At 29.8% G+C, this 57,671-nt stretch carries 52 protein-coding genes, 3 pseudogenes and 3 CRISPR repeat arrays (1 of these 58 running past the window's edge); of the genes and pseudogenes, 8 read left to right on the top strand and 47 right to left on the bottom strand.

What is annotated here, in order from left to right; genetic code table 11:
• The 3 genes from HGI79_RS07025 to HGI79_RS07015 form a co-directional block, all read right to left on the bottom strand.
• A protein-coding gene (locus HGI79_RS07025; RefSeq protein ID WP_185649953.1) for an NAD(P)/FAD-dependent oxidoreductase crosses the window boundary here: on the bottom strand, window positions 1-192 show its 5' portion. The gene continues 483 nt to the left of window position 1, outside the view; 192 of the gene's 675 nt are visible here — the first part of the coding sequence; it begins with the start codon at window positions 190-192; the stop codon falls past the left edge of the window.
• A gap of 113 nt (window positions 193-305) precedes the next feature.
• Window positions 306-485 carry a transposase zinc-binding domain-containing protein gene (locus HGI79_RS07020; RefSeq protein WP_185649952.1) on the bottom strand — a complete coding sequence of 60 codons (180 nt, stop codon included), beginning with the start codon at window positions 483-485 and terminating at the stop codon, window positions 306-308.
• Between the two features lie 252 nt (window positions 486-737).
• The gene (locus HGI79_RS07015; RefSeq protein ID WP_185649951.1) at window positions 738-938 is read right to left on the bottom strand and encodes a hypothetical protein; all 201 of its coding nucleotides are present in this window, start codon (window positions 936-938) and stop codon (window positions 738-740) included.
• Window positions 939-1,788: 850 nt separating this feature from the next.
• Between HGI79_RS07015 and HGI79_RS07010 the strand changes: the two genes are divergently transcribed.
• Window positions 1,789-3,348, top strand: coding sequence for a glycoside hydrolase family 32 protein (locus HGI79_RS07010; protein ID WP_185649950.1), 1,560 nt, complete (start codon window positions 1,789-1,791; stop codon window positions 3,346-3,348).
• A gap of 130 nt (window positions 3,349-3,478) precedes the next feature.
• On the opposite strand, the pseudogene HGI79_RS07005 reads toward HGI79_RS07010, so the two are convergent.
• Together HGI79_RS07005 and HGI79_RS07000 are read right to left on the bottom strand one after the other, a co-directional pair.
• Window positions 3,479-3,930 (bottom strand): annotated as a pseudogene (locus HGI79_RS07005) (transposase); the annotation flags it as partial.
• Window positions 3,931-3,943: 13 nt separating this feature from the next.
• On the bottom strand, window positions 3,944-4,378 hold the full coding sequence (locus HGI79_RS07000) for an N-acetyltransferase (protein ID WP_185649949.1): 435 nt from the start codon (window positions 4,376-4,378) through the stop codon (window positions 3,944-3,946).
• 458 nt (window positions 4,379-4,836) lie between these two features.
• On the opposite strand from HGI79_RS07000, the gene HGI79_RS23190 reads away from it, so the two are divergent.
• Window positions 4,837-4,959: a hypothetical protein gene (locus HGI79_RS23190; RefSeq protein ID WP_278046687.1), complete on the top strand. Its 123-nt coding sequence runs from the start codon at window positions 4,837-4,839 to the stop codon at window positions 4,957-4,959.
• Window positions 4,960-5,306: 347 nt separating this feature from the next.
• Here the strand turns inward: HGI79_RS23190 and HGI79_RS06995 are convergent, their stop codons facing one another.
• Together HGI79_RS06995 and HGI79_RS06990 are read right to left on the bottom strand one after the other, a co-directional pair.
• On the bottom strand, window positions 5,307-6,329 hold the full coding sequence (locus HGI79_RS06995) for a serine hydrolase (protein ID WP_185649948.1): 1,023 nt from the start codon (window positions 6,327-6,329) through the stop codon (window positions 5,307-5,309).
• 65 nt (window positions 6,330-6,394) lie between these two features.
• Window positions 6,395-7,210, bottom strand: coding sequence for a MerR family transcriptional regulator (locus HGI79_RS06990; protein ID WP_185649947.1), 816 nt, complete (start codon window positions 7,208-7,210; stop codon window positions 6,395-6,397).
• 641 nt (window positions 7,211-7,851) lie between these two features.
• Here HGI79_RS06990 and HGI79_RS06985 point away from each other — a divergent pair.
• Window positions 7,852-8,277 carry a hypothetical protein gene (locus HGI79_RS06985; RefSeq protein WP_185649946.1) on the top strand — a complete coding sequence of 142 codons (426 nt, stop codon included), beginning with the start codon at window positions 7,852-7,854 and terminating at the stop codon, window positions 8,275-8,277.
• Here HGI79_RS06985 and HGI79_RS06980 read toward each other — a convergent pair.
• The 5 genes from HGI79_RS06980 to HGI79_RS23185 form a co-directional block, all read right to left on the bottom strand.
• Window positions 8,239-9,564: a UDP-glucose/GDP-mannose dehydrogenase family protein gene (locus tag HGI79_RS06980; protein WP_185649945.1), complete on the bottom strand. Its 1,326-nt coding sequence runs from the start codon at window positions 9,562-9,564 to the stop codon at window positions 8,239-8,241. The two genes, HGI79_RS06985 and HGI79_RS06980, sit on opposite strands and share 39 nt — an antisense overlap.
• 23 nt (window positions 9,565-9,587) lie before the next feature.
• Window positions 9,588-10,736: a glycosyltransferase family 1 protein gene (locus HGI79_RS06975; protein ID WP_185649944.1), complete on the bottom strand. Its 1,149-nt coding sequence runs from the start codon at window positions 10,734-10,736 to the stop codon at window positions 9,588-9,590.
• Between the two features lie 263 nt (window positions 10,737-10,999).
• The gene (locus HGI79_RS06970) at window positions 11,000-11,458 is read right to left on the bottom strand and encodes a flavin reductase family protein (protein ID WP_185649943.1); all 459 of its coding nucleotides are present in this window, start codon (window positions 11,456-11,458) and stop codon (window positions 11,000-11,002) included.
• Window positions 11,459-11,805: 347 nt separating this feature from the next.
• Window positions 11,806-12,087: a helix-turn-helix transcriptional regulator gene (locus HGI79_RS06965; RefSeq protein WP_185649942.1), complete on the bottom strand. Its 282-nt coding sequence runs from the start codon at window positions 12,085-12,087 to the stop codon at window positions 11,806-11,808.
• 138 nt (window positions 12,088-12,225) lie between these two features.
• Window positions 12,226-12,348, bottom strand: a complete 123-nt coding sequence (locus tag HGI79_RS23185) for a hypothetical protein (protein ID WP_278046686.1) — start codon at window positions 12,346-12,348, stop codon at window positions 12,226-12,228.
• Between the two features lie 257 nt (window positions 12,349-12,605).
• Here HGI79_RS23185 and HGI79_RS06960 point away from each other — a divergent pair, with 257 nt between their 5' ends.
• The gene (locus tag HGI79_RS06960; protein WP_185649941.1) at window positions 12,606-13,376 is read left to right on the top strand and encodes an epoxyqueuosine reductase; all 771 of its coding nucleotides are present in this window, start codon (window positions 12,606-12,608) and stop codon (window positions 13,374-13,376) included.
• A gap of 187 nt (window positions 13,377-13,563) precedes the next feature.
• Here the strand turns inward: HGI79_RS06960 and HGI79_RS06955 are convergent, their stop codons facing one another.
• The 8 genes from HGI79_RS06955 to HGI79_RS06920 form a co-directional block, all read right to left on the bottom strand.
• Window positions 13,564-13,644: a hypothetical protein gene (locus HGI79_RS06955; RefSeq protein WP_207725727.1), complete on the bottom strand. Its 81-nt coding sequence runs from the start codon at window positions 13,642-13,644 to the stop codon at window positions 13,564-13,566.
• Between the two features lie 12 nt (window positions 13,645-13,656).
• Window positions 13,657-16,239, bottom strand: coding sequence for a RyR domain-containing protein (locus HGI79_RS06950; RefSeq protein ID WP_185649988.1), 2,583 nt, complete (start codon window positions 16,237-16,239; stop codon window positions 13,657-13,659).
• A 246-nt stretch (window positions 16,240-16,485) separates the two neighbouring features.
• On the bottom strand, window positions 16,486-16,665 hold the full coding sequence (locus HGI79_RS06945) for a (2Fe-2S)-binding protein (RefSeq protein ID WP_185649940.1): 180 nt from the start codon (window positions 16,663-16,665) through the stop codon (window positions 16,486-16,488).
• A gap of 174 nt (window positions 16,666-16,839) precedes the next feature.
• Complete coding sequence (locus HGI79_RS06940; protein WP_185649939.1) at window positions 16,840-17,253, bottom strand: (2Fe-2S)-binding protein; 414 nt, start codon at window positions 17,251-17,253, stop codon at window positions 16,840-16,842.
• A gap of 115 nt (window positions 17,254-17,368) precedes the next feature.
• Window positions 17,369-17,800 (bottom strand): hypothetical protein, encoded by a 432-nt coding sequence (locus tag HGI79_RS06935; protein ID WP_185649938.1) that lies wholly within the window; start codon window positions 17,798-17,800, stop codon window positions 17,369-17,371.
• A gap of 105 nt (window positions 17,801-17,905) precedes the next feature.
• Complete coding sequence (locus HGI79_RS06930; protein WP_185649937.1) at window positions 17,906-18,352, bottom strand: MarR family winged helix-turn-helix transcriptional regulator; 447 nt, start codon at window positions 18,350-18,352, stop codon at window positions 17,906-17,908.
• 252 nt (window positions 18,353-18,604) lie between these two features.
• Window positions 18,605-19,999: a peptidoglycan binding domain-containing protein gene (locus tag HGI79_RS06925; RefSeq protein ID WP_185649987.1), complete on the bottom strand. Its 1,395-nt coding sequence runs from the start codon at window positions 19,997-19,999 to the stop codon at window positions 18,605-18,607.
• Window positions 20,000-20,668: 669 nt separating this feature from the next.
• Window positions 20,669-21,847: an iron-containing alcohol dehydrogenase gene (locus HGI79_RS06920; RefSeq protein WP_185649936.1), complete on the bottom strand. Its 1,179-nt coding sequence runs from the start codon at window positions 21,845-21,847 to the stop codon at window positions 20,669-20,671.
• Window positions 21,848-21,996: 149 nt separating this feature from the next.
• On the opposite strand from HGI79_RS06920, the gene HGI79_RS06915 reads away from it, so the two are divergent.
• Together HGI79_RS06915 and HGI79_RS23180 are read left to right on the top strand one after the other, a co-directional pair.
• Window positions 21,997-22,401 carry a helix-turn-helix domain-containing protein gene (locus tag HGI79_RS06915; protein ID WP_185649935.1) on the top strand — a complete coding sequence of 135 codons (405 nt, stop codon included), beginning with the start codon at window positions 21,997-21,999 and terminating at the stop codon, window positions 22,399-22,401.
• A gap of 377 nt (window positions 22,402-22,778) precedes the next feature.
• Window positions 22,779-24,092 (top strand): annotated as a pseudogene (locus tag HGI79_RS23180) (ABC-2 transporter permease); the annotation flags it as partial.
• A 44-nt stretch (window positions 24,093-24,136) separates the two neighbouring features.
• On the opposite strand, the gene HGI79_RS06905 reads toward HGI79_RS23180, so the two are convergent.
• From HGI79_RS06905 to HGI79_RS06850, 14 genes and pseudogenes are all read right to left on the bottom strand, one after another.
• Window positions 24,137-25,012, bottom strand: a complete 876-nt coding sequence (locus HGI79_RS06905) for a radical SAM protein (RefSeq protein ID WP_185649933.1) — start codon at window positions 25,010-25,012, stop codon at window positions 24,137-24,139.
• Window positions 25,013-25,104: 92 nt separating this feature from the next.
• Entirely contained in the window at window positions 25,105-25,827 is a 723-nt protein-coding gene (locus HGI79_RS06900; protein WP_185649932.1) for an effector binding domain-containing protein, read from the bottom strand.
• 58 nt (window positions 25,828-25,885) lie between these two features.
• A complete protein-coding gene (locus tag HGI79_RS06895; RefSeq protein WP_185649931.1) occupies window positions 25,886-26,839 on the bottom strand; it encodes a YafY family protein in 954 nt (317 codons plus the stop codon).
• 68 nt (window positions 26,840-26,907) lie between these two features.
• Window positions 26,908-27,213, bottom strand: a complete 306-nt coding sequence (locus HGI79_RS06890; protein ID WP_185649930.1) for a hypothetical protein — start codon at window positions 27,211-27,213, stop codon at window positions 26,908-26,910.
• A 21-nt stretch (window positions 27,214-27,234) separates the two neighbouring features.
• Entirely contained in the window at window positions 27,235-27,507 is a 273-nt protein-coding gene (locus tag HGI79_RS06885) for a hypothetical protein (protein WP_241428161.1), read from the bottom strand.
• A gap of 36 nt (window positions 27,508-27,543) precedes the next feature.
• Window positions 27,544-27,612: pseudogene (locus tag HGI79_RS23650) on the bottom strand (hypothetical protein); the annotation flags it as partial.
• On the bottom strand, window positions 27,612-27,818 hold the full coding sequence (locus HGI79_RS22470; RefSeq protein WP_207725724.1) for a nitroreductase family protein: 207 nt from the start codon (window positions 27,816-27,818) through the stop codon (window positions 27,612-27,614). The gene HGI79_RS22470 and the pseudogene HGI79_RS23650, both read right to left, overlap by 1 nt.
• 93 nt (window positions 27,819-27,911) lie before the next feature.
• Complete coding sequence (locus tag HGI79_RS06880; RefSeq protein ID WP_241428160.1) at window positions 27,912-28,601, bottom strand: MgtC/SapB family protein; 690 nt, start codon at window positions 28,599-28,601, stop codon at window positions 27,912-27,914.
• Window positions 28,602-28,896: 295 nt separating this feature from the next.
• Complete coding sequence (locus tag HGI79_RS06875) at window positions 28,897-30,201, bottom strand: TIGR02679 family protein (protein ID WP_185649929.1); 1,305 nt, start codon at window positions 30,199-30,201, stop codon at window positions 28,897-28,899.
• A 5-nt stretch (window positions 30,202-30,206) separates the two neighbouring features.
• Entirely contained in the window at window positions 30,207-34,295 is a 4,089-nt protein-coding gene (locus HGI79_RS06870) for a TIGR02680 family protein (protein WP_185649928.1), read from the bottom strand.
• A gap of 3 nt (window positions 34,296-34,298) precedes the next feature.
• Complete coding sequence (locus HGI79_RS06865; protein ID WP_185649927.1) at window positions 34,299-35,453, bottom strand: TIGR02678 family protein; 1,155 nt, start codon at window positions 35,451-35,453, stop codon at window positions 34,299-34,301.
• Window positions 35,450-36,940 (bottom strand): TIGR02677 family protein, encoded by a 1,491-nt coding sequence (locus HGI79_RS06860; RefSeq protein ID WP_185649926.1) that lies wholly within the window; start codon window positions 36,938-36,940, stop codon window positions 35,450-35,452. The genes HGI79_RS06865 and HGI79_RS06860 overlap by 4 nt, the downstream gene beginning before the upstream one ends.
• A gap of 345 nt (window positions 36,941-37,285) precedes the next feature.
• A complete protein-coding gene (locus HGI79_RS06855) occupies window positions 37,286-37,828 on the bottom strand; it encodes a carbonic anhydrase (RefSeq protein WP_185649925.1) in 543 nt (180 codons plus the stop codon).
• 150 nt (window positions 37,829-37,978) lie between these two features.
• The gene (locus tag HGI79_RS06850) at window positions 37,979-38,506 is read right to left on the bottom strand and encodes a hypothetical protein (RefSeq protein WP_185649924.1); all 528 of its coding nucleotides are present in this window, start codon (window positions 38,504-38,506) and stop codon (window positions 37,979-37,981) included.
• A gap of 367 nt (window positions 38,507-38,873) precedes the next feature.
• Here HGI79_RS06850 and HGI79_RS06845 point away from each other — a divergent pair, with 367 nt between their 5' ends.
• Together HGI79_RS06845 and HGI79_RS06840 are read left to right on the top strand one after the other, a co-directional pair.
• Window positions 38,874-39,389, top strand: a complete 516-nt coding sequence (locus HGI79_RS06845; protein ID WP_185649923.1) for an RNA polymerase sigma factor — start codon at window positions 38,874-38,876, stop codon at window positions 39,387-39,389.
• Entirely contained in the window at window positions 39,389-40,684 is a 1,296-nt protein-coding gene (locus tag HGI79_RS06840; RefSeq protein ID WP_185649922.1) for a DUF4179 domain-containing protein, read from the top strand. The genes HGI79_RS06845 and HGI79_RS06840 overlap by 1 nt, the downstream gene beginning before the upstream one ends.
• Window positions 40,685-41,019: 335 nt before the next feature.
• Window positions 41,020-42,230: direct repeats of the CRISPR family, unit length 30 nt; unit sequence ATTTAAATACATCCTATGTTAAGGTTCAAC.
• A 191-nt stretch (window positions 42,231-42,421) separates the two neighbouring features.
• Here HGI79_RS06840 and HGI79_RS06835 read toward each other — a convergent pair.
• The 13 genes from HGI79_RS06835 to HGI79_RS06785 form a co-directional block, all read right to left on the bottom strand.
• Window positions 42,422-43,276, bottom strand: coding sequence for an Rpn family recombination-promoting nuclease/putative transposase (locus tag HGI79_RS06835; RefSeq protein ID WP_185649921.1), 855 nt, complete (start codon window positions 43,274-43,276; stop codon window positions 42,422-42,424).
• A 230-nt stretch (window positions 43,277-43,506) separates the two neighbouring features.
• Window positions 43,507-44,667 (bottom strand): RNA-binding domain-containing protein, encoded by a 1,161-nt coding sequence (locus HGI79_RS06830; RefSeq protein ID WP_185649920.1) that lies wholly within the window; start codon window positions 44,665-44,667, stop codon window positions 43,507-43,509.
• 89 nt (window positions 44,668-44,756) lie between these two features.
• Window positions 44,757-46,429: a CRISPR direct-repeat array (repeat unit 30 nt; unit sequence ATTTAAATACATCCCATGTTATGGTTCAAC).
• Window positions 46,430-46,607: 178 nt separating this feature from the next.
• Window positions 46,608-46,895, bottom strand: a complete 288-nt coding sequence (gene cas2, locus HGI79_RS06825; RefSeq protein ID WP_185649919.1) for a CRISPR-associated endonuclease Cas2 — start codon at window positions 46,893-46,895, stop codon at window positions 46,608-46,610.
• 1 nt (window position 46,896) lies between these two features.
• The gene (gene cas1b, locus HGI79_RS06820) at window positions 46,897-47,898 is read right to left on the bottom strand and encodes a type I-B CRISPR-associated endonuclease Cas1b (RefSeq protein WP_185649918.1); all 1,002 of its coding nucleotides are present in this window, start codon (window positions 47,896-47,898) and stop codon (window positions 46,897-46,899) included.
• Window positions 47,899-47,911: 13 nt separating this feature from the next.
• The gene (gene cas4 / locus HGI79_RS06815; RefSeq protein ID WP_185649917.1) at window positions 47,912-48,406 is read right to left on the bottom strand and encodes a CRISPR-associated protein Cas4; all 495 of its coding nucleotides are present in this window, start codon (window positions 48,404-48,406) and stop codon (window positions 47,912-47,914) included.
• A 75-nt stretch (window positions 48,407-48,481) separates the two neighbouring features.
• A complete protein-coding gene (gene cas3, locus HGI79_RS22730) occupies window positions 48,482-50,083 on the bottom strand; it encodes a CRISPR-associated helicase Cas3' (RefSeq protein ID WP_395939520.1) in 1,602 nt (533 codons plus the stop codon).
• Between the two features lie 56 nt (window positions 50,084-50,139).
• A complete protein-coding gene (locus HGI79_RS22725; protein WP_241428159.1) occupies window positions 50,140-51,087 on the bottom strand; it encodes a CRISPR-associated endonuclease Cas3'' in 948 nt (315 codons plus the stop codon).
• A 19-nt stretch (window positions 51,088-51,106) separates the two neighbouring features.
• Window positions 51,107-51,847 (bottom strand): type I-B CRISPR-associated protein Cas5b, encoded by a 741-nt coding sequence (gene cas5b, locus HGI79_RS06805; RefSeq protein ID WP_185649916.1) that lies wholly within the window; start codon window positions 51,845-51,847, stop codon window positions 51,107-51,109.
• A 3-nt stretch (window positions 51,848-51,850) separates the two neighbouring features.
• A complete protein-coding gene (locus HGI79_RS06800) occupies window positions 51,851-52,789 on the bottom strand; it encodes a type I CRISPR-associated protein Cas7 (RefSeq protein WP_185649915.1) in 939 nt (312 codons plus the stop codon).
• The gene (locus tag HGI79_RS06795; RefSeq protein ID WP_185649914.1) at window positions 52,782-54,548 is read right to left on the bottom strand and encodes a hypothetical protein; all 1,767 of its coding nucleotides are present in this window, start codon (window positions 54,546-54,548) and stop codon (window positions 52,782-52,784) included. The genes HGI79_RS06800 and HGI79_RS06795 overlap by 8 nt, the downstream gene beginning before the upstream one ends.
• Before the next feature lie 17 nt (window positions 54,549-54,565).
• Window positions 54,566-55,273 (bottom strand): CRISPR-associated endoribonuclease Cas6, encoded by a 708-nt coding sequence (locus tag HGI79_RS06790; RefSeq protein WP_185649913.1) that lies wholly within the window; start codon window positions 55,271-55,273, stop codon window positions 54,566-54,568.
• Window positions 55,274-56,274: 1,001 nt separating this feature from the next.
• Window positions 56,275-56,454, bottom strand: coding sequence for a hypothetical protein (locus HGI79_RS22720; RefSeq protein WP_241428158.1), 180 nt, complete (start codon window positions 56,452-56,454; stop codon window positions 56,275-56,277).
• A gap of 24 nt (window positions 56,455-56,478) precedes the next feature.
• A complete protein-coding gene (locus tag HGI79_RS06785; protein ID WP_241428157.1) occupies window positions 56,479-57,009 on the bottom strand; it encodes a Fic family protein in 531 nt (176 codons plus the stop codon).
• Between the two features lie 305 nt (window positions 57,010-57,314).
• Window positions 57,315-57,670: direct repeats of the CRISPR family, unit length 30 nt; unit sequence ATTTAAATACATCCCATGTTAAGGTTCAAC.
• Window position 57,671: the final 1 nt, after the last annotated feature.

The following is a 57,671-nucleotide window of genomic DNA, read 5'->3' as shown; positions in this document are numbered from 1 at the left end:
TTGTAATCCAACTATTGCAATTCTTTGAGCTCCCGTAACTTTAATAGCTGCTGCATTATATTTTTCAGCTACATTTGCAATAGTTCTTAAAATATCCGGAGTTACAATTCCAGCAGTTAAATGTGGTGCAATTGCATATGTTTCTTTATCTCTTTGTAATATTGCTCCTTTTTCTAATAAATCAGTTTTCATCGCGTAACCTCCTGAGTTTTGTTTTAAATATACATTATTAATATTATTCAATAATCAATATCAATTTAATTGTATCATATTTATATAATAATTCAATTTTAATTCAATACTTTTTATGGTAACATTGTCGCATTACATGCTTGGCATTTAAACTCAATATATCCTATATCTAGAGAAACACAATTAAGCATCTTCTTTATTTCTCTATAAACAACACTTCTGATATTACCTCTATTTAATAGTTCAAACCCATTCCAGTTATCTTCAAATATATTCTTTATAACTCCTACCATTTTCTTATCATTCCAGTATAGTTTTTATATAAATTTTATCACAAATGCCTCTACATTTTATCCCTTGTAATATTTTACACTAACCTATAAATCCTTTGTTTCCAATGCCTAACGGCATGTTTTTTCGTGCAAAAAAGTTTTAAATTCCTACTAAATAAAAAAGCCTACCCACACTTAGATAAGCTTAAGTTTATATATGTATTTATTTTTATCATAATAATATGTAGATATTTTTTACAGTCTAATAATATTTTAGTGACTAGGCATATCTAATGGATTTACATAATCACAAGTAAAATCATATTGTATTTTCATTGTATTAATTGGTGTTTTAGTAACTGCCTCTGGAAGCATTGTATGAGCTGATGCTGGAACAATATAGTATTCATTTATTTTCCCATAACTGTAATCATCAAAGGCAAATAAAGTTTCAGTATCAAAATCCCAGCACATACTATAATAACTATCTGAACCTAGATCAGTACTACCATAAATGCTTAAATCGATATTTAATTGAATGCTTATTGAATCATTGACTATTACCCATAGCTTACTGTTTGGTATTTTTGTTATAAATACTTTGCTTGATGAACCTGAATAAACATCAGCTTTTTTATCAAAAGTACCGTCTTTATTATAGGAAGCTACACAACTTTTGTAATATGAACTGCTAGTAGAGGAACTGTTGGTACTTCCATTGTATGTTATATAAATATTACTAGCGGTTACTGCAATATCATAATATTCTACTGATTTTACTAAATCATCTGGAATTGCTGAACTTTTGGAATAGCTAGATATTATATTAAAACTTTTATCTAACTTTTTAAATGAACCGTCACTAATAAGTAACCAAAAATTAGTTCCATCATAATTAATAGCCTTTGCCGAAACTGGTAGTGTTATAGTTTCTTTAAATTCTGCTGTAAGCTTATCGTAAGCCAGTAGTTCGCTATAATTTGGTTTTAAAGCATAAAGATTTGTTTCAAAAGTCTTAATTTTTTTATGTAAAAGGTCGGCAAGTCGTTCAATATAGTATCTAATAATATTTTTACTATAAATATTAAAAAATTTATAATTATTTTTTTAATTTTATTTATTTCCAATATTGTTTCTATATATAGTAAAAAAATCAAATTTTTATCTTTTTTTTAAAATTTATTAATTTATACTACAAAAAAATTATATATAAACGAAAATTAAAGTATAATTAAATATTCATAAAATCCAAAAAAGAAAAAGGAGTTGAAATTTAGATAATTTGTGGACTTTAAAATAAAAAAATATAGAAAGGAAGTTGACAATGAAAAGAAAAATAAAAAAAAATAAAAAATTAATAAACTTATATATTGCTTATTTATTATTACCAATAGGATTTATTTTTTTATTATTGTTAACAGAATTAAAAGGAGTATATGCAGCTACAGCTGAAGACCCGTATAGACCTTTATATCATGTTACACCAGAATTAGGGTGGATGGGTGATGTGCAGCGACCACTCTACATAAATGGCACACATCAGTTTTATTATTTAAATAATATAGATTATTCCTGGGGAGGTAATGGAACAGAGTGGGTACATGCAGACTCAACAGATTTAGTACATTGGAATAGAAAACCAATAGCTATAGAAAAGTATCAAACTCCGTATGGAGACCCTTGGACAGGTAGTGCAGTAGTAGATAAAGATAATACTGCAGGATTCGGTGCAAACGCTGTAATTGCCCTAGTAACAATGCCATATGAGAATCAGTCTACCCATCTGTGGTACAGTACAGATAATGGAAATTCATTTCAATATTATGATATTGTACAGCATAATCCAACAGGAAGTTCAGACTTCAGAGACCCAAAAGTTATTTGGGATGAAGAAGCAAATAAATGGGTTATGTTAGTTGCTGAATACGATAAGGTTGGATTTTATACATCATCTAACTTAAAAGATTGGCAGTATGCTTCATCATTTGTAAGACAAGATGTAGGTATTGTAGAGTGTCCAGATTTATTTCAACTTAATGTAGATGGAGACAGTAATAATAAAAAATGGGTATTATCAATGGGAGGAAATGGTTTTAACTATGGTTTGACAACAGGGACATGTTATTTTATAGGTGACTTTGATGGTCAGACATTTACTCCAGACACAGGTTCAGATGTAAGTTGGTTAGAAGAAGGAGCAGATTCTTATACCGGAGTAACTTGGGATGTACCTTATACTAATGGTAACTATAGATATTTTATATCATGGATGAATAACTGGAATTATGCAAGAGAACTTCCATGGGAAAATTATGAAGGTAATGCAAGTGTTGTTAGACAGTTAAGACTAAAGACAACTAGCGACGGTTTAAAACTACAAGAAGTGCCAGTTTGGAATTTACTTGATAACTTTACTGAGGTAGTTAATATAGAAAATGAAACAGTATATACTAATCAAGGAAATGTTCTTAAGGATTATAAAGGTTTATCGTATAGTATTGAAACTGAAATAGATGTATCAGATTTAACAAGTGGTAAATTTGGATTCTCTGTTAGAAGTGGATTAGATGAGCATACAGATATAACTTATGATAAGAGCCTAAATGAATTAGCTTTTGACAGAAGTAATTCAGGAATAATTGTTGATGTAGAAGAATTTACTAGACCACAAAGAGTTACAGTTAATCCGGTAAATGGTAAAATTAAACTAACTATATTAGTAGATGCAAGTACAGTTGAAATATTTGTTAATGATGGAGAACATACATTGAGCAATATAATTTTCCCAAAATTAACATCAGATGAAGTAAGACTATGGACTGATGACCATGTTCATTTAGATTATTTGAAAATAAGAAATAATGATATTAATAGAATTAATTAGTATGCCTTTAAAGACATACTAATTTTTTTAAAGAAACGAACGTTAAATTTGGTAATTTATTTTTATTTTTTTAAATTAAAATAAAAATTTATCTTTAAAATCAAAGATAAAAAAACTTTCATATCATAAAGTTTATTGTTTTCCCATATATATTTTTTTCTAATTCTTCAAAGTAGGCTTTAGTAGATTGGATGACTTCTTCTTTGATATATTTATGTTTATTAGCGTTAGCTTTTAGATGTGTAGAATCTGTATAAAAAGTATTTTACCATCAACTAACTTTTTGTTAATAGCTTGAAATACAATGTTATCGAAAATTTCTTGATATATATTTGTATCTTTAAATCTAGTTATTCTATTCTGACTTATAGTTGAATGACATGGAATTTTATCTGTTAGATAAAATCCTAGAAACCATCAATAATCTATATTTACCTAGATTTCTTTTACGAGCTGGCGCTCTGATCTTATACCGAATAGGTAGCCTATAAATAACATTTTAAATAGAACCACAGGATCGATGGCTAGACGCCCATTATTAGTACAGTAGAGACCTTTTGTCAAATCTCTTATATATGAATAATATAGCTGAAGATTATTCTTTTTTTATCCATGACATTATGTATTCCATAAAGCCTGAATCTTCATTTTGTTGCTCTTTTTTAACTATAAAACCACAATGTTCATAAAAATCAACTGAACATATATTTTCAGTATAAACCGCTAATTCTAACCTTGAATATATAGATTTACAATAATTTAGTAGTTTTTTCCCTATGCCTTGTCCCTGATAATCTTCTAAAACAAATAATGCACCAATAAATGAATTGTCTATAATACTTATAAATCCTTTAATTATATTATCTTCTTTGTAAACAAAAGTTGTAGAAATAGGAATGTATTCTTCTTTAACAAGGTTATAATTTTTAATCCAATACTGTTCTGGTATGAAACTATGAGCAGTAATGTTAGTCTTTAACCAAACATCCATAATTTCTTCAATTTCAAACTCTTCTAATTGTTTAATCATATTTATGCCCCCTTTTTTATTTCATAAACCATATATAAAATTAGTCTGAAATAATGCTCTCTAATGATTCTTTAATATCTTTTGTATATATACCGCCATGGTAGCATATGATTCTATAATTTAATCCTCCATAATTTATTTTCATAATATAATTTCTTTATTAAATATATTACCCTTATGTTCTATACTTCATCAAGTTCACAAATAATTCTGTATAAAAGTTGTTCATATTTATCCATAGAACCCCAATAAAAAAATCGGTATTAAGTTATCTGAATTGATAATAAATACCGATTTTTTATTTATATATCCTTTGGTTGTCTAATTGTTAACGATCCCCAGGGGTCTTTGGCGGATCTTAGGTACGCCTTGCTAATAATCCTAATATTAAAGAAAGAATTGAGGGACTTAGATTACAGCAATCAAAAGTACATACTCCATCACAAGTTAAAAGAGAAATGGATGAAATCAATAAATATGCTATTATTGCAAGCTTAAAAAGAAAGATTAAAAAATTAGAGAAAGAAAATAAAGAACTTAAAGAACAGTTAAAAATAAGTTATTCAAATATATATAAATAAGTATAGTTAATTAAATTGCCGCCGTGCTCGAAAAAAGACCCACTTAATTAAGCCTCCCATAGTAATAGAAAACGGCGGCTTTTTCAAAACCGCCGTGAGACAAATATTGACAATGCCGAAGCACTACCGCTACAACGGTTTTCTTATTTTTCCTGGGCAGTCTTATTCTCTAAATTTGTTATCACCCTTTCAGGCAAATAACATTAAATCTATTCTAAAACAATAACTATTTAATTATTTCGGAAAAATTGTATTGTCCCAATCTATTTCCCATCACCCATAAGCTAAGCTTTCTAGCAATTCCAATTTTTCTACTCTCATCTTTGCCAGACTTGGTGGTAATAAGTTTAGTCTATTACAGCTGGGATAATACGTTCCTTAATCAGTGTCCACCTATCACGAGGATTAATTATGAATTCTGATGCAATTGCTACGACTAGGTCTTTTTCTGGAATGCAACAAATGACATTACCGCCATCGCCTAGTGCTAAGTATGCAAAAACGACCTCATCTTCGTGTAACCACCATAGATAACCGTATTTATTGGGGTTCATCGCTGTTGATTCGTCAATCCATGTCTTGGAAATAATCTGATTATTGTCCCAAATGCCACGGTTCAGATATAGAAAACCAAAACGTGCCATATCACGGGGAATTAGCGTAAGTCCCCATCCTCCTGTGGAGTTACTGTTTGGGTCTTTAACCCATCCTTTCAGATTTTTCCCGAATAAATCCTCAAACCCAAATGATTTCATTTCATAATCCGGGATTTCTTTCATGCCGATGGGTTTAAATAAGCGTTCGTTGGCAAACTCACGGGCACTTTTTCCTGTGCTACGAGTGATGATGGTTGAAAGCAGGTGCGCCCCTGCGGTGGAATACTTAAAAGTTCCAATACTTCCTTTTTGACCCAGCATATCCAGAGTATACTTTACCCAGTCAGGTTGTATACACATCTTGTCCAGCGGTTCGTGCCAGTCCTGAAATGGATAGGGAGCCGTCATAGTGAGAAGATGGCGTATGGTGATTTCTCGTTTCTGCCTATCAGCAGCATCGGGAACATATTCGGGGAAAAAATCCAGCACCTTCTGGTCTACATTTTTAATATATCTTGCATCTATGGCAATACCAATGAGGGCAGATATTATACTTTTCGTTACAGATGCTACATGGTGCGTATCATCCGGGCCATAGCCATTATAATATCTTTCATAAGCAATATATCCATTTCTCACAACAACAATACCGTTTATATTACTGTACTCGGATTTTATCATAGGTTCAAGCTCTGAAAGCTTTTCAGAGTCCATTCTCAAGGTTGCCGGGTCTACGGCTTGCCATTCTGTAGTTGGCCAGTAGTTTCTTTGCATTATAGATACCTCCTAAAAGACGTTTTTTGTTAAGCGAGCGTTAAGGAAAATGTCAGGGCTTGCTACTATTTTTTCTTTACAGGAAAATATACCTCGGTAACAATATCCTCAGGAACGGTGGCTTGATCGGGGTCGGTTATATATATTTCATATGGTGATTTCACCAATTCATATCCTTCATTTTCTACCCATTCCCTCAGCTTAGTATATACCGATGTCAATTCTGAATATGAACCCTTTAAAACAGACTTCGCACAAAGGCCTCCAGGCAAATCTCTCGTTCCCTTTACAGTCTCCTCTATCGGAATGGCAAACTCTGTATCATTACCGGCAGGGTTGTATTCAGGGCTGTGATAAATAGTTATTGGCCTACCAAGCAAGGTGAGTTTTTCAGTAGCAATCTTTTCATATAGCCTGCTAAAATACTTTCCATATCCTGCAACATAGTCAATCATCTGACGTATATAAAGAATATTCATTGGCTGGGTTTCAACAAGTTGTACTCCTATATTGTCAAGGTATGACATAATTGGTATGCCCTTATCTAAATTTAAAATATCATTACTCATTTGTTTTAGGGCATATTCAAAAACATTTAGCTTTTCTTGTATTTCCCCTCTCTTGCGATTAAGAGCAGAACAAAGCTTCTCTTCTGATTGATCCTCCTCCAATTCCAGAATGGCTTTGATTTCTTCCAGAGAAAAATGATAAGATTTCAAACGGTTGATAAAGAGCATCTTTTTTAGTTGCCTGATGGAATAATACCTATAACCGGTTTCAGTATTAATCTCATCAGGATTAATTAATCCAATTTCATCATAATATCGAAGCGTTTTTGTAGATACTTCGCATATCTTTGAGAATTCTCCAATCGATAGCAAGAGATCACCTCCATTCTTCATATTTTTATACGGACTAAATGCTTTAAATATCGATACTTTGTTCAATTCTACTATACACCTTACCCTAAGGGCAAAGTCAACTGCAAAAATATTGGTGCTTCTTTAGTTAGACAATCAAGAAAGCAGGCTTGTGCCTGATTTTCAGGTATGTATCCACCGCCTACTGCAATGGATTACACCGAAATAATAGTCATCTCCATTGCATTTGAAACAGGAGAAACGTTTGAATGGTATGCTGGCCTAAAAACCCTATCGCCAGGTAAAAATTTGAGCACTCACACCCTACATATATGGACTTTCCGCTAAACGGCAAGCAGGGCAAGTGTCTATACACTTGCGTATTTTTTTTCGCAGCCCGGTATTCTTTGTAGCATTCTTTTTTCTCTGCCGAAAGTTTCTGCCATTCGGCTTTGAGCGCATACATTTTCGGGAGCTTCGCCCCGGAAAGAATACGCTGAAACGTGGCCCGTGCCGCCCGGTGTACATCAATGTCCGCCTCATGCTCCGCGTAAAATTTCCGGCTGTACCTCGCGGCCTTGTAAGCGTCAAACACGGCTCGGTTCTGGCATAATCCACCGTAGCGACCTTTAGCTCGGCGTTTAGAGCCATAGCAGCATGTTGTGAGTTTTGTTTTAGATACAAATAAATACGACGATTGGAATTTTAAATCTATTGTTTTGAATGAACAGTTTGCATATTCTATTAACGATTATAAACTTACTAAAGTAAGTGGCATAGATTTTAGACAAAATGGATTTATTTATGACAATAAATATTATTTATATAATATTTTCATTCATAGAAAAACTATTGAAAATTATGATAAAATGCCTGCTATATTTAGGCTTATAAATGAGAATATAGATTTATCAAAAGCTGACTTATATTTAAGATTAGACGAGCGTCTTGCATTCCCATTAGAAGAAGCAACCATTTCTCAATCCTCTTGCTTTGAAAAATTTAAAAAGCAGCCTTACTCAGACTGCTTTTTAAAATTTATTTTCTTTTTACCGTCCTATAGATATATATTTAAAGCCTTTTTCTAAAACAAATTCCTTAGGATATATATTTCTTAAATCGAAAAAATACTCTCCCCTCATAGAAGCTTTGATTCTATCAAGGTCAAGGCTTCTAAATTGATTCCACTCCGTTATAATTATTACTGCATCAACATCATGGCAGGTGTCATACTCATCCTTACAATATTTTAATATATGTTCATTAATATGTTGGAGTTTATCTGAAGCTTTCTCCATAGCTTTTGGATCGTATACTTTAAATTTTGCCCCAGTTTTAGCTAATTCACTTAAGATAGTTATTGAAGGGGCCTCCCTCATATCATCTGTATTATTCTTAAATGCCAGCCCTAATATTCCAAAAACTCTTCCATCTAAGTTTCCTATTTCAGAGGTTATCTTATCCACCATTCTTAACTTTTGTTTTTCATTTGCTGCTATGGTAGCTTTAATGATACCCATATTACAATTGTATTCATTACCAATGCTAACAAGAGACCTAGTATCTTTAGGAAAACAACTTCCCCCATATCCTGGTCCAGCATGCAGGAATTTAGAACCTATTCTACCGTCCATGCCCATTCCTTTAGCAACTTGTTGAATATTTGCCCCAACTTTTTCACAAAGCTCTGAAAGCTCATTAACAAAGGAAATTTTTGTAGCAAGAAATGCATTAGACGCATATTTTATAAGCTCTGCTGTTTCAATATTGGTTATGAGAAAGGGAGTTTCATTTATATATAAAACTCTATAAACCTCTTTCATTATTTCTATAGCACGCTGAGATTCTGCTCCTATAACCACTCTATCAGCATGTGTGAAATCCTGAATTGCTGATCCCTGCCTTAAAAACTCTGGATTAGACACCACATCATATTCTATGTTTAATCCCCTTTTTCTAATGGCTTCCCCTATTATTTTCTTAACTTTTTGTCCAGTTCCAATAGGAACGGTTGATTTATTCACTATAACCTTGTATTCATTAATGTAATTACCGATTTCATTTGCAACCTCAAGTACATTAGTCAAATCAGCGCTTCCATCTTCCTGTTGTGGAGTTCCAACTGCAATAAAAATAACATCATTTTCTTCAATAGCTTTTTTTATATCTATAGTAAAATTAACTCTTCTGTAATAAATGTTTCTTTTTAACAAATCCTCAAGCCCTGGCTCATAAATAGTTGCCTCTCCACTATTTAATTTTTCTACCATGTGTTGATTATTATCCACACAGGTTACCTGCCATCCAAAGTCTGAAAGACATGTTCCAGTTACAAGCCCTACGTATCCACTGCCTATTGTAGCTATCTTACTCATAAACTTCCTCCTCATATAATATATCAGGCACTAATATTCCCATTATGCTTTTTATTAAGTAAAACATCATTATAGGTATCTAGGAGTCCATCAAAAATTCTATTCCATGATCTGCTTAAACCGGTATTTCTCCCATTGATCTTTAATGCATTTCTTAAGTCTTCATATTCAATTAACTCTAACATTGAATTAATCAGTTCATTAACATCCCTAGGCTTAAACTTAAGACCATTAACTCTATGCTTAATAGTGTCTTTAACACCTCCAGCATCAGCACCTATAACCGAAAGTCCAGAAGCCATAGCTTCAAGTATTACATTACCAAAGGTCTCAGTTGAAGAAGGACAAACAAAAATATCACTAGAGGCATATATTTCTGCTAATTCTCTTCCTTTCATAAAGCCAGTAAATATAGTCTCTTTTGGAAGTTCATTTTTACACTTCTCTAAATATGGGCCTTCTCCTGTTATAATAAGGGCTATCTTATTCCCGTATTTCTTAAACACTTCTTTATAACTCTCAATCAAAATGTCCAAATCTTTCTCAGGAGAAACCCTACCCACGTATAGAAATACTAATTTATCCTGAACACCAAGTTGTGTCCTCAAATCATTGCTTCGGAGCTTTGGATTAAATCTTTCTGAATCTATACCCCTTGAAAAAATATCAGTATTTGATATTCCTTGATTTTTAAGAAGCTCTCTGATTTCTTCTGAAGGACATAGAGTTAAATCATTTTGATTATGAAACCATCTCATATAATTCCATGTATAATTCTCTAGAAAATCTAGATTATAATAATTTAAGTATTGAGAAAAATTAGTTGTATAATTAGATATGGTAGGTATTCCATGTTTTTTCCCATATGTTAATCCCGATATTCCCATGTTAAACTCAGTCATAAGCTGGATTATATCAGGGTTGAAATTAGATAGTGAGGCATTTAATCTGATAAAATTAGGAATTGCTATCCTACATTCTGGATAAAGAAAGAATTTTAGACTAAAAAATCTTTCTATATTATAATGTTCATTTTCCTTTATATCATTATCCGGTGCGAAAATTAAATATTCAATATTGGCAGCTTCATAATATTCTACAAGCTTACCTAAAGTATTAGTAACTCCATTTATCTGCGGCAAGAAAGTATCTGTAAAAACAGCTATTTTCACACTATCCCTCCTATAGCTTTCAGTAATTCATAAATTTCTGCTTTATTTTTTACGTAATTTTTAGATTTATTATTATACTCTTCTGCGTCATATAGACAAAAATAATAAATGTGTATTAACTATTAATCTAATCATCCTCTCCTTGTTTTCCTAATATAATAATATTAATAATAAGTTATTTTAGAGTACAGATTTAGGTTAAGTTTTAGATAAAACAATGTAAAGTCCTTTAGAATTTAGGTCCTTACATCCAAAATAGTCTACTAGCTTTTTATCATAATCCTAATTAAATTCATAATGATTTCCCCTATAAACTGAGTTTCACTACCGATTTCGATAACCTGCAACAATTTACATTCAATCACCAAGGGAAATTCTTTAACATATGGAGCATTAACAACATCACTCCTGACTGGAGTTAGCTTGGTAACAGAGAATTTATCCGTATTTTTCCCACTGGCAATACCAGCATAATCTGCCTCAAGCATATGGGTACTTGATGGTATGCTGATAGTAAAAGCTTCATTTCTAAGAATATTAGAATGAGATGCACGAGGTTTTGGGTTTTTCTGCAAGGATATTGCCACACAAGGTGGAACCGTACAACAAATACCACCCCATGCAGCACTCATTATGTTAGGATCACCATTTTCTCCATAAGTACCTACTACCCATACTGGGGTAGGCATTGCAAAAGTATTAGCACCTAATGATTTTTTCATTTTTAATACCCTCCTTGTATAATTTAGTCATAATATTCAATAGAAAACTATCGTGATTTCTGATGAATATTATATTGTTTATGATGTAACTTTTTACCAATATTTTTTTATTGATTATTACTAGTTAGCCTTTTTATTAAACTATTGAAGTAAAAAACAAATAGATTATATACTTCAATAATTCTAGATTTATGGAATTACAAATCATACCTCCCCTTATTAATTATGTAATTACTTACAGTAAATCTAATAAATGCAGAAATATCAAATTTAAAAGCAGCTAAGTTCTATAGTTCTAGATTCATCGAACTACAAATTATAAATTGATAAAATAATTGATAGTCATTTTAATCCAATAAAAATGCTGCATATCGTTTTAAAATTTCTAAGTTAAGCCTGTAGTAATGATATATTCCCTCTTTGCGTAGCTCTACTAAACCACAATCAGCCAACTGCTTCATATGATGAGAAAGTGTAGATTTAGCGAAAATATTTGCTTGTTCCTCAATCTCAGTACAACTTAACTCCTGTGTTTTGCACAAAAGTTGAATAATTTTCAATCGTGTTGGCTCACCCAAGGCTTTATAAACTTTTACAGCCTCTTGTGTTGCTTTTTCATCAAGTTTCATCCCTTATCTTCTCCTCATTTGAATTCATAGTTCCACATTTATCGAATTAATGGTATCACACAGATACTTAGTTGTCAATAAAATTAAATGATTAATTTTATCTCCTCTATTTTGAAGTAATGATAGTAATGGATGACCTTAAAAAATTTTTTCATCACTAAACATATCTATGAATTTTATTAAAGCTGTGGGCACAAACGTATCTTTTCGATAAATGAATACTGTAACGGTCTGAAAAACCTTTAATGCTTCTAAATCCATAAAAATCCTTCCTTCTATACATTAATACTCTATTCCATTTTGCCATCTTTATTACTGATGGGAACAATCTATTTTTTGTATTATATCATATAGCTAAATAAATGTATAATAAATATACGGTGTTTTTTCTGGATGTCCAAAACTGGTATAGCAGTAAGTGCATTATTATTCGGGGCCACATTTATGGGCATAACTACAGTTGCCACAACATTGGTAAAATATTTCATCCTAATTTAATTATGTTTTTGGAGGTAAAAATGGATAATAAAATAGAAATGATTATAAAAGAATTTGTAGAACACTATTCGGAAACAAGAGATGTTCAAACTAAATGGAAAGAACCTTTGGTATCATACGCAGATGCAATGGATGAAATGTTTTATTGTCTTAAAGATGTTGTAAGTCCTTCCCATGCACTACCTAAAGATTTTTTACCAGAAGCTAAAACGGTAGTAGCCTATTTTATACCTTTTGATGAAATTATAGTTAAAAGTAATATAGAAGGAAAAGAAAGCTCTAAAATTTGGGCAACAGCATATATAGAAACCAATCAGCTAATAGCAGATTTAAATACTTTTATTAAAATTGAATTACAAAAATTAGGGTGTAAATCAGGTATTATACCAGCAACACACAATTTTGATAATAAAAAATTAATCAGTGACTGGTCTCATAGACACGTTGCTTTTATTGCTGGGTTAGGTAAATTTGGCTTAAATAATATGCTAATTACTGATAAAGGATGCTGCGGAAGAATTGGCAGTTTTGTAACTGAGCTAAATATAGAGCCTACTAAAAGAAAAGATGGAGAAAATTGTTTATATAAACATATGAATGTATGCAAAAAATGTGTAGATAGATGTGTAAATAATGCTTTAAAAGTTGATTTTTTTGACAGACATAAGTGTTATGAAATGTGCTTGTATAATGATAAATTTCATTCAGATATTGAATTATCAGATGTTTGTGGCAAATGTTTAGTTAACGTTCCTTGTTCTACAACAAATCCAGTAAAATTAAATAAATAGCTGTGTTAATACACAACATTCTTATTTTGACGAGTTATCAACATATTATGCACAGACAAAGCTATCATTTTTAAAAAGAAACAAAAAAATCGCTATATCTGACATATAATTTTTATACTATCTTTTTATAATAAATGTAAGGTGCATATAAAAACGCATGCAAGGACTATCCCCTACATGCGCTTTTTTAAGAACTTTTTATTGAGTTAGCCAGGTTACTAATACTGACTGTTAGCACTTCAAGCTTTGACTCTAACCTAACCAGCAGGTATACAATTAACTAAAGCTGAGTCTCACAATAGCACAGAAATTTTAGTCGCTCTATTTTAAAGTTTGAATCTGCAAGTATCTCTGGCCAGGATTTAATATCTTCAAATATCTTATTTTTGTTATTACTGGATAAGTTGTCCCAAGGTACTAGTGAAGGATGAGTTTTTTTCTCTTCATCTACTATATCACCATATTTCCATCCTGCTTCCTTTTTTTGGAGTAACCAGCGTTTATGTTCGTATTCAGCTAAAATATTTAATTCTCCTTCTGTAAATTTTATGACTTCCGGTTTTTCCTTAACAGAGATAACATCATAATTAATTCTATGTAAAGCGTTAGGAATATTCCTTACCTGATCACAGTTAGAATTTTTGAGTTCATCACTTAGGTATTCCCATGATTTCATGCAACTCAGATTTGATTTATGACTATCTGCATTAAGTATTATATGATTATAATGAAGAGCCATGGCCATTCTTTCAATTTTTTCACTAAAGAATGCATCATGCATTAAGTGACGCGAAAACTGTTCTTCATCTACATGTAGTTTTAACTGTTCTTTAGAAGGCAGATGAGATTGTTCCCACTTTTTTGCGTTAGTTAGCATACTCATCTCTAATATAGCTTCCATAGATCTTGATTCATGTTTATATCTTGCAACTTTGAGCAATGCTCGCAATACACCATTATCTATTTGAGCTTCTCCTCTATCATTTATAAGATGAGGTACTTTACGTTCTAGCAGTGAACGTAATAGCATTGCTCTACGAATAATAAATAATTGATCCCTTTGTTCATCTGTTTGATTTGGCCCTAAAATATTTACATAACCTCTTAGACGACTTACAAAGTCTGGACCTTTAGCACTTTGAAATTCTCTTAAAAATTGTTTATGTTCCTTTTCTTCTTCTATATCTTCTCCGCAAAATTCTTTAAAAGTACTACTTGTGCCACCGGCAAATACAAAAATAGCTTTTCCAATGGGATGAACATAATCTCCTTCTCTAAATACTCCATCCTGCATAGGCGCTAAGAAATATTTTAGCCATCCCAGTTTTCCATCAAAAGCGGAATCAAACTCATCAAAAAATACTAATGGAACTTTTCCTTCCAGTGAAAGGTCTCTTACTTTATGAAAAGCAGTAATTAAATCTGATAGTGTTTGAAATTGAGATAAATTAAAATTTAATTTTTCAATTAGCTTTGGAGCAATACTAGAAGCTACTTCTGCTACACCAAAGGATTTTCCGGATCCAGGGGTTCCGAATACAGCGATAGAAAGTGGGCGAACTGTATTTTTTGCAGAAACATACTCTGACATAAGATTCTTAATACTTCTATAGCTTTCAATTTCTGTTCTATCAACAGTTTTTAAGTTTCTAAATCGCGCTATGGGTATGAATTTAAGCGCACTTTTTTCTCCATTTTTAACAATATCATAAGCTATTTCTGCTAAATTAGTAGAACTTTTGTCTTTAATAATATACCAGCATGCTTGACAGTTTGGATTGTTTGAATTACGTATCAATACATCCTGAATATGCTCTTTGTATATAAAATCATTTTCTCCTTCAGTAAATATTGCAGGATTAGGAAAAGTGCTTTCCTCCACATTTTCGCCGAAGCCATTAATAAAATATTTTTGTGCAGCAACCATCCCCTCACGTATACCTTCATCTATTGATTTACTAAGTTCCTCATTATTATTGATTCCTAAAACAATAGAGCGTGCAAGACCAGCAACAAAACAAGATGTGAGTCCATACATTTTACCTTGAGTTTCTTTGATAAAGCCTCCTTCAAACTCATAAGTCAGGAAGTATAAGTGAGATTCAGCTACGCCGTCATTTCTATAATATATAGCACCTTCAAGCCCAAAAGGTACAACCAGATGACGACAGTTTGCAAGAAAGGTAAGGTTTGGGTTATTATTCATTTGCCAAACAAAGTCCAGTGCCGTTCTTTCCCAAGAAAGACCTTTGCTTATATTGACCCCTTTTGAACGTAAATCATCCCCATTTATAACTACTATGGTATTTTCAATATGAAATTCTTCTAAGTGCTTCCAAAGATTATGAGAGCAAGTAGGATTATTCGTTTTATATATAACTATTGATGATTTTTTATGTGACTTTAAGGCTAATGGCCAAAATTCTTCATTAGAGTTAAAACCATTATTTTCATCATCTAATATAACCATATCAGCATTTTCATCATCGTTTATAATAGGAAATAACTTGGGAATACCTGAAGCTGGTCCTGTAAATCCAAGAAACTTATTTACACGGTAAACTTTATTACTATCTTTCTCATCAGCGGTTACAGGGAAAAGTTCTAACTCTGCCGTTGAAAGAAGAACTTCTTTCCGTAAGCAAACTTCAACATCTTGTATTTGTGGCGAAATTATAGAAGCTCCTGTTGATAATGCTACAAGTTTTGATAAGAGTAATGCTTCCCCGGTTTTTAAACTACTATGCACATGAGGATAACATTGCCAGCTTAAACCCGTAGTACATTGGTGGTATGTTCTCCATAGTAGTGAATTTATACATATATCTCCTGATACGGCAATTTTAAAATTTCTATTACCCATGTTTCTAACTCCTCTCTTCAATAAGCCTTTATAGTTTACTATTGAAAAAAATGAAACTCTTATTTTCATAGGAAACTCCTCCTCAGAGGAGTAAGCGATTCGCACAAAATCACAGATTTTGGCTCTCTGCTTAACTGGGAGTAAAGAGCGGCTACGTCCCTGGATTCGTTCAACTAAAAATCAGGTGGGGTCAAAACCCCATCTGATTTAAGTTTCACTTTATATCTCTACATAGATGGCTGTGTATTATTTTGCTAATAATTCATCAACCAATACTTTAACATTGTGTATACACATACCACAACCAGTGCCAACATTAGTAACAGCTTGCACCTCTTCAAATGACTTAGCACCGTTTTTAATTGCATTCTTTAAATCTTGTACAGTAACATTAATACATCCACATACTACTTTGTTATTATCCATTTTATTTTCTCCTTTTATTTTTCATTTTTTAGATTATTACATGTGATTTATTTAAAGGTTTAATTGTCAATGATTCCTCAATAACTTCTAAACCATAACCACAAAAAACATTAGTTTCTCTAACAACAATTAGTTTCACCATTTATTGCTTTATTATGTTTACTTTACGAGTTATTATTTTGCTAATAATTGAGCAACTAATGCTTTATTGCTTTCTACACACTTACCGCAACCAGTGCCAACTTTAGTAGCAGCTTGCACCTCTTCAAATGACTTAGCACCATTTTTGATAGCATTCACTAAATCTTGTACAGTAACTTTAAAACATCCACATACTACTTGATTTTCATCAATTTTTTTTCTTAATAATAATTCATTAACTAATGATTTATTACTTTCTACACACCTACCACAACCAGTACCAACTTTAGTAGCAGCTTGCACCTCTTCAAATGACTTAGCACCATTTTTGATAGCATTATTTAAATCTTGTACAGTAACTTTAAAACATCCACATACTACTTTGTTATTATCCACTTTATTTTCTCCTCTAAGTTTTTTTATTTTTGAAATTATTGATTTTATCATTTTTTTATTTCCTCCATTGTTTTTTATACTTATAATTATTATTTGTGATTTATTTAAATGTTTATATGTTAATTAGACTTCAACTTTATTGAATGCTATTTAGACTTTTTATAAATTATCCTATTCTCATATATTCTTGTTTTATTAATTCTGCAAGCTCTGGTTTTTGTTCAGTTACGTTCATTAAATAAAGAATTATATTCCCCGGATATGTAATTTTATCTTTTAATTGTGTGTATTCTAAAGTCCTTCTTATCAAGGATATAACACAATTTTCACTATGATTTTCATTGCACTCCTTACATAACCTACATATATTAGCTATTCCACCAGCAATTATTTTTTCATCATAATATTTAAAATAATCCTTTGGAATTAAACTTTCTCCATCGGCTATAGAATATGTAGAATTATCTTTGATATTTTTAACAACATAATTAGCAAATGCAATATTACACTTTCTATAATTACATTTTTCTGATCCCTTGTGATAGCATTCATTACATATTTCTTTAACATTGTTTTCTAAGTTATTTAAATAATTCATTTTAATACTCCTTTTCCAAATTTATATATAAAAATGATTAGCAATATCACTAATTAGTTTATTACTAATTAGTAATAAATAATTAAAAGTTAAGGTGTAATATTTTTATACACCTGATAATTTCTTTAACAAACTTATTAAATTTTTCTTTTCTTCTACTGTTAAGACGTTAAAGATTTCATTTACATTGTCTAAATGTTTAGGAAAAATTTCACTTATAAGTTCTCTTCCTTTTTCAGTAATGCTTATCAAATTAACTCGTCTATCCTTAGGATCAATACATCGCTTAACGAGATTGTCTTTAACTAAATTGTCTATAACAACAGTCATATTACCACCCGTAGAAAGGATTTTATCTATTATTTCAGAAACTCTTAGATCTCCCTTATGATATAATATCTCCAGTACCGCAAACTGCGAAACTGTTAAACCTCCCTCTTTAATGGTTTTGTACTCTCTTTTGTTAACACTCTGAGTACATCTACTTAATGCTATTAATGCTTTTAAGTTTAAATCATTCAATTCTCCATAAGTAATTTTTTCTTTATTCATATTTATAATATATTACTAATTAGTAATATTGTCAAACATTTTTTTACTGATAGCTCTGTAGAATCTTATTATAAATTATGATTTTATTTTATTCTATCTTTTATTATAGAATAAAATAAAATCATAATCTTCGCTTTTAAGGAAATATTCAAAATAAAGAACCCTTCACCGTTACTGATAAGCTTACACCAATTTTAGAATATATAGATTCTGCATGGTGATCTTTCACTTAAAGCTCTGGTACATTCTCCCCTAACGATAACAAATGATCGGATTACCTTCCTCAATGTTATAAAATATTGCCTCGGCTAAATAGTATGGTGAATTTACGCAGCCATGGGAACCATTTGTCCTATATATATTTCCACCAAACTCACTTCTCCAGCCTGCATCATGAATTCCAATTCCTCCATAAAACGGCATCCAGAAGTTAACATGAGCACTGTAATCCTCACCTCTTAGAATAGCGTTTGCTTGCTTAAATTTTAATGTGTAAATCCCTTCAGGCGTTGAATGATTTCCGCTCACATTACCTGTAACAATGTCCCCTTGTGCTATTAGTAAACTATTTTTATAAAACCATAAATGTTGTTTTGTCATATCTATTTCTACATAAGTACTTCCAATATCATTGTTATCATGAGATACGGCAATTTGAATATATGTTGGTTCTTTTGTTATAGTTTGTCCTTCTTTGATAATCGCAGTTAAACTTTGTACTTCTTTACTAGTATTAATCGACCAACCATAGTCACCACCACCAATATTTATTGTTTTTCCTGAAGATGTGACAAAGCTCCTTGTCTTACCAACTGTATTATAAACACTAAAAACTACATCTAAATAATTTTTTGCTTTTTCCTCATCAACTGTAACTTCAAGATCTTTATTAACTTTAAGCCATTTATTTATTACAGAACCATCTATATTTTCTTTACGATTTCCAAAAGTATAGGTAATTTTTGAAGACACATATTTGTTAAGAATGTTTTTAGTTTCGATAACTTTTGGGGAATTTGAAGTATATTTTGGAGAAACATAACAATTCATTGATTCCAAATCTATTGTAGTTTCTCCCTTAAGTATTGCCTTTACCACATGATCATATAAAATATCTTTATTGACCTTGTTTCCTTTTACTTCATCTACAATCACATAGCCTTTATCTGTATATTTGAAGCTAGGATTTTTAGGTTCAATTATATTGCCACTATCAAAACAAGAAAGCTTATCTACTCTTTCTTTCAATAGTTTAGTATTATATGAAACTCCATCTGTCATTGTGGAGTTCTCTGAACTAAAAGGCGCTAAAATCCACTTAAAAGGATTCTGCCTATCTTTAAAACTCTTGTATTGTCCGCCTGAATTGTACTTTAAAACAATATCAAGCCCTCTAATTTGTTCACTTTTTCCACCTCGCTCTTTTAGATTCAACGTATATGCCTGTAGTTCAGATGCCATTTGTTCTTTTGCTTCCTCTACAGTCTTGCCTGAAACACTAGTATAGTTGATTTTAGAGCCAAAATAGAAATGATCCGTAAAATACATTGCCATTCCAAAATATATAACAAGTAAAGTGCAAAGAGAAATTATAATACGTATGGAAGTTTTATTGCGTTTACTCTTTTCTTTTTCCGTAATACCCATCCCCTTTATAATCAAAATATAAATTTAAAATTAATATTTTGATTTTTTAAGATTAATATATTTTATATAAATAACATACATTTCATTTTATGTGGTAACACCAATACTTAAAACAATTATTATTAATGTTTTTATTTTGCACGGCGGTTCAGGGTATATTAAGGTTACATTTGAATAAGACTGAGCCTAACAAATGTACGAAAAAATTTAGGGCCAAGACCTGTTGTAAGAGTTTACTATAATAAAGTTAATAGACAATTGTCTATTCCTAAAGATATAGATTTAGGAGAACATAGAACTATCTTTATAGAGGAACTACTATCAAAATAACAAAACATACATACTGAAAAGTTTGTCAGCCGCATATTTTCTCCGACTATCCCTAAAAGGGGTTATTATTTTTTGCTTTTGCTTTGAGTTCATATTTCCATCAAGAAGGGATTCCACATATACCTTAATAATAAAAAATTGTAAGGTATGCTCTTGGTTTAAATCAGTAAAAAACTGTCCTAGACGAAAAGTCCTAAGTAAAACTTCCTAGAATTCATATAAAAATAGGATTTAATACTGAAACTAATTTTATCTTCAGTATTAAATCCTTTATTTTTCAGGTGGACTAAAAAATATTTCATAAAAAACTATTTTGATACAGCCCCTGTGAATTTCATTTTATTTATATGCCTTAGACATAATTTCTATTGTTTCCTCAAGAGATAGCTTGTAAGGATCTACTTCAAATAGTCCTCCCATAGTTTGGCGTGCATTTTCAGCTAGGCTAGGAATCTCTTCTTTTTCAATTCCGTAGTTTGACATTTGAAGATTATGTACACCACATTGTTCTTGGAGCTTAACTAGTGCTTTTACAAATGACATAGGACGTTGTTCTTCTGGAAGAGAATCCACATCAACCCCCATAGCCCTTGCCATTGCTATAAATTTATCAGGTACTTTAGATGCAAAAAATGTGTAATATGACTCTGATAACATTATAAGTCCTGCACCATGTGGAAGTTTAGGATGATTAGCACTAAGTGCATGTTCCATAGAGTGTTCAGATGTACATCTTGATGTAGATTCCACAAGCCCGGAAAGAGTGTTAGCTAAAGCTACATTAGTACGTGCTTCAATATTGTTTCCATCCTTCACACATGTAGGTAAATATTTAGCTATTAATTCAATACTTTTAAGAGCATAAGCATCACTGATTGGATTTGCTACATTTGCAATATATCCTTCTGTTGAATGAAAAAGTGCGTCAAAACCTTGATAAGCTGTAAGGTGTTCAGGTACTGTTAGCATAAGTTCTGGATCAACTACTGACAGTACCGGAAATGTATATTGACAACCAAAGCCTATTTTTTCATTGGTATCTTCTTTTGTTATAACTGTCCACGGGTCAGCCTCTGTACCAGTTCCAGCTGTTGTAGTTATAGCAACAATAGGAAGCGCGCCATTTTCTACAGGCATTCCTTTTCCAGATCCACCAAATATATAATCCCAGTAGTCTCCAGGATTTTTTGCCATAACAGCAATACTTTTTGCTGAGTCAATACTGCTGCCACCACCAAGTCCTATTACAAAATCACAATTTTCTTCCTTTGCAAGAGCTGCTCCTTCCATGACGTGAGTTTTAATAGGATTAGGTAGTATTTTATTAAATACTATATATTCAATTCCTTTGTTAGCTAATATATTTTCTAGACGATTTAAAGAGCCATTTTTTTTCACAGAATTACCTGAGGAAATAACTATTAAGGCTTTTTTACCTGGAAGAGTCTCTTTAGAAAGTTCATTCAGCTTACCAGGTCCAAATAAAATTTTTGTTGGCATATAATAATTGAAATTCATAAAAAATACCTCCTATAATCTAATTAATATTTTTACAATAATTACTACCTATAGTATAGTCATATGTATTATAATATACAAGAATGCACTTTACTGATAGATAGTATTCTGTATGATACTAATAAACTATGTAAATTAGGAGGGTATTTATGGGCGAGGAAAACAAAAAAACAAGAGAAGCCATATGTGAACTTGAAGTAGCTTTTAGTATTATAGGAGGCAAGTGGAAACCTCTAATCTTATGGTTTCTTGGAGAATTTAATACTTTAAGATTCAGTCAACTTCAGCATTTAATACCAGATATAACCCACAGAGTATTAACAAAACAGTTAAGAGAGCTTGAGGACGATGAGCTGATAGAAAGAAGAGTATACCCTGAAGTTCCACCAAGAGTTGAGTATTCAATTATATCTAATGGTAGAGAAGTTCTTCCTATGCTTGAGATGATGTGTGATTGGGCTCATAAAAACAATTTTTTTGATTATAAATTAAAATATAATTTATGTGATGAAACTATAAAAAACTGTGTAGTACTAGATAACGATAAAGATTAGAGAACTTTTATTAATATTGTTGAATTGATCTGTTGCTTCGCTATGTTTTCTTGTAATAAATAATCAGCTTTGTTTCAAAGGTTTAAACATTATAGTAGTAGCTTAACTAAAAAGACATCAAGAAGAGGTTCTTAATGCATAAACCTAAGATAAGAACGTTCTGTAAAGATTGTACTGTTATAGAATTTTACTTAAGTACAATAACCACATATTAATAGCTTAAGCTACTAAGGATACATTTTGGTGTTAATCCTAAATAAAAAACTTTCTTGAATACTTAATTAAAGATAATTAAGTATTCAAGAAAGTTTTTTATTATTATGTATTATATATTTGTAATTATCCTATTGAAAATCTTCTTTTATTTAATTTAATATAATGTAAGCTTTCAATTAAAAAAAGGATATATTATGGGTTTTATAGGTCCAAATGGCTCTGGAAAAAGCACTACTATTAAACTTATTATGAATCTAATCAAGAGAAATGCTGGTGAAATAAAAATTTTTGGACTTGATAACATTAATAAAGAAAAAGATATAAAGCAAAGAATAGGCTTTGTTTATGATGAGAATTACTTTTATGAAGAATTGAGTTTAGTAGAAATGAAGGATATAATAGCTCCCTTTTATAAATATTGGGATAACAAAACTTTTGATAAGTATATCTCTGATTTTAATCTTTCTAAAAAGAAAAAAATAAAGGATTTGTCAAAGGGTATGAAAATGAAATACTCTCTTGCTATTGCCCTTTCTCATGGAGCAGAGCTTATTATAATGGACGAACCTACCTCAGGATTAGATCCTGTTTTTAGAAGTGAACTGCTTGATATTCTTTACTCCATCATACAGGATGAAAACAAAAGTATATTTTTTTCAACACACATTACTACTGACTTAGAAAAGGTTGCAGACTATATTACATTCTTGAATAAGGGAAAGGTAGTATTTTCATCTACGAAGGATGATATTCTTGAAACCTACAGTATTGTAAAGGGTGATAAATCACTTTTAGATAGGGATATAAGAAAGGAATTTGTTGGAATAAGGGAAAATTCTTTTGGCTTTGAGGCCTTAACAAGTAATACTGATAAAATAAAAAAACTATTTAGGGATAACGCTTTAATTGAAAAGGCTACCTTAGAAGATATTATGGTTTATATTACCACCCCATCAGTTATTGCATATATGTTTATAATCTATGCCAGTGCTTGTGACGATAAGAATAAGTCCTATATTATACTTAACAGCTTGCCTATAAACAGAAAAGATATAGTTATATCAAAATATATTTCTGTACTTGTTTTTATATTTATTGGAGTAGTTATTTCATTCCTAATTACAACTATATTGAAACTTTCTGGCTTTGGGCATCTTAATGAATTAATGACTTCTGGTAATATACTAGGATGTAGCACCAGTATTCTACTTTTAAGCTCTCTGTACTTTCCTATTTATTTTAAGTTTGGTTATCTAAAATCAAAGTATTTTAATATGATTCTTTTTATGTGTGCCTTTTTTATTCCAACCTTTTTAGCTGAAAATCTAGGTAAGGGTAACATTCCTAAGTTTATAGCTTATCTAAATACCCAGCCTAACTGGTTAGTAACTATGTTTATTCTAGCAGTATTATTTATAATATTACTTATATCCTTACTTATTTCTACTAAAATTTATGTTGATAAAGATTTATAGTATTTTAGAAACATAACCTGTAAGCACATTATGTTGTTTACAGGTTATTTCAAAAAACTCAATTGAACTTCAGATAACTTTTTCTCATATGAAGGCATTTTAGTGGAAATACCATATTTTTCACAGGATTCATAAAATGTATTTTTAAGTTTAACTACATTATTAGCATTACATCCATAATTATTTCCAAATTTCTTTTCATATTTATTCCTTATACCTGGGAACAACTCATCTAGCCTTGAATAATAATACTCCCTTTGACGGTCTCTCAAAGTCATACCAAATGAAGGGCAGATAAATTTAGCTCCATATTCTTTTGCCATCTTTATTATTTCTATTATATTTTTTTCGTTATCTTGAATAAATGGTAATATGGGCATCATAGTTATTCCTACACATATACCCAAGGTTGAAAGTATTCCTATGGCTTTAAATCTATCAGAAGATGCACATACCCAGGGCTCTACTTTTCGTGCAAGCAAATCATCTGCAGTAGTTATTGTAATTGCAACGGAGGCATATATATTATTTATTTCTTGAAGTATATCAACGTCTCGCAAAACCAAATTGCTTTTTGTAATAATATGAACAGGGTACTTATTGTCAGCGATTACCTTAAGAGCTTTCTGTGTAAGTTTATACTTATTTTCAATTGGCATATACGGATCACTCATAGCACCTGTACCAATTGTTCCTTTTACTCTTTTTCGTGAAAGCTCTTTTTTTAGTAACTCAACTGCATTTATTTTAATAATAATATCCTCAAAGTCATCAATTCGATAGCATTCACTACGCGAATCACAATATATGCACCCATGCTGACACCCTCTATAAATATTCATGACATACTTAACACCGAACCATGCTGTTGGATTTTTACTTGTTATTAAAATTGTTTTTGCATTTACTTCCCTTACCATTGCACACAACCCTTACTTATTTTTACAATAACTAAGCCTCTGGACTAGCTTCACTAAGAATTAGATTGGGTAAAAATCTATCTAATTCTATTTTACTTTCTAGATACATATATATCCACTTCAGAATTCTCACTTCCATCGTATCTTTCATCATACAGTTCGAAGTCAGCTGTATATGTTCTTTCAAGTCCTGCACCCCATATGTGAGCCCAAGCTTCTCCAATCTTGTCCGGCATTTTACCTTTCACAGTAACAACGTAATATTTTGAGGCAGGAATAACTTTATCAACCATTCCTTCAGGTATGGAATCAACATGACTAACCTGAAACCCAATGATAAAAGAATATGTTCCCGTCTCATTGCTTTCATAATCAGTATATACTCCTAATATTGAATTAGGATTCACCTTATTGCATATTTTATCACCTAGCTTTTGTGCTGAAAATTCCTTCCAAAATTCTGGAATTTCCTTCATACATTGACCATCCTTATTGCTTGTTCGTATTTCCTTGCCGACTACTATCATTTCACCTTTTTCTATTACCCTTGCTGGCATATCTTCCTTTTTCCATCTTTTTAACTGAGGAAGAACACTATTCATTAATGCTCTTGCTTCTTCTTCCTTCATTCCACCTTTTTTCATATAAGGTATACATACTTCTATCATTTGCTCCATTGTTAAATCTGGCTGTTTAAATTTACCATTTTCATAACAATATATGCAGTATTCTTTATTTCTCTCGTAATTACTTTCGGTTCCATAAAGTTCCTCGTTCATTGGCATACCGCAGCTTTGACAATATTTTTGCTCCATAATTCATTTCCCCTTCCTTATATTCATAATTGTATTATATAAGAAGAGTTTGACAGCATTACGTCATGTTTGAATACATGTTACAAATTTTTTCACATTTATTTTTTATAATTTCTCTTATGCTGCTGGGATCAATTACTTCAACATATTCTCCATAACTTAATATCATTGAATAAATCCATTCATCCTCTAAAAAATAAGTATCTACAATTACACTACCATCTTCTGTAAGCTTCATTTCATCACTATCAAAGTAATCCTCTAATCTGTATCTTACCTTTTCTGAAAATTTTAGTATAACTCTTGTAGACTTTTGCTTATCATGCTTATTATTAATAGTATTGACGTACTGTTCGTATGACATCCTATGACTCTCAACTTCTTCATCCAAAACACATAAATTGTCCATCCGAGATAACTTGAAAAATCTGTAATCATTTCTAAGTCTACAAAATGAAAACAAATACCAGGAAAAACCTTTAAAAACAAGAGTTAAAGGTTCAACCTTTCTCCAATCACATTCACCTTTTGAGTTTCTATAGTTAAATGCTATACATTGTTTGCTTACCACAGCATCATATATAATTTTGTACTTTAAACTTTCTTTTTCAGATTTTTTAAATCCCCAGGGCAAATTATCTATAACCATCTGCTGAAAGTGTAAATCGAATACCGCTTTCTTATCTTTTGGTACAATACTCTTTATCTTTTCTATTGCTATTTCAACCTGATTGTCACTTAAAACACCATTCATATTTTTTAAAGCTTCTACAATAGAAATCATATCTTCAAGTGTTAAAAACTGATGATTAAGCTTATAATTATCCATGATATAAAATCCCCCGTTGTTTCCCGGCTGAGAAACAATAGGAATTCCAGCCATATTAATTGCTTCAATATCTCTATAAATTGTTCTAACGGAAACCTCAAACTTTTTTGATAATTCTACAGCAGATATTTTTTCTCTATTAAGAAGTATTATAATAATTGCTAATAATCTATTAATTTTCATGTTTTTCAATCACCCAATAAAATTTATTTTAACTCAGCTTTTATAGAACTTTTCATAGAGTTATCTTCTTATTTCTTACACTTCTTATGTATACCCTCATATAGATATTCTAAATGTTCTGTATCAACATCCTCTTTTTTCAGCATATCTATTCTCATTCTAGCTCCATTAAGACCTTCCCTTGCTTCCTCAAAATCCTTTTGCTTTATAGAAGTACTGGCATATTGCAGTAAATAGTCAACCTTTAACACCACTTCCGCTAAATCTTCTCTATTATCATTTACTAATTTCACCAGCAATGCATATATCTTAGGGGATGTGTTTTCCTTTGAATTATGTAAAATATCACTATTTCTAGTACTCTTTTTCACCACTACTCAACACCTCTTTATGTTTTATTTCATCTTAAATCCCTGTTTTTCTAAGAACTCTCTCATATGAGGTCTCTGAGGATTACTCATTAAGTTTGATATTTGATTTGTCCAAGTATCCACTCTTCTTCCAGCAGTTCTCTGTGTATAGTACTCTTTAATATAAGAATCATATTCTTCTAACCTTTCTACATCACCTTCAGTAGTATACTCGTCTGTTTTAAATATTACATCCAAAGGTAATCTAGTCTTTTTGCCTGAATCATTATCTGGATATCCAAGGCACATTCCAAACACAGGATATACATTAGAAGGTATATTCAGAATCTTACTTATATCAGAAGGATTATTTCTAATTCCTCCTATGTAAACTCCTCCTAGACCTAAGGATTCTACAGCAATCAGTGCATTTTGAGCAGCAAGTGCTGCATAGCCTTTCTTTTTTCTCTATCATTTACTCTTATAATTGTGTAGGCTTGGATAAAACTGGAAGTTGAAGCACATTGTGCAGATTCTATAATTAATCTTATTTTTTCATCCTCTATATGGTGATTTTTAAATTTTCTTATGGATCTATGAGATTTTAATATATTTATAGTATCATTCATGGATATTACCTCCTAATATTGGTAATCACTTTTTATTATTACTCTGTTTAGCATTTTTCTTCCAAGTTCGTTCACTGATTTTTCACCCCTAAATTAAACAATTGCAACTTTTTTCACATATTCATATTGAAGTAACTCTGCAAATATATCATTAGGTAATTTATTTGGTGGTAAACTTATAGCCATAATAATCAGCACATTATTCTTATCTTCAGCATTTGTACGAATGTCTGAAATTTCAAATCCCTTCTGAATAATAGTATTAAGAATCACGTTGATTTTATCCCTATCACCTACAACACTATTTAAGATAACCTCCAATTCGTAAACATTGTCGTTATCTCTGTTCTTTTTAATTCTTTTATCTAAATTAAATATATCTTTAAGAATAAAATAAATAACAAGAGTAGCCATTGTAGCTTGGATATATAAACCACTTCCAGCAGCCAACCCCACACATGCAATAAACCATATACTTGCTGCCGTGGTCAATCCCACAACAGTTCGACCATCCTTAATTATACTTGCCATTCCTAAAAAACCGATTCCTGATATAACCTGAGCACCTAGTCTCATTGCATCAACATTAGCTTCATTCAGTAAATTATAATCTATAGATATTATTTGTACTAGAGCAGCACTTACACAAACAACTATATGTGTTCTCAGCCCCATAGACATACCTTTTTTTTGTCTCTGGTAACCTATTAATCCACCTAAAAAGCAAGCAATTATTATCCTTATAAAATCATCTAAATATATCATATTCTCTCCTAAATTCATTTTTCCTCCCCAATACATTCTTTCTATTATAGTTTCTTCCAAAAGATTCATGAATTTAAGTAAATATTTGAGATTGAAATAGGTATACGAGGTAATTGATTGTTTTACCCTGTATACCTATATAATATTTCAGCTATTACAGCTTTATTCTAACTCTTTTTATCAGATTCATAGTTGCTTGCTAATGGACTGCTTCTATTTCTTTCAGTTATTAAAGCTAATTTGTTCTTTATAACGAATTTACACTTTTGTTTTTTATAAGACACAAAGCTAAAAGCACTATATTTATTTTAAACTACCCTAGAGGTGCAGTAGCAATTATATCTTCCACATATTTATCAATAAGGAGCTCCTGATAAGCTGCACATTTATTAATCCTTATAACATCAGCAATATGTGCAAACTCTTCACTTTTTATATTATTCATTTTCTTAATTCTATACTCTTCTAACTGTACTGAGGATTTTATACTCATATAATCTTCTTCGGTATATCTCCACAAAACAACATTTTCCCCATATCTCTGCTTTAATCTGTCTGCCATAACTATACCTTCTGGATCAAAATCACCAGAATAATATATCTTTGCACCACTGTGTACCAGCTTATCAATAAGTATTAAAGAAGCCAATTTAAAATTACCAAAGGTACATATAAGAGATGGTTTTATGTTACCTATTCTATATAATACTTCACTAAACACCGTTGGATTTTCAAAAACATAAACCTTTCCAGCTGGACTTATCACTCTATTCAGCTTACTTATATTCCATAGTGAAATTTGAAGAGGTTCTTCTGCTTCATAAAAGCCTCTCCAGCCTATATGCTCCTTTTCGCTGCTGTAAGCTAATATTCCACTGCAAAGGGTATAATTTGAAACTTCATCTTTTATTATTCCCGCTGTATACAAAATTTCGCTTAACTCTTCTGCATTTTCAGGATATTTTACCTTTAAACTATAGCAGATAGCGTATACTAAAAGATTTCCGCAGTCTGTATTACTATCAAAGCTGTGGGGATTTTTAGTTATAATAGAGGAGAACAGTGCCAGCCTCATGGTACTGTTCTCCTGAAAGGTCAAGTTGTTATATGCATTACATACATATATTAGATTTTCCTTTAACAGCTCTTTATCTTCATCATATTTCTGACTTATTATTCTATAGGCATTTTCTTTACTTTTAAGTAAGTATAAAAGCCATTGTTCCGCTCTAGTTTCTTTAAAATTCTCAATTATATCATGAAAATATAACTGTTTTTCTGTATCATATATTAGCTTCTCTTCCTTTTTACTAAGCAGCTTTTCTCCAAAATATTCTTCAAGGACTTTATCAAAAGCTATTCCCTGAAACTTAGTGTTATCTAAAGCTTTAACAAAGGCTTCAACCTTAAAAGAGGTAGATTTCTTATAATAGTCTTTTCTAAATAACCCTGTTAATGCTTCTTTTTCATCTTCCTTCAAGTTATTTAATACTACAGTTCCTCCCAAGGTTCCGAGAGATTCATATTTTTTTCTTATGTTTTGCAGTGTCCTTTTAAAGCCCGAGGTACTCTTAAAATAATCTACACATTCCTTAAGCAATATTTCTTCCTTATTCATAAGAGTTACACCACCAGTTCCTTAACCTTACCATTCCAGTTATACCTTATAACCGTGACAAAATCCGCATTATCTGGTCTTATAAGTTCACAAACTGAAAGAGATGGCACTGTATCATAATCTCCCCATAATATCTGAGAATTTATAATATAGTCTAAACCTAATTCACTTAAAAGTCTGAACATATCCCTTATATTCTTTTCATCAACCCCAGCAAAAGCTTCATCTAAGGATATAATTCTTGGACTATCCTTTCTTCCACCTTCATAACGAGCATAAACTGCTGAGAAAAGAGGCACATACATGGCCATGGCTTTTTCTCCTCCGCTAAATTGGAAGAAGGCAGTATTAGTAAGCTCCTTTTTATTCTGTCCAGTTTTTACAAAGAAAAGTTTAAATTCAAACCATTTTCTATAATCTAGAATTTCCCTCATTATGCTGTGGAAGGTTTGATTTTGCCCTTTATCCTCAAGACTTCTTCTTGCCTGAGCTATTTTAGATCTAAAATGCTCTGACAGCTTATTTAAATCCTCTTCCCTCATTAGATTACCATCCTGCTTTAAAAGCTCTACCAGTTCCTTTGTGTCTAACTGTTCCTCTGTTTCTGCCTTTTTACTGCTCCATTTTAAACTAAAGGATAATCCACTGGAGGTATTCATAGCTTCCATAAGCTCATTCATCTTCTTAACCCACTGCTCACTATGGAATATTTTAGCTCTTATTTTCTTACTTATATTCTTAACCAAAATATCTTCAAAGAGCTGTCTATCGCTTTCCCTTAACAGCTTTTCATTTTCCTCTATACCTTCTAACATAAAATCTATAAGCTTATAAAAATTTACTTCTTTTCCTCTTACCTTTCCCACCACATTAAGCCTTTTACGCTTAGCTGCAGCTCTAGCTATTTCAGCATTTTCTTCCTCGATACTAATATCAAATATAGTTTCCATTTTAACGCTGTACTCTCTTAGATATTGATTATTTTCTTGAAATCTTTGATAAAGAGTATTAACATAGTCCTCCTTATCCTTTGTAGATTTTTCCTCTGCTAAAGTTTCTTTTACAATCTTTTTTGCAAGCTTAAAATAATCTTCATTATTCTCTGCCTGTACCGAATAACCTAAGCTGCATTCTTCCTTAAAGGCTTCCTCATATAAATCCGTTAATCTTTTATAGAACTCCAAATCTTCCTCTACTTTAGAAAGACTTTGAATACTATTATTAAAATTATTCTTTTCCATTTCACTTTTTCTTACAGCTTGTATTTTCTTGTTTGGGATTTCTCTTAAAATCCTTATGCATTCATCCAATTCTTGCTTTACAGCCTCATAATCTGAAAGAGTAAGCTGTTCCTTTAGATTATTGTGATTAATAACAGCTTCCTGTAATTTTCGCTCTGTTATGTTTATGTCATACTGTAGGTTATCCATATCCTCCAGTAAATCTTCCTTTTGTGACTCCAGCATAGTTAACTTTTCTACTATTTGAAGAAGAATACCATGAATTTTTTCCAGCTCATAAAGTTCATCCTTATAATCTCTTGCAGCCTCTAAAGCCTCCCTGTAGACTTGCAGATTTCCTTTAAGAGGCAGCTTATAAGTAAGCTCATATACCTTTTCTTTTACTTTTTTAAGCTCTTCATATAGAATTCTTTCCTCTTCCGACTTTTTAACTACAATATCACTGCTCATATTATAATTAAACTGTGCTTCCTTAATCTCTGCTGAGGCTATCAAAAGGTCTTTATGAGAAGGTAAATTATTAAATTCCTTTTTCAATATGTCAAGTCTTAAATTTAATTCATTTATTTCACCATCATACTGTGAAATCTGCTCCTCTATGCCCTTTAATTCCTCTAAGAGCTTTTCTATTTGCTCTTCTCTATATTTTTTTCTTGCAGCAACACCTATAAACTTAGGTTCATAATTATTAGTTACCTTACCTTTAAGTATTCCTATACTGTACTGTCCTTTTTCATTTATATAAGTACTATCTTTGCTTTCGTCAATAAGAATACTCTTAAGTACATTATCTATATCCTCATGACTTATGCCTTTTACTTCAATGGAATCCACTTTTAGAAGTTCTGATAAGTCATGCATTAAAAACTTTGGTGAAGGAAATAAATACTTATCTGCACCTTCATTATTAATTGAAGATACTTTATCTTTATATTTTTCTGGAACTATTAAAGCATCCAACAAGCCCATATCCAGAAGTGCTTCCTCTATTCGTCCTTTAACTTCTTCAGAAATATCCTTATTAAAATCTACAGCTTTATACAGAGGAATAAAAGGTATGCCCTCATTATTTAATGCTTCTCTGTTTAATAATACCTTGTCTTCTCTAGAAGGCTCTGGATCCTTCTTAAATCTCCACTGATCAATTTCTACTTTCTTTTCCTTAGCTAACTTTTCCCACTTAGCTTTTTCACCTTTAGCTTCGTAAAGACTTTTATTTAACACATCCTGAAAACCATTGTACTCACTTCTAATATGTTCAAGTACAGCATCAAAACTTTTAGTATCATCAAAATTACTTACATCTCTAGCTACCTTAACTATTGTGTCATCAGAAAGCTTTAGTTCCTTATTTTCTTTTCTCCAGCCATATATTTTTTCTACATACTCCTGCTTGGTCTCCTCCATAAGCAAGGTTGCCTGTTCTAATATTCTATTTTTCTCATCTCTTTCAGCTTTACTTTTTTCAAGCTCCTGAAGTGCCTTGTCGTACTCTAGATTTTTTCTTTCTTCCTCTTCAAGAGCTTTTACAGCATTATCTATACTCAACGTATATTTATTTAGGCTGTCTTTAATGTATGAAAAGCTGTATTCTTTAGTTATAGACTTCTTTAACTCATCTTTTAAAAATTCCTGCTCATCAAATACAAATTCCTCAGCAGCAGCATCCATATCCTGCAGCTTACTTTCCAGCTTTGAAGTAACACTATGCTTTTTACCTTCAAATTCTCTTATGCTGTCAAATACCTGGCGTTCACTTTCTCTTTTTCTTCCAAGCTGTGTTTCCTTATCACCTTTTTCCTTATTTAAAGTCCCAATATTCTCCTCCAGCTGAACCATTTTTTCTCTTATGTGAACACTATCATGCTTATCTAACTCTTTCTTTTTTTCTTCATTGGTTTTTAGCTGTATATCTAGATGATTAAGCTCTTCCTCAGCTTCTTTATATGATCTTTCCGCTCTATTTCTTTCTTCTACATAACTTGCCTTATCCTTTTGAAACTTTTCAACCTGATTTTTGTTATCCACGTATAATTTAGCTTTGTCAGCTATTACAAAGCTGTTATATTTATCAAAAGCTCCTTTTATTTTATCTGCTGCCTTTTTACTTTCCTTAAGCTCCTCTAATCTGCTTTTTATATTATCCATATTCTCTATGGCCTCTGACATTGGTCTTAAATCATCCTCAGAAAGAGGCTGCAGTGAATTTTCCATTATTTCATATACTACTGTAGGCTTAAAGTCCTTAGAAAGCTTTGGAGTTCTAAGCTGAACCATAAGCTTTACCAATTCCTCATATTCCTCTATATCGTTAAACCCAAAAAGAAGATCATTTACCAACCTCATATAATCTCCTTGACCTTCACGAACCTGTCCCCCGGCTCCTATTCTATTTTCCAGCTCTTTCATAGTTAAAGGCAGCTTTTCTCCTACATTTTTATATAGAAAAAAGTCCTTCCCTATTCTCCTGCCGTCTGTTATGGCAAAACCCCAAGACTTTATAGACTTACCTCTAACAGCCTTAAAACCCATACCTATAGTAAGGTAGTTTTCAGTTTCTCTCTTTTGAAATTCCATGTATAGATACCCTAAAGATTCATCTTTACCGCTTTCTTCATCACCCAGCAGATAATTTTCTATCTTTCTAGCTTTAGAACCAAAGGGGTCAAGTCTTTCCGGGCTTTTATTACCATCTAATAGAAGAGGAATAAAACTCTGCATAGTAACAGATTTTCCTGAACCATTAGAACCTCTTAAAAGAAGCCTTCCATCAGAAAAGTTAAATTCCTCCTCGTCATAATACCAAAAGTTAACAAGACCTGCTCTATTTATAATCCATCTGTTATTATCCATATATTAACTATCTCCTTTCTCTAAGGCTGCTTCTTTAAAGGCTTGAGGATAGCTGCCTATAACCTTACCAGTAAGAGGTAATATGTGTATTTCCTTACCATCCTTTAAAACTTTAAGCATATTAAAATCTTTCATATATTTAATTATATCTTCACTTAAGGCACCAAGTGACCTCTCCCTATATTCCTTACTCCAACCAGAGCTGAAGCTGAGTTTAAGCTCTTCAACTATACTTTCGAAATGTGCTTTGGATATTATAATGCTGTCATCTACCTTTAGGTTAAGCTCTTTTCTTTTTACCTTTTCTGTTATTAATGAATTAAACATCAGCACCACATCGCTTATAGCTCTTCCTCCTGGAAATGTATCCTTCATATTCTTTTCTCTATTTAAAACAACTAAGGCACCATTTCTATGTACATGAAGATCATAATCTAAAAACAGCTCTAAATCATTAGCTATCATACCTCTCTGCTTTTTTATATAATCATAATCCACATCTTCAGCACCTTCATTGTAAACTACAGGACCCATGACAAGTCTTCTATATACTCTCTGCCTTCTTATAATACCTCTATCAGTATCAACCTCGCCCCACTCTTCATTTTCAATATCTTTGTAAGAATTGTAATTCAATATACTAGTGGTAAAGTTCCTAACAAAGTATCTGGAAAAGCCTGTACTTTCATACAGCACTTCTGTATCCATACTATTGGCAAAGCCCTGCTCATCCCCATCATCTATTTTTATCATTTTAAGGTCCACTGCAAATCTTAAAACTTTAATTAGACATCTTCTGTGTCTATAGAGTGTCCAGTCTACCTTCTCTTCCCCAATGTAATTCCCCTGAATAAACTCAGTGACTCCTGATAACACAAACTGTTCCTCTCTGCCCTTGTCCTCTAAAAACATCAATAGAATACATAAAAATGCATATTCCATATTGCTTTCGAAATCTGCAATACCCATCCAAGGCTCTGCCTTTCCTGGAAGTTTTTCAAGCTTAATTAAATTTGGATTTACAATAACCTGATACCCTAGCTTTTCTGTAAGAAAGCTCTTGAAATTAGGTATACTGTCTTTTATGCTATAATAAAGTTCCTTATTATCATCTTTACTTATCCAATAGTTTTCCAATAATATTTCTAGTTCCTTCATGCTATCACTCTTTCAAATCTTATAATATATGCAGGCATCTCAAAAATACCATCAGCACATAAAAGCTTACATTTATCTTCTTTATTTTTAGGATTCTCTACTTTGTAGACTCTCCCATCTTCTGTTTTCCCCTTGTTATCCGGTGAATTTACCCCTTTACTCAGCCATCTTAAAAGAGTAAGTCTTACATGAGCTTCTATTTCTGGAAGCCTTGAAAAATCTATGACATCCTCTACTATGTAGCTGTCTATTATACGTCTTTCTTCTTCTCTTATTTTTATAATTCTATGGAGCATTTCACTCTTTCTTTTTTCATTATTAACAATAGGGTTTCTGATATTTTTTTCTTTATAAGCTCTGATTCTAGGCTTTACATTTTGAATATAAGGCTCTTCTTCAAAGATACCGCTATTTATACTCTCCGTTTTTCTATTTATCTCACCTTTTATATGCTTCATATTAAATATTCCAAAGGCGAGACTTGATAACTTGTGTGCTTCATCTAAAGTGTCACAATTTAAAAACATCTCACAAAGCTTTTTATATTCTTCCTTTCTGTTAGCCGCACTATTTCTGCTTTCTGCAATTTGAGAAGCAAATCTAGTTATCTTTCTTATGATTTCATTAGTTATATTTAATAGCTTTGAGGCTTCACTTTCTAAACCTGCGGAACCCAAAAACCATTCCTTAAGATTATTCCATCGTCCATAAATATTGTCTTTTATAACCTCATCAGAAATCTCCAAGTCAATTCTGGGTATGGATTTTTCATAGGCAAAAGCCTTTTCTAAAACTGTTTCTACAGTGCTGTGCTCCAGCTGCTTTAAAATATACTCTATAGCATTAGAATTATATTGAAGTCCCTTTATAAAATCTCTTAAATAATCAATAAATTTGTCCTTAAAAACTAAAAATTCTCTTGTCTTCATCATCTCTTCAGCTTTCAAGCTGTACAAGTCTCTTATATAATCCTGATAGTTTTGATTAAGTCTTTTAAAATCATTATTTAAAGAACTCCACCAACTTCCAACCTCTCTGTTATCCTCATTAGCCATTTGAGGAAGCTTTTCAATCTCTTCCTTAATTCTTTCCAATAATGAAGGTTCTAGTGAAGCACTTTCTACAAATAAATTTTCAAGCTTTATAGTTAACCTTTCAATCTCAACGCTATATTCTGACAGCTGATATCTGAATTGCTTATTTTTAAACTCTTCTACTGTAGCAACCTTTGAAGTGTCCTGAATTGCCAATAGGTTTCTCCAGGAGATAAGCACATCCAGATCTTGCTTACATTGATCCATAGTGTATTCCATAAATTTTTCATGTTTCTTTAGTTCTTCGAAAACTTCTTCCTTATACATCCAATATTTCATTTTTTCATATTGAAGATAAAAATATCTAAGGATTACCCTATATCTCCAGGCATTTTCTACAGTTAAATATCTCATTTCATCTATCTGTTTGGTAAGCTTACTATTAATATCCATATATTATCACCTATTATAATTATTTACAATTTACGATTTATTATAATGTTTTTTACATGATTATTGTAGCATAGATAGTTAATATTAAAAATATTGTTTATAAAGTAAAACTTGAATTATATGGGAGTATTAGAGCGGGTAGTCATGGGATAAAATAGAAAAAGTATATATAAACAATTTTAATAGTGCAGAAAAATTGTTTATATATACTTTATTCAATGATTTTTTTTCTTTCATGAATATACCTTAAAAAGTTATTTCGTTCATGAAAAGCTACTGTCAAAGTTTTGCTTAGTGTTTTAAATATAAATTATTAAGCTTAGTTATAACTTGATATTACTAATACTAACTTTCTTCAATTAAATATAAAAGATTATCGTCTAAATTATAGAATAATGGTACCACTGCTATCTTTGGATACTTTTCCTTTAACCTTTTTGCTTCACTTAGTAAAAAATCTATTTCATTTTCAATTTCAAACATTGGGGCAAAACTTGTGAAGTGTTCTTCTGCGTGTTTTTCATCCCATCCGGCATCTTCAACTAATCCTTTAATAAAACGCTCTTTTTTAGATATTAAATTTACCATTCCACAATTATTATGGCCTATTAAAGCTATTGTTTTAATACCTCCAATAGCCACAGCATAGGATACTTTGAATTCACTATAACGTAAGTTTCCACCACCGGAACGGATGATATATGAAAAATTATTTGGAATATTAAGTTGTTTACGATTATCCATGCACATTCCTACTAATAATTCGGCTTTATCATGTTTTTGAAAATCATATCCTAAATTATGATATTTTAAAAGTTTTTCAATTGGTGTACCTATATATTGAGGAAATATATCATTTTCATGTAATACTTTAACTAATTTATTCATAAATACTCCTCCCTTATATCACATTTATAAATTAGAATATCACATTAACTTAAAATACTCAATGACTATACATAATAAAAATCAACCCAATGTTTGGTTTTCTGGGTTGACTTTTTATTTACTGCTTCTTATCTGTACAAAGTATTTGATTTAGAAAGCTCCAGAATCTCCTCCTCCTCCACCGGAGAAGTCTCCACCACCTGAGAACCCTCCAAAGCCCCCATCATTTCCACCACCATTATTGTTATTGTTATTACTATTATCTATGCTGTTGTTATATATACTATCACTAATACTATCCCACATATAAAGATTCATAAGAAAAAATGAATAATTATTATACATAGCATATGAATAACTGTCTGTTGATTCATATGAAAGATCGCTTAATTTTTTAGAGAATGCTTTAGAATGAATTTCTTCTATTTCTAAAGCCGAAGCATATATAAGAGCTTCATCTATGTCTAAAAGGCTTGTATCTTGTTTGTAATTGGTAAAGCATTCTAAAAGATATTGTCTGTAAGCAAGCCATTTAAGTCTCTCATTAACATCACCTTTTTCAGTAATATTGGCAGTAATACTTAACTTGTCTATAGTATAGCTTTTATCTGCTGCCTTAACACTTATAGGTGTAATGAACATTATTAATAGCAGAAATATCAATAAAAATTTTCGCAAAACTACTCCTCCTACATATGAAATTTGAATTATTAATAATATTACTTCTAGCTTATTGTTATACTACTATTTTATCATAAATGCTTTAAATAACTTACTGTATATACTATAAAAACTTATTTTTCAATAAAACACCATTATTATCTAGATTTTTTTAGTTAAACACATCATATGTTAAAGTTCAACACACTAGTGCTAAAATTCTATTATAAATGTAATATAATACACTTCTAAAATAAAAGTATTTTATCAGTTGGAATTTATGCTCTATATGAATAAAGTTTTAAATATTTTTTATACAAAAAATATTTAAAAAATGAACTTTTATCATGTATTAATACTCTTATATATAGAATCGAGGTGCTAAATGGATATAGAAATATTAATAAAAAAAGCAAAACAAGGAGATAAAGAAGCTTTAGTACAGCTTATAATGGCACAAAAGAAGGATTTTTATAAGCTAGCTTATTTGTATATGAAAAACGAAGAAGATGCTTTGGATGCTTTGCAGGATACCATTGTAATCTTGTACGAAAATATACACAATTTAAAAAAGCATGAGGCTTTTTACAGCTGGAGTAAAACTATTTTAGTAAATTGCTGCAAAAAACTTTTAAAGAAAAATAAAAAAATAGTTCCCTTAGATTATGTTAAAGAAGAACCTTATGAAGAATGTTTTGATAAAAAAAATGAACAGATTATATTACAAAAACATTTATCAAATTTAAAAGAAAAGTATCAAGAGGTAATTAAACTTCATTATTTTTTAGATTTAGATAATGAGACTATAGCAAAAATAATTAATGTGCCAGTTGGAACAGTAAAATCCCGGATATTTAATGGCATTAAAAAGTTAAAAGAAAGCTTAGGAGGTGACAAATAGTGGACGATATAAAAAAATTATTAAGTAAAAATAAATTAGATTTTAATAAATTAGAAGTTCCTGAAAATTTAGAAAACAGATTAAAAACTGCACTTAAAGATAAAAGTATTAAAACAAAAATTAATAGACATTTTAAAATAAAAGCCGCTGCTGTTTTTATTTGCTTAATATTAACAGCATATAATTTTAACACTTTAGGTTTTTATGCGGAAAAACTTACAGGCTATGATAAAGTAATGGATGCAAACTTAAAAAAATTAAATGAATTAGGAAAAGGTCAAATTATAAATAAGAGCTTCACCTTTAAAAACGGTCTAACTTTTACTTTAGATGGAATAATGATGGATGACAATAAATTTTTAGCCTTTTATACAGTAAAAGACCCTAGAGGAAATATTGAAAATCTATCTATTGAACCTTCACATATATATTTAAAGGGTAAATTCAAAAATTATATGTTTCACAATTCTTATGGAAATGTAAATGATACAAAAACAGAAATAAAATTTACTGCTGCTTTTGACCCTCCTTCTGCATTTGATAAAAATTTAGAGTTAAATATAACTTCTAAAGAAAATAATGAAACTGGTAAAATTTCCTTTACATTAGATAAAAACAAAGCTATGGGACACAGTATAAAAAAATTTCTATATAAAAACATTAAAGCAGATGATAATAATCTTCGCCTTCAGTATATTTGTGCTTCCCCTACAACTACAGTAATTAAAGGAAAAGTTGAAAATATAGTAGAATTAGCTGCAGATAGAATGCGTGGGATTACATTTTCACCTAGCAGATTAAATATAAAATTAATTGCTGATGGAAAAGTTATTGAAAATCAAGAAGCAGAACTTGGTTCAAATATTAATGGAGTTACATTCAAATATAATTTTGCACCTTTGCCTAATGATTTTAAAAAACTGCAAATTCAATTTTCAGGCTTAACTTCCGAGCATATTATAAATAAAAATTTTAAGTTGAAAAAAGATATTGAAAATGAAAATATTAATGTGGAAAATAAAAATATTGAATTTGAAAAAATATATGAAGCTAATGGAAACACTTATGTTACATTTTCTACAGAAGCAGATATAATCTTAACAAATGTAAATATGACAATAGATGGAAAAAGTATAAATCTTAACAAAACCATTCCAGAAAATAATACTAAAAATTCCAATATAAATACTAGAACTTTAGAGTTCATTGGAACAGGCAATAACTTAGAATTAAATATTCAGCGTATGATTTATAGAAAAAACTATAATGAAATTGTAGATATAATTTCAGATTAAATGCTTAAAAAACTAACCTGTTAAAAATGCTTATAATCATAAAAGAGCTGTGCCTCAATTAATTATTGAGTGCAGCTCTTTTAAATGCATTTACAGCTGATAAATTTTTTGCTATCTGTATAGCTTTATTGTTTTCTCATTTTCTTCAGCCGTTTTTTAATTCTGATTTTTGAATTCTAAGTCTCTTTAAATCATTTTCATATAGTTCTTTTTCTTCTCTGTCTAAATACATTATCTCTAGTTTCTCTATTGCTTTTCTTACCGTTTCATCTTCTGACAGTTACTCTGGTATTTTGTTTACATCCTCTTAAGTCCCTAAGAATACTTGGACATTGATTTAAATACATCCTATGTTAAGGTTCAACAATTTTCAAACATTTAGGTACTCCTCTCACTTTCTATTTAAATACATCCTATGTTAAGGTTCAACAAATAGACCTACGTTACTATTATCTGAACTAACATATTTAAATACATCCTATGTTAAGGTTCAACTAATTTTAAGGAGGTGAAATTAATTGGATAAGGCTTTATTTAAATACATACTATGTTAAGGTTCAACCAATGATGCAAATTGGCAACCTGTTAAACATGCTTAATTTAAATACATCCTATGTTAAGGTTCAACAGAATCCAGTAATACAAGTGTAGAAATGCAATTAAAATTTAAATACATCCTATGTTAAGGTTCAACGATATTGCTAATTGTGAGTTTAAAAAATTTGTGCAAATTTAAATACATCCTATGTTAAGGTTCAACTAGAAAAGAAATGATAGATAAAAATAAAGATAAATAATTTAAATACATCCTATGTTAAGGTTCAACTAAATTCTTTTCAGTTTCTCGAATTTTAGTTTCTAAATTTAAATACATCCTATGTTAAGGTTCAACTTGCTGTTAGTTTGCTTCCGCCTGAGGTTGTTACTAATTTAAATACATCCTATGTTAAGGTTCAACGGAAAAATATTGGAAAAATAATGGTTTTGTAACGGTATTTAAATACATCCTATGTTAAGGTTCAACTCCTGTATATTTAGAAATTAAAAATCCTTTAAAACTATTTAAATACATCCTATGTTAAGGTTCAACGTGAGCCTAGTTTACAAAACTTAGTAAAACTAGCATTTAAATACATCCTATGTTAAGGTTCAACTTGCATATAGAATAGGTGTATGTCCAAAAGATTTAAATTTAAATACATCCTATGTTAAGGTTCAACTAACACAAGTTCGTAAGAAGCAATTTGCATTGTTTAATTTAAATACATCCTATGTTAAGGTTCAACTTTTTCTCCCCTTCTGTAGCTAAAAACATTAATTTATTTAAATACATCCTATGTTAAGGTTCAACACTGTCTCTCCAATCTCTAATTCCGGTATATATCCTATTTAAATACATCCTATGTTAAGGTTCAACTTGTATCCATATTAATAATTAAATCTTTAGTCCGTATTTAAATACATCCTATGTTAAGGTTCAACTTGATTGTAGTTACATATTAGACGAAAATTTTCTATTTAAATACATCCTATGTTAAGGTTCAACCACTGTAAAATAGCCATCCTATATTTTCATTATAATCCCTTAAGCATTCATAATAAAGGATTTTCTAAAAAATTTACCAGCCGTTTTTTACTTTTTAAAACCACACCTAAAAAATCCTTTTAATCTCTTATAAATACAGGGATTAAAAGGATTTTTATTTAAGCTTTAGTTGGTAAAATATATAGATATTTCTATTGATTTTTAAGGCTATTTATAAAATCTACACTTAATCCAGTTTTTTCTGCTATTGTCTCCATATCTAATACATCTAATAAATTTTTAGCAATATTTATTTTTTCTCTCTCGACTCCCTGTTCAATTCCCTTTTCAATTCCCCTTCTTTCAGCAGTTTTTAATTCTGCCTTTTGAATTCTCAATCTCTTTAATTCATTTTCATATAATTCTCTTTCTTCACTGTCTAAATACATTATGTCTAGTTTTTCTATTGCTTTTTTTACGGCTTCATCTTCTGATAACTCTTCTGGTATTTTATTTACATCTATTTCATAGGCTTTATTCAAAAATGCCACCCATCTATCCAATGTATTGTTTAAATCTTTAAAATCCTTTTTAAATTTACCAAGCTCTATAAAATGCATTTCAAATATATTTGACAACTCTTGTTTTGTTTTTTCATTATAAACCCTGTATACATTATGAAAATCTTCTTCATCTAAGTAATTAAAATCTAATATATTTATTGCTATAGTTTTTCTTAAAAGATCAAAATCTTCTCCACTCTCTATTTGATCTGAATATACCTTCGCCCAATAGTAAAAGGCTCTTTTATCATAAAAGCCCTGCTCTGCAAGCTGCATTTCAATGTCATACCAAACTCCTTTTTCGTCCACTGCTTTTATATCTAGTATAGTCATTTTGCCTTTTCTATAATTTACTATGTTATATGGATTTTTCAACTCTATATCCTTTATCTTTTCCTCTTCTCTAATCATTGAATTTATAAATGAAATTAATATATCCTTATTTTCAGGGCTTCCAAAAAGCTTCTTAAATGCAAAATCTACTTTTGGGTTTATTCTACACATTTTTAAATCACCCCACCAATAATTTTATTACTATATATAATACCATAAATTTATTTCTTTAAATATTTTTACTTTTACATTCTTCTAACCACAAAAATTCTACGTTAATGTTCAGCGCAAAATTTGAAAGCCATAGTAGACCTAAAAAGGGATTTAAATACATCCCATGTTAAGGTTCAACTATTATAGTACTTAAACCTACAAATAATTATAATATTTCTTTTCAGAATCTAGATTTTATATATAGTAAGAATAAACTCTTCTCCTAACTCTTGTAAAAATGGTTCTTTAACCCCCATATCTTTCATTGCTTTAATTATCATAGGAATTCCTCTACCAAGTTGATCTATATATCTCATATTTTCCATATACTTTACCAAAAATGGATTTCTTGCATAAGATACTCCAATCTTCATCTTTTCAATTGTAACAGTATTAGGTAGCTTTCCTGGGCTGTGAAACTCAATACGATCATCAAACATAAAAATTCTTATTTTATATCCTGAAATACTATAATTTCTGTGAACAATGGCATTTACAATAGCTTCTCTCAATACTAATACAGGGTATTCTTCTCTTTCTTCTCTCTTTAGCTGATTAATAGTTGAAGGATTTTTCATGTTATTTTTTAATACAACCAGAGTTTGTTCTGCTATATCTTGTAACCTTCCACAAATCACTTTTTTATCTATAAGCTCATCTGTTATTTCATTTCCACGAAAATGAGCAAAGCTAATACCATTCTGGGACATAATGTCATCTGGTTTTTTACCAAATATTAACAAACCCCCAACAGAACATACCACTTTCCCATCTACTTCTTTTAATATATCTGCATTAATTAATGTTCTTTCTATACTTTTTTTATCCTCTTCATATAAATCGAAAGTATTATATTTGAAAAAGTAGTCTCGTATTATATCTAAGTTTAAGTCTTTTATAGAAGTATTATAAACTGGCGATATATCAAAGTGAATACTCCCATTAGCTTCAAATAACCTCATTAGTTCTTCTCTTGAAGCGATTCTTTTTGTAGTACCTACTCTTATATAATATTTATGATCAACAGTATAATAAGGCTTGTTTAATCCTTTAGGAATAGTAACAACTACGACTTTTAATTCATCAAATTCTATATATTCATAAATAGGAATTATATTAGGAATACAGTTATTTCTACAAATGTTCATAATCTTTTCTTCTATGTTTTTATCAGTTACTCCTTTTATAATTCCATCATCAGATATGCCTATTAATACTGTTCCGCCTTCACCATTAGCAAAAGCTACAAATTCTTCTGCTAGTTCTTTTGCCTTTATGCCTTCTTCTTTAAATTCTATATATAAATTTTCTCCATTTTCAATAATATTTAATAATTCCTTTTTATTCATAACCAAACCCATCCTTAAGCTAAAATATATCAATATATATACTATTATAACATATACAATAAGTATTTATCCCTCATTTTGGCAGTCAAGAATGAATACATCTTATGTTGAGGTTCAACTTAGAAAATAATGCAGGAACTTTCAATGTTAGGTATGAATTTAAATACATCCCATGTTATGGTTCAACAACCCAAGTTCGTAAAAAACAATTCGCTTTGTTCAATTTAAATACATCCCATGTTATGGTTCAACTTTTACTTTAACAGGATTGTTAACATCATTTGATGCATTTAAATACATCCCATGTTATGGTTCAACATTCCTGTTACAGTTCCTTTTTTATTATAATTTACTATTTAAATACATCCCATGTTATGGTTCAACCCTGAATTTGTAGTAGTATGAGGTCCTTTAATAAAAATTTAAATACATCCCATGTTATGGTTCAACACCTCCAATGGATGTACTTTCATCATACCTTTGTCATTTAAATACATCCCATGTTATGGTTCAACAATAAGTTATCCGGTCTTGTTTCGCCATTCTGTACTATTTAAATACATCCCATGTTATGGTTCAACCCACCAGCAATTCCTACAGGAGATAGCAGCACGTAATTTAAATACATCCCATGTTATGGTTCAACTAAATAGTCTTCTAATTGTGGATAGGTATTCAGTTTATTTAAATACATCCCATGTTATGGTTCAACCTTAACTGCAGATCCTAACTGCATAGACAAGCTGCAATTTAAATACATCCCATGTTATGGTTCAACTAAAATGACTATGGAAACCTATTCTCATGTTACTGAATTTAAATACATCCCATGTTATGGTTCAACAATTTACAAATATTCACATCTTGAAAATTTTTGAGATTTAAATACATCCCATGTTATGGTTCAACTTAAAGCAATTAAACAAGGTCAAGATATCTACGTAGTATTTAAATACATCCCATGTTATGGTTCAACAGATTGTTATTTTAAGGAGTTTGGTCTTATATTAGAATTTAAATACATCCCATGTTATGGTTCAACAATCCTTAAACTTTGGAATTGCTCCTCAGTTAACTATTTAAATACATCCCATGTTATGGTTCAACTATATTAATGTTAGGGAGATTAATAACTTTTCCTTCATTTAAATACATCCCATGTTATGGTTCAACAAACACCCATGTTTCATTACTAAGTAACCTATCTAAATTTAAATACATCCCATGTTATGGTTCAACTAAGCAACAATAGCATCAACTGTAAGAGCAACCCCATATTTAAATACATCCCATGTTATGGTTCAACATTAATTACCCCTCGATAATAGAATATATCATTTTTATTTAAATACATCCCATGTTATGGTTCAACAGAAGAAAGTTTACTTGAAACTAAGACAAAGCAAGAATTTAAATACATCCCATGTTATGGTTCAACTTGGTCTATATATAGTTTTAAAGAGTGTTTAGTTAATTTAAATACATCCCATGTTATGGTTCAACATGGTAAATGGGAATTTACAGAAAGTCAGTTCAAATTTAAATACATCCCATGTTATGGTTCAACCCTTTACGTTTAAATTTCCACTATTGTCAAATATCATTTAAATACATCCCATGTTATGGTTCAACTACACCAGCCCCATCACTATAACTTCCATCAATCCTATTTAAATACATCCCATGTTATGGTTCAACAAGATGAAGATGATAACATTAATAAAGTTTGCAAATTTAAATACATCCCATGTTATGGTTCAACCACTACAAAATAGCCATTCTATATTTTCATTATAATCCTTTAACCACTAGAAACAAAGGATTTTCTAAAAATTTTACCAGCCGTTTTTCATTTTTTATAAATGTTAACAAAAAACCTCTATAAAGTCTTAAATCCCATAGCTTTATAGGGGTTTTTATTTTTAATGCAGCTGGTAAAATTAAATAATTAGTGATTCACTATTTGCTAAATTCAATCCTAAGGTTTCTTCACTAAAGCTTTTTTCATTCATTAGCTTTATTATAGATACAAAATCCTCTTTTTCATCTATAACTTTCTTTAATTCTGCTCTTAGTTTTATAAGATTAGACGGGGTTATGGTTCCTCTAAAAACAGATTTTTGATGATGTTTAAAATATTTTTTGCAAACTTTAAAAACTCTCTGTACTCTTTTTTCACCTATATCATAGAAAACAAAGGCATAATTAAAATTTTCTATCTTTCCCAACTTACATCATCTCCTTTAAACTAAATGGAGAAAAAGGTTTATCTTCAACTAAATGCTTTATAAGCTTGTATCCATCGTATTTAATGGCTGTCTCATAACTAACTTTCCTTTTCAATTTTGGATGTTCAAAAACACTATTAAATCTATTTTCTAAGGCTTCAATAAATACTTTCTTTCCCGCTTCATTTAAAAGACAATAATTAAGCTTTTTATCAAAGTGCTTGGACACCTGTATTTTTTTATTATTTACTAGTTCAAAAATAGTTTTATATACAACTGCAGGCTTAAATACTTCTGATAAATCAAGACTTAAAGAAAACCTACCTTCACTTGGCTCATGTAAAAAGCTTATACTTTGATTTAAATGTGTATGATATATTTGAGAAATAGTTCTAGCATAAAGTATGGAGTTTCCAAAGGAAATCATTGCATTCATAGGATTATCTGGTGGTCTTTTTACCCTCTTATTCATTAGAAAATCCTCTGGTAAAAAATACTTGAAGTTATCATAAAACCTCATCCAAACTTGTCCTTCTAAAAATAAGATCTGTTTTATATCATTAGTTTTATCTAGCAGCTCCACAAAATCTTTTTTAAGCCAGTCTAAAAAATCCTTAGTTTCTTTCTTATCATGTTTATAATAATGATACACTACTTCATATATATTCACCGCTATTCCTTTTACAAAAGCTTTTGCAATTTCAATTCTATTTTTTATAAAAGCTTCAGATTGCTTTATTGTCATATTGCCACTTATTAAATATTCCTTTGGATAAAAGGTTCCACTGTAATATCCATAGTAATTAAAAAAGTGTATAACAATACCTGCCTTTGCTGCAAAATCTAGAAATTTAGTATTTAAGCTTACTTCATTTAAAAAATAAATTTCCTTTGTAGCTTCTATTGGCATATATACATTTTTGCCATCTTTTCTAAAAGAAATAGAATTGTCTTTTCTACTTATATCCCCTTGGGACATTATAAATCTTGTTCCCTTCCCCATAGCATCCTCTCCTTTAAATAAAGCAGTATTCATAATAAGCACATTTTTTGCATTTAGGTTTAAACTCTGGATTGGGAGGATTTTTTTCCTCTAATAAGTTGTTTATGCTGCCTAAAAACTCATTCAAAGCTTGTTCATTTTCCACAGTTAGTTCAATATAAATAATTTTTTTATCTTGCTTATTTTTTTCCTCAAACTGGATTTTACCTTTTCTCTCTATTCCTTTTTCTTTTAGTTTTTTTAGATAAAGCAAAACCTGCCATTTTACAGCTTCTATATCTGCATCAGACTTTTTTATTTCAACCAAATACTCATCAGTAATTTTATCTATTTTTATATTGTCTATAGATATTTCTGTATTTTTCTTACCCTCTGACTTTAATTCATGTAAGACCTTTCCTATTCTCACTTCTTCACTGTTATCTTCTAAATTTATTCTGTTAGCATGAAGCCAGCATTGGCGTTTACAGTGGAAGTAATAGTTTATTATTGTACCTGTTATTTTCATATAACCACTTCCTTTTAGACAAGTTTCAATAATTACATAAAAATAAATTCTTTAATAATCTAAACCAAGTCATAACTATAATATCAAATTTGCCTCATCTATTTTTTCTCCAATAAAAATTTCATTATTGAATCTACCATTTACTATATATTTTTCTCCATCATCAATATAATAAATATCACCTAATATTTCATTATATTGATTAGGAAGCTTTTTAACCTTATAGATAAAGTAGCTTAAATCTTCATTCATTACAGAAAGTTTTATTCTTTTTTCAGAATAGTCCATTTTATTGTCCATTAATAACTTTTTATAGCCCTTCCATACTTTACTTCCATCAATTGTTTTTTCTTCTGAAATTTTAATTTGTCTTGAAAGGAATATAGTATATTTATTTTGATTAGCTTCCTCATCTATAAGTTTCATATGATCTCTTATCTTTGCAAAATCTAAATCATTAAGTTCTTTAATAAAACTTAAATATCCATTATCATTATTTTCTTGTTTTCTTATTTGAATCTTATTTATAACTTCTCTATAGTATTGTTCAAAGTCTTTATTTTTTAAAAGTTCCTGAACCTGTGGATTATTAAGTGTAAGTTCTTTTTCTTTCCGAACATCATTTTTATAAAGTAATCCACAATTATTAATTTTAAAAAATTTCACTCTTCCAGTTCTAAGACATGACCTATTTATTCGTCCCATAAACTGTTCCTCAGCATCTAAAATAGATATATTTTTATATCCAAGATCCATATCAATGTCGATTCCAGCTTCTATAACCTGGGTAGCTATAATAATAATCTTACCTCCTGTTTTTTTAGCTGCTTTTATTACTTCTTCTCTATCTACCTTATTGTCATCAGAAGTCATAATCTTAATTTCATGTCCACTATCACAAATAAATTCTTCATTTATATAATCAAAAAATCTGTCTGCATTTTTCTTAAATATGAATTCAATCAATATTTTATTATTAGTTTTACTTTCTTTTAATATATCATCAAGAAGTATCTTAAATCCTTTCTCATAATCCTCCTCTTTAATATCTCCACCTAAATCTAATATTTCAAATTTAACTCTATTTTTAAATAAAGGATTTTCAAAATAATGTTTTCTATTATTTATAAGATAAGCAAAATTACTGTCCTCTCCTTCTACAAGTTTATTAAGTCTTGGAAGCGTTGCAGACATTATAATAACTTTTATATTAAGAACTTCTGCATAGACACTTAGAAAATTGATTATTTCCTTCCAGATTCCATTCTTATAGCTCTGTATCTCGTCAAGTATTATTACGGAATTACAAACATCAATTAGAGGAAATCCTTCTTCCCTACTAGTGCCAAAAAGGAAATTAAACAAATTAACATGAGTTGTTATAATAAAGGGATAGTTTAAGAAAATTCTATTAAGCAATGATTTTTTATAATCAATTTTTTTATTGTTTTCTTTACTTCTAAAATCTTTGTAGTCTTCATTTATATCAATTGTCTTTATTGGAGTTAGAGAGTTTATTACAGATATGTTTTGTTTTATCTCATTATCCTTTTCAAATATTTCTGTTAGACCCTTTTCTGTTTGTTCCACTAAGGTATTAAAAGGAAAAACATAAAAAAGCTTATTTAATTTATCATCTGAATTAAGCATGAGATTTGCTAAATTTACAGAGGTTATAGTTTTACCTGCTCCAGTAGGTGCTTCAAGATAATATATATTTTTATCTTTGTTTTTTAAATATTTTTTTCACTTTCAAGAGTAATTTCTGATCTAAGTTGATTTATATTTTTATAGTTACCATCAGTAACTGGTTTCTTTTCATATTCTCTTATATTTTTTACAATTTTATAGTTATTGAAAGCATCATTAAATTTTTTCTTTAACTCTTTAGTTATTATGCCAATATCAGTTATTTTTTGTCCATCCATAAAATCAGAAGTTGCATAGTAATCTGATGCTGTAAGTAGAGAAAATAATAACTTAGAATATATATATACATTAAAATTAAACTTACTATCTTCCTTTACCATAGAATTTTTTATAGTATCAAAACTATTATAAAAAAAAGTACGTATTATATCACTTTTTATAGTATCAATCTTAAGGTCCGGAAAATCATCTTCCTTTTCATATCCTTTAATTCCATCCACTAAAGCTCTTTTATAACTTTCAAAATCTAATAAATACCCATGATGTTTAGATATAATATAGGAATTTATATACATAAAATATCTTAAAAATACTTTATCTGAATCCTCAAATTTCAATTCTTTTATTTTTCTATTAAAATAACTTACGTATATATAGGAACCAAGCAGGGAATGATTACTATCCCCACTTTCGTTATCTTCATATAGATGATTTTTCATCACATCATATTGAAAGCCTGGATTTATTTTTCCTATATCATGCATATATATAGTATTTACCAACATTTCTTTCCAGAAGTGAATTATATTCTTTTGCTTTCCCTTCAAAAGATTTTTCTCAAAATTCATAAATACATTATCCAAATTTTTCTGTTTACATATAAAAAGTAAATACTTATATGTAAGCTTTATATGCTCAGTAAGTTTCTCTTTTTCTGCACTACTATCCTCAGAGCTTCTATGTGCATATATATTTTTTAAGTTATCTACGCAATCCTCAATTTTAAAAATTTCCACGTTATCAAAATACATTTTTTAACTCCTAAAACTTTTAAAATAAATATATATTTTTATTAAGTTCACTATCCCTGTATATTTCAACATTATTATTTTTTTCAACTGGAATACTGGTTTCAGTAAAATCATCAAATATATATTGATTTAGTTGTTCATCTAAACCTGTAGGTAAATATTCTTGATATTTCCAAGGAATAAAATTTTCATCATCATCTATATAACTCTGTAATTGAAAATCTTTAGTTTTAAATAGGCTATCTATATTCTTTACATCTTTTACACTCTCCAAAGCTACTCTCTTTACATTGGTAATGTCTGCAAAATGATCATTTTTGCCAAGATAAGGTATGAATTTAGCCTTATTATTATCAAGCAATTCTGCAAATTCTTCTGTGGTTTCATCCAGCTTAACATATACTAGCCACTGTGGATCTTGCAGCCACTGCTCTTTAATTATAAGATTTCCACCTTGCTCTAAATTTGCATATCCAACAGAGTTATTAAAAGTCTGAATTTTTTTAGTTATATAACCTTGCTTATTACAAGTTATTATGGCTACTTTTGCATTCTTTAATTTTTCATAAAAATCAGGATAAACTTGCTTTTTAATATTTTCACTCTGTTTATTATATCCACTTAGGCCCATTACACTTCCCATAATTCCAAGAAGAGCAACTTTATGTATGTTTCCATAAGTAAAATAATAATAAGTATTTACATCAGGCTTTTTAAAGAATGCAGTTCTACCTGAGAGCTTAAATCTTATTGTCTCCATTCTTTAAACCTCTTTTCTTGTAAAAATATTGAATTTTTTAGCTCCTTTTGGTATATTATCTACATTCAATTTATAATTATTATAGTAAACTTCTATACTCTTTATCTTATCTTTAATTCCATCTATTAAATTATCCAATTTTTTTAATTCAAAAGTACTGTCAGTTCCATTCACTTTATTAAAGTCCATAAACTGCGTTAAATTTGGAAGATAAGTATCCTCTTCTGTTTCTATAAATATTGCAAATTCATTTTCACAGCCTGCTTTAGCGTTTGTATTAAGTGCAGTTGCACCCATAAGTGCTGCTTCCTTGAATTTTTTATAGTCCTCCTCAGTATATCCTTCAGTAACTCCCATTTCTTCATAATTCTTATAAGAGGTAGGATTAATATAAAATGGATATAAATAATGTGCTTCATTGCTTACAATTTTTGTTCCAAGGGTGCTTTGATTTGCTTCTTCTGCTTCTTTTCCCTCTTTAGGTTTTTTATCACTTCTAAAAGGAGAAAGTATCTGTTGTTCCTCCGCATTAGAAGCTTCATACACATTAAATCCCTGTCCAATTTGAACTGCCCCAGTTAACCCTATATTATTACCTTCTTCTGCAAAAGTTGCACCAAAAGCTTTAACATCTACTGCTGAAAAAAGATTTTTAAGTATTATTGTTGTTTCATCTTTTTTAGTAAGTGTCGTATCAAAAAACTCATTATATCTTTCCTCTAGTGATCTTGGTCTCATCTTTTTGTCTTTATCTACTTTAAAAGATTTCATGTAAAGTACCTTTTCTCCATTAGCTTCCCAGTATTTCTTTATACTATATTTTAAAGCTTTGTCACTTCCAAATATTGTTCCATCACTAATTGACTTTGGATATCCACTAAAATCTGCATTCCAATTTGCCATAATGGCTTTAATTCCAATTACTCCATATACTCTATTCATGTTGCATTTCCTCCCTATTTTCTTCATTATTTTTATCTGATTTCTTGAATATTAGATTAGGACATAAAAATCCTGCTATAAGCATATCTTGATCTACAATCCCCTTTGGACTATGTGCTGCAACCATATAATACATATTATTAAATCTGAAAGATTTATCTATTGCATAGCTATATTTGGTAAATAATCTTTTAAGCTGTTCTTTTACAAATTCATCACTTTTTGCACTAAGTATTGGTCTTATAAAAGAATAATTTTTACTTCCAGATTTATTAATGGCATAAAAAAACTGTAATAACTGACCTATACAAAAATAGTATTCCTTATCACTACTAACTTCCATCTTATAATCTGGATCCTCTTTCATATTTATCTTCTCATCTACATCTTTTCGAATATCTTTTACAGTGTTTGCCATCTTTTCCCCTCCATTTTCATTTTTAAAATAGTCTAATAGAGCATGCCTTAAATTAAATTGGTTAATGGCTCTATTTACATTTCCATAATTCATAGAACTACATAAAAGTTCTTTAGTCATCTTATTCCAAAACTTACTTACAAGAGAATCATTTCCTTTATAGAACCATGTATAAAAACCATATCTGTATTTAATAAGAGCTTCTTTAACTTTACTGTTATCTAATCTTATCTCCTTTGGTTCTGTAAAAAAATTATTATTAAGATATTTATTGAAAAATATTTCATCTATACTTTCTTTTAGTTCATATACATTATGGAATGTTTTTTTTAGTGGCAAAAAATCTTTACCTACACCCTTATCAAGTATTCGTATAAGCTTTATTGACTTTTTTAATTCATGTCTATAACTGGTTATAGCATCAGAATCTACAATTTCTACTTCTTTTCCTTTCTGTACTCTTAAAAAATATCCTTCAAAATCCTTCTCCCTACCCTCTTTAGGTGTCATACCCTCTATTTCATTTCCTACATAAATATAATTTTTTCCTTGAGCTGAATAGTTCATTAAATAATCGAAAAGTTTCTTTTGGATAACTATGTTGTCCGAATCTACTAATACCGGTAACTTACTCTTTCTAGTTTTATTTTCTAGAAAAGGTTTCTTGGAATTTAACCCCATATTAAAATCTGGAAGTCCATAAACTTTTCCATTTATTTTCACATTGTAGTCAGTGCTGTTATAAATATTAGGCAAAATATACTTTTCGCTTTCTTTTTCATAATTTTCTGAACTAGCATCATAAAATAATTTAAGATAGGTTTTATCTAGCTTTACCCTTGCAGCTATTTTAAATATATTCTCTTTTATCCATATATTTATTTTATCTATAAGCTCTATATCAGACTTTCCGTGTTTTTCTTCAGCTTTTAAATAAATTTCCTTACTTTTAGGCTTATTTTTATATTTAATTTCTGGATTTTTTAATATATTATAATATGCATCAATAATTCTATCATTAAGCTTACCTTTTTCAGTATCTAAGTTATCCTTTTTTATGTAAAAGGTATACATATTGTTGCTGTGAATTATCTTATCTGAATCAATAGGTTTATTCATAGAAATAAGACCACTCATAGAATCTAATTTTGCAAATTTTTTATAAGCATCCTGTTCCCTATCAGTATTTTTATCAACATTTAAAATTTCAATTGTATCTACTGTATCCTTTAGAGTAAACATTACATAATCTCCAGGTGCAAGAGTATAGTTATCTATAATTAAAGCTTCTCCTATTTGTTTATATTGTTCATTAAATATTTTGCTTATTTCATTTATCATAAACTATCGCCTTCTCCCTATTTAATGTACTGGTAATTCATGTATCCATATCCTCTAGGCACCATGTCCCCTATGCCGGTTCCAAGAAGCATATAAACAATATTTTGAGCTTCATTATTTGTTTCAACAGCTAAAGTAACCTTATCGCCAAGTATTCTTTTACCTTTGAAGTTAGTAGCTATTGGTTTTCTATTGTCTATTCTTTCATAATTAAATAACCTTAAATCTCTATCTATGGTTTCTCCTGTTAAAACTTCATATTTTTTTATACTATTTTTTCTTATATACTCAAAAAAATCAGCTTCGTTATGATTATTTCTCCAGTATTCTGTTTTCTCTTTATCGGAAATTTTAACTATAGCTGAAGTTATACTATAGATTCTATCTATAGGCTTTATTAATATTTTCTTACTTTCAGCTACAAGTATTTTGATATTAGCTGTGTATTCATTAGTCAAAAATTTCATAAAATGATCCTTTAGCTCTTCACCTATACACCTTATCTGAAAATTGTAAATATTACCTTCATTGTACATACCACTTAACTCCAAGGGATATAAGTTGTTAAAAGAATATCCTTTTATTTTATTTTCCTCGTGAAAATCTTTCATATTTTCATTTTTATAGAAGGATTTATCTATTAACTTGCTTAAAGATTCCTGTACATCTTCCTTTGATATGTCTTGCATCAAGTAAACTTTAAAATTACATTCGAATATATTCACACTTTCTCTCCTTGTTCAAGTTTTATTACTAAAAAAACATTATATTAATTTATAAAAAGCATAATATTACTATAATTCAAATGGTAATCACTGATATGATTATATAATACTGTTTCTTTATGTTCCTTTTATTTGCAAAATATAACAATTATTTTCCATATATATTATTATTCTATTTATTTATTACAAATCCTCCATAAAATCTAAAAGTTTTTATATAAAATTAAAATATCATTATCAGAACATTTTATCTTAACGTTTACTTTCTTATTCACTTGATATAATAAAAATTGGAAAGCAATTAGCTTCAAGTTTTAATACAGTTATGAAATTCTAAAATAAGTAGTCATCAGCTACTTATTTTCTTTTTTTAAATTTAATCTTTATATCTATAATCTGCTTTGAATTACATATGATAAATAAACCTATTAGAATTGTAGCTGCCAGAATTATTTCTCTTATATACTTATCCATAATCTAACTCCCCATTAGTTACTTCTATACCACTAATTGTTTCCAAACAAACATAACATAATTTAAAATCAAGTTTAATTTTTGTATCATTCATGATTTATATAGATGAATATATAATTATATAAATCAAGGTAATATTTACCTTATAAATTAATAATATCACTCCCAAACTCAAATTCAATATTATTTTACAAATAAAGTTGAATATTTAATGAGGTAAGCTGAAATAAATCCTAAGGTAAATAGGATTTATAGTACAACTCTTGTTACGGTTCAACAAAACTTTTATTATTTAACAAATAAAGTTTTTAAATACATCCTATGTTACGGTTAACCCACTGTAAAATAGTCATTCTCTATTTTCATTATAATCCTTACATTCCTTTAAGTCCATTTATAAAATCTATACTTAATCATATTTTACCGCTATTGTTTCTATTTAATCTGAATATACCTTTGCCCAATAGTAAAGGCTCTTTTATTATAAAAGCCAATCCTACTTTTTGGTTTATTCTACACATTTTTAATCATCCTACTACATATAAGTAGGTATCCAAACTTCTATCTACAGCTTTTACAACAATTTTTATAAAATCCTGTAGATCTCCTTCTACACTAGCCTTTTCTAGTGCTTTCATGTACTCATCTCTATCCTCAGTTTTTATTACTGTTATAGGATACCCATTTATTATTAATATTAAATTCATTAGAAGTCTAGCTGTCCTTCCATTTCAACCAATAAATGGATGAATATATACATATCTAAAGTGAAATTCTGCGGCTAATTCTATAGGATGCAGCCTATTCTTATTCTTATTATACCACTCTATCAATTCTAGCATTTTTTCTCTTACTAAAAAATGTTCTGCAGGCTTATGTTGACTTCCACTAATCAATACATTATTTTGTCTATATTCTCCAGCATTTTTATTGTCTATACTTTTTAGTATTATATAATGTAAGTCTTTTATAACTCTTTCCGATATATCTATGTCTTTATTTACTATGTCATCTACATAATCTATTGCCTCTTTATGATTAATTACTTCTAAATGCTCTTTTAAACTCTTACCTTTTCCAATAGTTAATCCGTCTTCTAAAATAACTTTTGTTTCACTTATTGTTAATGCATTTCCTTCTATAGCATTAGAATTATAGGTGAGTTCTACATCAAAATATTTTTTTAAGTTTTCTACCGCTGTTTTATTTAATGGTCTCTTACTATCTAATAATTTCTTTTTGTTATCTATATCTTTAAACATAATTTCTACTCCTACATCCATGTAATTACGTTCTAATTTTTAATACATATAAAATATTATTACATATTTAAAATAAAATAAGAAGCTATTAGCTTAACATTTTCAAATTAAGTTAAAAAAGTGATGAACATATAAAGCTAACTCCAATAGACATTTTACATTTTCATTATAATTTCTTCAAACATTGAAAATAAATCATCAAATAAAAGCATGATAAACCTTCTCTGGCTCTTTTCATGCTACATCAAAATAACTTATGCTGCTGATTACAAATTTTTTCAGTATACATTCAAGAGTTTTAATGTCTCCTGTTACATCCCATGTTAAGGTTCAACTATAACACAGGTAACGTTGGAAATACAGGGTTTAGAATTTAAATACATCTCATGTTAAGGTTCAACTTTCATGTTAAAGTTTCTGTTGTTTGTAGAGGTGAATTTAAATACATCTCATGTTAAGGTTCAACTAGAACAAGGGTGGTTGTCGTATGACGCATTAGAATTTAAATACATCCCATGTTAAGGTTCAACACGCCTATTTTAATCCCATATTTCATTAATCGACATATTTAAATACATCCCATGTTAAGGTTCAACCAAAGTCTTCATGTAAAAATGCTCTTTCTCTAGTTATTTAAATACATCCCATGTTAAGGTTCAACT

This window comes from Clostridium sp. DJ247 (genome assembly GCF_014231265.1).
Note: the sequence above shows the minus strand (reverse complement) of the source record. Positions and strands in the feature narration are given on the sequence as shown.

Coding starts and splice junctions, on each gene's coding strand:
- HGI79_RS07020 (WP_185649952.1), bottom strand. CDS start 485: ATGGTAGGAGTTATAAAGAATATATTTGAAGATAACTGGAATGGGTTT.
- HGI79_RS07015 (WP_185649951.1), bottom strand. CDS start 938: ATGTGCTGGGATTTTGATACTGAAACTTTATTTGCCTTTGATGATTAC.
- HGI79_RS07010 (WP_185649950.1), top strand. CDS start 1,789: ATGAAAAGAAAAATAAAAAAAAATAAAAAATTAATAAACTTATATATT.
- HGI79_RS07000 (WP_185649949.1), bottom strand. CDS start 4,378: ATGATTAAACAATTAGAAGAGTTTGAAATTGAAGAAATTATGGATGTT.
- HGI79_RS23190 (WP_278046687.1), top strand. CDS start 4,837: ATGGATGAAATCAATAAATATGCTATTATTGCAAGCTTAAAAAGAAAG.
- HGI79_RS06995 (WP_185649948.1), bottom strand. CDS start 6,329: ATGCAAAGAAACTACTGGCCAACTACAGAATGGCAAGCCGTAGACCCG.
- HGI79_RS06980 (WP_185649945.1), bottom strand. CDS start 9,564: ATGAGTAAGATAGCTACAATAGGCAGTGGATACGTAGGGCTTGTAACT.
- HGI79_RS06970 (WP_185649943.1), bottom strand. CDS start 11,458: ATGAAAAAATCATTAGGTGCTAATACTTTTGCAATGCCTACCCCAGTA.
- HGI79_RS06965 (WP_185649942.1), bottom strand. CDS start 12,087: ATGAAACTTGATGAAAAAGCAACACAAGAGGCTGTAAAAGTTTATAAA.
- HGI79_RS23185 (WP_278046686.1), bottom strand. CDS start 12,348: ATGGATTTAGAAGCATTAAAGGTTTTTCAGACCGTTACAGTATTCATT.
- HGI79_RS06960 (WP_185649941.1), top strand. CDS start 12,606: ATGGATAATAAAATAGAAATGATTATAAAAGAATTTGTAGAACACTAT.
- HGI79_RS06950 (WP_185649988.1), bottom strand. CDS start 16,239: ATGGGTAATAGAAATTTTAAAATTGCCGTATCAGGAGATATATGTATA.
- HGI79_RS06945 (WP_185649940.1), bottom strand. CDS start 16,665: ATGGATAATAACAAAGTAGTATGTGGATGTATTAATGTTACTGTACAA.
- HGI79_RS06940 (WP_185649939.1), bottom strand. CDS start 17,253: ATGATAAAATCAATAATTTCAAAAATAAAAAAACTTAGAGGAGAAAAT.
- HGI79_RS06935 (WP_185649938.1), bottom strand. CDS start 17,800: ATGAATTATTTAAATAACTTAGAAAACAATGTTAAAGAAATATGTAAT.
- HGI79_RS06930 (WP_185649937.1), bottom strand. CDS start 18,352: ATGAATAAAGAAAAAATTACTTATGGAGAATTGAATGATTTAAACTTA.
- HGI79_RS06925 (WP_185649987.1), bottom strand. CDS start 19,999: ATGGGTATTACGGAAAAAGAAAAGAGTAAACGCAATAAAACTTCCATA.
- HGI79_RS06920 (WP_185649936.1), bottom strand. CDS start 21,847: ATGAATTTCAATTATTATATGCCAACAAAAATTTTATTTGGACCTGGT.
- HGI79_RS06915 (WP_185649935.1), top strand. CDS start 21,997: ATGGGCGAGGAAAACAAAAAAACAAGAGAAGCCATATGTGAACTTGAA.
- HGI79_RS06905 (WP_185649933.1), bottom strand. CDS start 25,012: ATGGTAAGGGAAGTAAATGCAAAAACAATTTTAATAACAAGTAAAAAT.
- HGI79_RS06900 (WP_185649932.1), bottom strand. CDS start 25,827: ATGGAGCAAAAATATTGTCAAAGCTGCGGTATGCCAATGAACGAGGAA.
- HGI79_RS06895 (WP_185649931.1), bottom strand. CDS start 26,839: ATGAAAATTAATAGATTATTAGCAATTATTATAATACTTCTTAATAGA.
- HGI79_RS22470 (WP_207725724.1), bottom strand. CDS start 27,818: ATGAATGATACTATAAATATATTAAAATCTCATAGATCCATAAGAAAA.
- HGI79_RS06880 (WP_241428160.1), bottom strand. CDS start 28,601: ATGAATTTAGGAGAGAATATGATATATTTAGATGATTTTATAAGGATA.
- HGI79_RS06875 (WP_185649929.1), bottom strand. CDS start 30,201: ATGAATAAGGAAGAAATATTGCTTAAGGAATGTGTAGATTATTTTAAG.
- HGI79_RS06870 (WP_185649928.1), bottom strand. CDS start 34,295: ATGGATAATAACAGATGGATTATAAATAGAGCAGGTCTTGTTAACTTT.
- HGI79_RS06865 (WP_185649927.1), bottom strand. CDS start 35,453: ATGAAGGAACTAGAAATATTATTGGAAAACTATTGGATAAGTAAAGAT.
- HGI79_RS06860 (WP_185649926.1), bottom strand. CDS start 36,940: ATGGATATTAATAGTAAGCTTACCAAACAGATAGATGAAATGAGATAT.
- HGI79_RS06855 (WP_185649925.1), bottom strand. CDS start 37,828: ATGAATAAATTAGTTAAAGTATTACATGAAAATGATATATTTCCTCAA.
- HGI79_RS06845 (WP_185649923.1), top strand. CDS start 38,874: ATGGATATAGAAATATTAATAAAAAAAGCAAAACAAGGAGATAAAGAA.
- HGI79_RS06835 (WP_185649921.1), bottom strand. CDS start 43,276: ATGTGTAGAATAAACCCAAAAGTAGATTTTGCATTTAAGAAGCTTTTT.
- HGI79_RS06830 (WP_185649920.1), bottom strand. CDS start 44,667: ATGAATAAAAAGGAATTATTAAATATTATTGAAAATGGAGAAAATTTA.
- cas1b (WP_185649918.1), bottom strand. CDS start 47,898: ATGGGGAAGGGAACAAGATTTATAATGTCCCAAGGGGATATAAGTAGA.
- cas4 (WP_185649917.1), bottom strand. CDS start 48,406: ATGAAAATAACAGGTACAATAATAAACTATTACTTCCACTGTAAACGC.
- HGI79_RS22725 (WP_241428159.1), bottom strand. CDS start 51,087: ATGTATTTTGATAACGTGGAAATTTTTAAAATTGAGGATTGCGTAGAT.
- cas5b (WP_185649916.1), bottom strand. CDS start 51,847: ATGGAGACAATAAGATTTAAGCTCTCAGGTAGAACTGCATTCTTTAAA.
- HGI79_RS06800 (WP_185649915.1), bottom strand. CDS start 52,789: ATGAATAGAGTATATGGAGTAATTGGAATTAAAGCCATTATGGCAAAT.
- HGI79_RS06795 (WP_185649914.1), bottom strand. CDS start 54,548: ATGATAAATGAAATAAGCAAAATATTTAATGAACAATATAAACAAATA.
- HGI79_RS22720 (WP_241428158.1), bottom strand. CDS start 56,454: ATGAATTTAATATTAATAATAAATGGGTATCCTATAACAGTAATAAAA.
- HGI79_RS06785 (WP_241428157.1), bottom strand. CDS start 57,009: ATGTTTAAAGATATAGATAACAAAAAGAAATTATTAGATAGTAAGAGA.